This window comes from Vibrio chanodichtyis (genome assembly GCF_028863985.1).
Taxonomy (GTDB): domain Bacteria; phylum Pseudomonadota; class Gammaproteobacteria; order Enterobacterales; family Vibrionaceae; genus Vibrio; species Vibrio chanodichtyis.
The window spans coordinates 1-57,671 of record NZ_JARBFT010000015.1; the positions used below are offsets into that span (position 1 = coordinate 1).

Annotated in this window: 52 protein-coding genes and 1 tRNA gene (1 of these 53 running past the window's edge); 17 read left to right on the forward strand and 36 right to left on the reverse strand. The window is 47.7% G+C overall.

The window, feature by feature from the left end; all coding sequences use genetic code 11:
- Nucleotide 1: 1 nt before the first annotated feature.
- Nucleotides 2-77 (forward strand) — tRNA-Asn (locus tag PUN32_RS12170).
- A 268-nt stretch (nt 78-345) separates the two neighbouring features.
- On the opposite strand, the gene djlA is transcribed toward PUN32_RS12170, so the two are convergent.
- Entirely contained in the window at nt 346-1,212 is an 867-nt protein-coding gene (gene djlA, locus PUN32_RS12175) for a co-chaperone DjlA (RefSeq protein WP_274723464.1), read from the reverse strand.
- 160 nt (nt 1,213-1,372) lie between these two features.
- Here djlA and lptD point away from each other — a divergent pair, with 160 nt between their 5' ends.
- From lptD to PUN32_RS12205, 6 genes are all read left to right on the forward strand, one after another.
- Nucleotides 1,373-3,715, forward strand: a complete 2,343-nt coding sequence (gene lptD, locus PUN32_RS12180; protein WP_274723465.1) for an LPS assembly protein LptD — start codon at nt 1,373-1,375, stop codon at nt 3,713-3,715.
- A gap of 49 nt (nt 3,716-3,764) precedes the next feature.
- A complete protein-coding gene (gene surA / locus PUN32_RS12185; protein ID WP_274723466.1) occupies nt 3,765-5,060 on the forward strand; it encodes a peptidylprolyl isomerase SurA in 1,296 nt (431 codons plus the stop codon).
- The gene (gene pdxA / locus PUN32_RS12190) at nt 5,050-6,042 is read left to right on the forward strand and encodes a 4-hydroxythreonine-4-phosphate dehydrogenase PdxA (protein WP_274723467.1); all 993 of its coding nucleotides are present in this window, start codon (nt 5,050-5,052) and stop codon (nt 6,040-6,042) included. Before surA ends, pdxA begins: the two co-directional genes overlap by 11 nt.
- Before the next feature lie 13 nt (nt 6,043-6,055).
- Complete coding sequence (gene rsmA, locus PUN32_RS12195) at nt 6,056-6,871, forward strand: 16S rRNA (adenine(1518)-N(6)/adenine(1519)-N(6))-dimethyltransferase RsmA (protein ID WP_166013728.1); 816 nt, start codon at nt 6,056-6,058, stop codon at nt 6,869-6,871.
- A 71-nt stretch (nt 6,872-6,942) separates the two neighbouring features.
- Nucleotides 6,943-7,323: a Co2+/Mg2+ efflux protein ApaG gene (gene apaG, locus PUN32_RS12200; RefSeq protein WP_274723468.1), complete on the forward strand. Its 381-nt coding sequence runs from the start codon at nt 6,943-6,945 to the stop codon at nt 7,321-7,323.
- A 10-nt stretch (nt 7,324-7,333) separates the two neighbouring features.
- Complete coding sequence (locus PUN32_RS12205) at nt 7,334-8,137, forward strand: symmetrical bis(5'-nucleosyl)-tetraphosphatase (protein WP_274723469.1); 804 nt, start codon at nt 7,334-7,336, stop codon at nt 8,135-8,137.
- Between the two features lie 89 nt (nt 8,138-8,226).
- Here the strand turns inward: PUN32_RS12205 and folA are convergent, their stop codons facing one another.
- The 6 genes from folA to rplU all read right to left on the reverse strand — a co-directional run bounded on the left by folA (nt 8,227) and on the right by rplU (nt 12,083).
- The gene (gene folA, locus PUN32_RS12210) at nt 8,227-8,712 is read right to left on the reverse strand and encodes a type 3 dihydrofolate reductase (protein ID WP_274723470.1); all 486 of its coding nucleotides are present in this window, start codon (nt 8,710-8,712) and stop codon (nt 8,227-8,229) included.
- A gap of 37 nt (nt 8,713-8,749) precedes the next feature.
- Nucleotides 8,750-9,223 carry a threonine/serine exporter family protein gene (locus tag PUN32_RS12215; RefSeq protein WP_274723471.1) on the reverse strand — a complete coding sequence of 158 codons (474 nt, stop codon included), beginning with the start codon at nt 9,221-9,223 and terminating at the stop codon, nt 8,750-8,752.
- Entirely contained in the window at nt 9,223-9,984 is a 762-nt protein-coding gene (locus PUN32_RS12220; protein WP_274723472.1) for a threonine/serine exporter family protein, read from the reverse strand. Before PUN32_RS12220 ends, PUN32_RS12215 begins: the two co-directional genes overlap by 1 nt.
- A gap of 125 nt (nt 9,985-10,109) precedes the next feature.
- Nucleotides 10,110-11,282: an Obg family GTPase CgtA gene (gene cgtA / locus PUN32_RS12225; RefSeq protein WP_274723473.1), complete on the reverse strand. Its 1,173-nt coding sequence runs from the start codon at nt 11,280-11,282 to the stop codon at nt 10,110-10,112.
- 208 nt (nt 11,283-11,490) lie between these two features.
- A complete protein-coding gene (gene rpmA, locus PUN32_RS12230) occupies nt 11,491-11,751 on the reverse strand; it encodes a 50S ribosomal protein L27 (protein WP_166013735.1) in 261 nt (86 codons plus the stop codon).
- 20 nt (nt 11,752-11,771) lie between these two features.
- The gene (rplU, locus tag PUN32_RS12235; protein WP_045569813.1) at nt 11,772-12,083 is read right to left on the reverse strand and encodes a 50S ribosomal protein L21; all 312 of its coding nucleotides are present in this window, start codon (nt 12,081-12,083) and stop codon (nt 11,772-11,774) included.
- Nucleotides 12,084-12,349: 266 nt separating this feature from the next.
- Between rplU and ispB the strand changes: the two genes are divergently transcribed.
- Nucleotides 12,350-13,321 (forward strand): octaprenyl diphosphate synthase, encoded by a 972-nt coding sequence (gene ispB / locus PUN32_RS12240; RefSeq protein WP_274723474.1) that lies wholly within the window; start codon nt 12,350-12,352, stop codon nt 13,319-13,321.
- Nucleotides 13,322-13,501: 180 nt separating this feature from the next.
- Here the strand turns inward: ispB and mdh are convergent, their stop codons facing one another.
- Complete coding sequence (mdh, locus tag PUN32_RS12245) at nt 13,502-14,437, reverse strand: malate dehydrogenase (RefSeq protein ID WP_274723475.1); 936 nt, start codon at nt 14,435-14,437, stop codon at nt 13,502-13,504.
- 324 nt (nt 14,438-14,761) lie between these two features.
- Here mdh and argR point away from each other — a divergent pair, with 324 nt between their 5' ends.
- From argR to PUN32_RS12270, 5 genes are all read left to right on the forward strand, one after another.
- Nucleotides 14,762-15,232, forward strand: a complete 471-nt coding sequence (argR, locus tag PUN32_RS12250) for a transcriptional regulator ArgR (protein ID WP_274723476.1) — start codon at nt 14,762-14,764, stop codon at nt 15,230-15,232.
- 324 nt (nt 15,233-15,556) lie between these two features.
- Nucleotides 15,557-16,525, forward strand: coding sequence for a TAXI family TRAP transporter solute-binding subunit (locus PUN32_RS12255; protein WP_274723477.1), 969 nt, complete (start codon nt 15,557-15,559; stop codon nt 16,523-16,525).
- Nucleotides 16,526-16,833: 308 nt separating this feature from the next.
- Nucleotides 16,834-19,416, forward strand: a complete 2,583-nt coding sequence (locus PUN32_RS12260) for a TRAP transporter permease (RefSeq protein WP_274723478.1) — start codon at nt 16,834-16,836, stop codon at nt 19,414-19,416.
- 89 nt (nt 19,417-19,505) lie between these two features.
- Nucleotides 19,506-19,943, forward strand: a complete 438-nt coding sequence (locus PUN32_RS12265) for a universal stress protein (RefSeq protein WP_274723479.1) — start codon at nt 19,506-19,508, stop codon at nt 19,941-19,943.
- Nucleotides 19,944-20,092: 149 nt separating this feature from the next.
- Nucleotides 20,093-20,476, forward strand: a complete 384-nt coding sequence (locus tag PUN32_RS12270; protein ID WP_274723480.1) for a DUF2061 domain-containing protein — start codon at nt 20,093-20,095, stop codon at nt 20,474-20,476.
- Between the two features lie 196 nt (nt 20,477-20,672).
- On the opposite strand, the gene PUN32_RS12275 is transcribed toward PUN32_RS12270, so the two are convergent.
- From PUN32_RS12275 to PUN32_RS12410, 28 genes are all read right to left on the reverse strand, one after another.
- Nucleotides 20,673-21,488: a glycosyl hydrolase 2 galactose-binding domain-containing protein gene (locus PUN32_RS12275; RefSeq protein ID WP_274723481.1), complete on the reverse strand. Its 816-nt coding sequence runs from the start codon at nt 21,486-21,488 to the stop codon at nt 20,673-20,675.
- A 146-nt stretch (nt 21,489-21,634) separates the two neighbouring features.
- Nucleotides 21,635-22,057: a ribonuclease E inhibitor RraB gene (gene rraB, locus PUN32_RS12280; RefSeq protein ID WP_274723482.1), complete on the reverse strand. Its 423-nt coding sequence runs from the start codon at nt 22,055-22,057 to the stop codon at nt 21,635-21,637.
- A 206-nt stretch (nt 22,058-22,263) separates the two neighbouring features.
- Entirely contained in the window at nt 22,264-23,709 is a 1,446-nt protein-coding gene (gene tldD / locus PUN32_RS12285; RefSeq protein ID WP_274723483.1) for a metalloprotease TldD, read from the reverse strand.
- Nucleotides 23,690-24,532 carry a carbon-nitrogen hydrolase family protein gene (locus tag PUN32_RS12290; protein ID WP_274723484.1) on the reverse strand — a complete coding sequence of 281 codons (843 nt, stop codon included), beginning with the start codon at nt 24,530-24,532 and terminating at the stop codon, nt 23,690-23,692. The genes tldD and PUN32_RS12290 overlap by 20 nt, the downstream gene beginning before the upstream one ends.
- 8 nt (nt 24,533-24,540) lie before the next feature.
- The gene (locus tag PUN32_RS12295; protein ID WP_274723485.1) at nt 24,541-28,416 is read right to left on the reverse strand and encodes a YhdP family protein; all 3,876 of its coding nucleotides are present in this window, start codon (nt 28,414-28,416) and stop codon (nt 24,541-24,543) included.
- Between the two features lie 8 nt (nt 28,417-28,424).
- Complete coding sequence (gene rng / locus PUN32_RS12300; protein WP_166013751.1) at nt 28,425-29,894, reverse strand: ribonuclease G; 1,470 nt, start codon at nt 29,892-29,894, stop codon at nt 28,425-28,427.
- 25 nt (nt 29,895-29,919) lie between these two features.
- Nucleotides 29,920-30,420, reverse strand: coding sequence for a Maf family protein (locus tag PUN32_RS12305; protein ID WP_274723510.1), 501 nt, complete (start codon nt 30,418-30,420; stop codon nt 29,920-29,922).
- Between the two features lie 59 nt (nt 30,421-30,479).
- Nucleotides 30,480-30,968: a rod shape-determining protein MreD gene (gene mreD / locus PUN32_RS12310; RefSeq protein WP_274723486.1), complete on the reverse strand. Its 489-nt coding sequence runs from the start codon at nt 30,966-30,968 to the stop codon at nt 30,480-30,482.
- Entirely contained in the window at nt 30,955-31,842 is an 888-nt protein-coding gene (gene mreC, locus PUN32_RS12315; protein WP_274723487.1) for a rod shape-determining protein MreC, read from the reverse strand. The genes mreD and mreC overlap by 14 nt, the downstream gene beginning before the upstream one ends.
- Before the next feature lie 56 nt (nt 31,843-31,898).
- Nucleotides 31,899-32,942 (reverse strand): rod shape-determining protein, encoded by a 1,044-nt coding sequence (locus tag PUN32_RS12320; RefSeq protein ID WP_000473772.1) that lies wholly within the window; start codon nt 32,940-32,942, stop codon nt 31,899-31,901.
- Nucleotides 32,943-33,093: 151 nt separating this feature from the next.
- Nucleotides 33,094-36,531, reverse strand: coding sequence for a DUF6701 domain-containing protein (locus tag PUN32_RS12325; RefSeq protein WP_274723488.1), 3,438 nt, complete (start codon nt 36,529-36,531; stop codon nt 33,094-33,096).
- A gap of 8 nt (nt 36,532-36,539) precedes the next feature.
- Nucleotides 36,540-36,965 carry an MSHA biogenesis protein MshP gene (locus PUN32_RS12330; protein WP_274723489.1) on the reverse strand — a complete coding sequence of 142 codons (426 nt, stop codon included), beginning with the start codon at nt 36,963-36,965 and terminating at the stop codon, nt 36,540-36,542.
- Complete coding sequence (locus tag PUN32_RS12335) at nt 36,955-37,659, reverse strand: PilW family protein (protein WP_274723490.1); 705 nt, start codon at nt 37,657-37,659, stop codon at nt 36,955-36,957. Before PUN32_RS12335 ends, PUN32_RS12330 begins: the two co-directional genes overlap by 11 nt.
- On the reverse strand, nt 37,659-38,237 hold the full coding sequence (locus PUN32_RS12340) for a type IV pilus modification PilV family protein (RefSeq protein ID WP_274723491.1): 579 nt from the start codon (nt 38,235-38,237) through the stop codon (nt 37,659-37,661). Before PUN32_RS12340 ends, PUN32_RS12335 begins: the two co-directional genes overlap by 1 nt.
- Nucleotides 38,234-38,722, reverse strand: coding sequence for a prepilin-type N-terminal cleavage/methylation domain-containing protein (locus PUN32_RS12345; protein ID WP_274723492.1), 489 nt, complete (start codon nt 38,720-38,722; stop codon nt 38,234-38,236). The genes PUN32_RS12340 and PUN32_RS12345 overlap by 4 nt, the downstream gene beginning before the upstream one ends.
- A 69-nt stretch (nt 38,723-38,791) precedes the next feature.
- The gene (locus tag PUN32_RS12350; RefSeq protein ID WP_274723493.1) at nt 38,792-39,274 is read right to left on the reverse strand and encodes a type II secretion system protein; all 483 of its coding nucleotides are present in this window, start codon (nt 39,272-39,274) and stop codon (nt 38,792-38,794) included.
- A 53-nt stretch (nt 39,275-39,327) separates the two neighbouring features.
- Nucleotides 39,328-39,876 carry a prepilin-type N-terminal cleavage/methylation domain-containing protein gene (locus PUN32_RS12355; protein ID WP_274723494.1) on the reverse strand — a complete coding sequence of 183 codons (549 nt, stop codon included), beginning with the start codon at nt 39,874-39,876 and terminating at the stop codon, nt 39,328-39,330.
- An 81-nt stretch (nt 39,877-39,957) separates the two neighbouring features.
- On the reverse strand, nt 39,958-40,407 hold the full coding sequence (locus tag PUN32_RS12360) for an MSHA biogenesis protein MshF (RefSeq protein WP_274723495.1): 450 nt from the start codon (nt 40,405-40,407) through the stop codon (nt 39,958-39,960).
- Nucleotides 40,407-41,630 (reverse strand): type II secretion system F family protein, encoded by a 1,224-nt coding sequence (locus PUN32_RS12365; RefSeq protein WP_274723496.1) that lies wholly within the window; start codon nt 41,628-41,630, stop codon nt 40,407-40,409. Before PUN32_RS12365 ends, PUN32_RS12360 begins: the two co-directional genes overlap by 1 nt.
- A gap of 8 nt (nt 41,631-41,638) precedes the next feature.
- The gene (locus tag PUN32_RS12370; RefSeq protein ID WP_274723497.1) at nt 41,639-43,366 is read right to left on the reverse strand and encodes a GspE/PulE family protein; all 1,728 of its coding nucleotides are present in this window, start codon (nt 43,364-43,366) and stop codon (nt 41,639-41,641) included.
- Nucleotides 43,356-44,447 (reverse strand): tetratricopeptide repeat protein, encoded by a 1,092-nt coding sequence (locus PUN32_RS12375; protein WP_274723498.1) that lies wholly within the window; start codon nt 44,445-44,447, stop codon nt 43,356-43,358. The genes PUN32_RS12370 and PUN32_RS12375 overlap by 11 nt, the downstream gene beginning before the upstream one ends.
- A complete protein-coding gene (locus PUN32_RS12380) occupies nt 44,444-45,289 on the reverse strand; it encodes an ExeA family protein (protein ID WP_274723499.1) in 846 nt (281 codons plus the stop codon). Before PUN32_RS12380 ends, PUN32_RS12375 begins: the two co-directional genes overlap by 4 nt.
- A gap of 4 nt (nt 45,290-45,293) precedes the next feature.
- Nucleotides 45,294-46,955 (reverse strand): pilus (MSHA type) biogenesis protein MshL, encoded by a 1,662-nt coding sequence (gene mshL / locus PUN32_RS12385; protein ID WP_274723500.1) that lies wholly within the window; start codon nt 46,953-46,955, stop codon nt 45,294-45,296.
- 14 nt (nt 46,956-46,969) lie between these two features.
- Nucleotides 46,970-47,272, reverse strand: a complete 303-nt coding sequence (locus PUN32_RS12390) for an MSHA biogenesis protein MshK (protein ID WP_274723511.1) — start codon at nt 47,270-47,272, stop codon at nt 46,970-46,972.
- 7 nt (nt 47,273-47,279) lie between these two features.
- The gene (gene gspM / locus PUN32_RS12395) at nt 47,280-47,930 is read right to left on the reverse strand and encodes a type II secretion system protein GspM (RefSeq protein WP_274723501.1); all 651 of its coding nucleotides are present in this window, start codon (nt 47,928-47,930) and stop codon (nt 47,280-47,282) included.
- Nucleotides 47,927-49,384: an MSHA biogenesis protein MshI gene (locus PUN32_RS12400; protein ID WP_274723502.1), complete on the reverse strand. Its 1,458-nt coding sequence runs from the start codon at nt 49,382-49,384 to the stop codon at nt 47,927-47,929. Before PUN32_RS12400 ends, gspM begins: the two co-directional genes overlap by 4 nt.
- A 13-nt stretch (nt 49,385-49,397) precedes the next feature.
- On the reverse strand, nt 49,398-51,410 hold the full coding sequence (gene csrD, locus PUN32_RS12405) for an RNase E specificity factor CsrD (protein ID WP_274723503.1): 2,013 nt from the start codon (nt 51,408-51,410) through the stop codon (nt 49,398-49,400).
- A 124-nt stretch (nt 51,411-51,534) separates the two neighbouring features.
- Nucleotides 51,535-52,068: a single-stranded DNA-binding protein gene (locus tag PUN32_RS12410; RefSeq protein ID WP_274723504.1), complete on the reverse strand. Its 534-nt coding sequence runs from the start codon at nt 52,066-52,068 to the stop codon at nt 51,535-51,537.
- Nucleotides 52,069-52,358: 290 nt separating this feature from the next.
- Between PUN32_RS12410 and PUN32_RS12415 the strand changes: the two genes are divergently transcribed.
- The 4 genes from PUN32_RS12415 to PUN32_RS12430 all read left to right on the forward strand — a co-directional run.
- The gene (locus tag PUN32_RS12415) at nt 52,359-53,003 is read left to right on the forward strand and encodes a LuxR C-terminal-related transcriptional regulator (protein WP_166013769.1); all 645 of its coding nucleotides are present in this window, start codon (nt 52,359-52,361) and stop codon (nt 53,001-53,003) included.
- Nucleotides 53,004-53,377: 374 nt separating this feature from the next.
- A complete protein-coding gene (gene galU / locus PUN32_RS12420) occupies nt 53,378-54,250 on the forward strand; it encodes a UTP--glucose-1-phosphate uridylyltransferase GalU (protein ID WP_166013770.1) in 873 nt (290 codons plus the stop codon).
- A 159-nt stretch (nt 54,251-54,409) separates the two neighbouring features.
- Nucleotides 54,410-57,232 carry an excinuclease ABC subunit UvrA gene (uvrA, locus tag PUN32_RS12425; protein ID WP_274723505.1) on the forward strand — a complete coding sequence of 941 codons (2,823 nt, stop codon included), beginning with the start codon at nt 54,410-54,412 and terminating at the stop codon, nt 57,230-57,232.
- A 63-nt stretch (nt 57,233-57,295) separates the two neighbouring features.
- Nucleotides 57,296-57,671, forward strand: partial view of a PglL family O-oligosaccharyltransferase gene (locus PUN32_RS12430; RefSeq protein WP_274723506.1) — the 5' portion only. It continues 1,388 nt past the right edge of the window; the window shows 376 of its 1,764 coding nt (coding positions 1-376); the start codon lies at nt 57,296-57,298; its stop codon lies off the right edge, out of view.

The following is a 57,671-nucleotide window of genomic DNA, read 5'->3' on the forward strand; positions in this document are numbered from 1 at the left end:
TTCCTCCTTAGCTCAGTCGGTAGAGCGACGGACTGTTAATCCGCAGGTCGCTGGTTCGAGCCCAGCAGGAGGAGCCACCTTTCAAAACCCAGTCTTTGACTGGGTTTTATTTTATCTGCAACTTATAGCCAAACAACTTGCAGTTGCAGGAAGACGGTGAGCCAGTGAGTGAGCATAGGCCAACGATGTGATTGGGGTGACTAACCTAGCCAACACCACTGCAGCTTCCAGTAAGAAGAGTATATCCATCACAAATACTCGCCCTCGTTTCCTACCCATCATTTGCGCCGATAAAAAAAGGCAAACCGAATGATTTGCCTTTTTTACCTTCGTTGAAACTGCAAGTTACTTAATGTCACGCTGTTTGCGGATTAACTCATAGGCGGATTGGATCTGCTGCGATTTTTCTTTCGCCATATTCATCATTTCCGGTGGTAAACCTTTGGCCATCAATTTATCCGGATGGTGTTCATTCATCAGCTTACGATAAGCCCGCTTGATCTCTTGCGCGCTACTGCTGTCGGTAACGCCAAGCAATTCATAAGCATCGGCAAGATGATCTCGCGCTGAAGAGGCTTGCCACTGCTGGCCTCGCTGGTTTTGCTGCTGTGAACCCGCGCCGCCAAAACCACCACCTTGCTGAAAGCGAAACGCCGCTTCTTGCATACGCAAACGCCGCTCAAGCTGATCCGCCGAAAAACCTAACCCACGCGCAATACGGTGCAATACATTGCGCTCATTAGGGTCAATATCCCCATCGGCAAATGCGGCAGAGATTTGCAGCTCAAGGAAAAACTGTAATAAATCAAAGCGCCCAGCGCTAGCAATCTTCACCCGCTCTAGCACCGGTTCGAGAGGAAAATCAGCCTCTTTTCCCTCACGAAAAGCCTCTTGTGCTGCCCGTTTTTGTTCGCTGGTTAAATTCATGCGATCCATCATAATGGTCGCAAGCTGAATTTCTTGTTGAGTTACCTGCCCTTTCGCTTTGGCGACGTGCCCCATTACCGAGAAAGCGGCTTTAAAAAATTGCTCTTGCCGCTCCGCTTGGCTGGGGCCTCCGCCAAAAGCGCCAGCACCAGGTTGAAAACCAGCCTGATTTAAACGACGAGCTTTATCAAATTGATGACCAAGGAAGATCCCAAAAATTGCGCCGAAAGGTCCCCCAAATAGGAAGCCAAAAAAAGCGCCCAATATTTTTCCAAAAATATGCATTATGTGCTCTCAATCTATGAATTTTTCTGGAGTGAAGCGGTCTGATAGTGGCGGATGCGTCAATTTCCTTTATGATAAGGAACGTCTATGTTTCAGGCTCCTAAGTTCGGAATCCATCCAGTTCAACAGGCCATTAAGCTCAACAGGATAGTACAACCTAATGTCATGCTTCTCCCGCACATTTTTAGCCGCCTCAATTAGCGCTGCGCTATTTGCACCTCAGATACAAGCAGAAGCAGGTGTCGATGACCATCACACTCCACAGCTCAGTGGTGAGCAGTGCTTAATTAATCCGCCAGAGCCTACTAATCCAGGCCAACAGCCTATCAATGTCGAAGCGGATAAGCTAGAGGCAATCAATGGTCAGCAAGCAACCTATTCGGGCAATGTGGTGGTGGTGCAAGGTAACAAGCGAATTGCCGCCGACAATGTCACTTTGCATCAGCAAGAGAACTTAGTGGTCGCTGAAGGTAATGTACAGTTTAGCGATGGCCAAATCAAAACCCACTCGACCCGAGCCACCAACCATCTCAATACCGATCAAATGACGCTCGAAAATACCCGTTACCAGTTCTTATGCGAACCGGGACGAGGTGAAGCGGTGTTTGTGTCTAAAACCGGTAAAACCGTGTACGAAATTGAAGATGGTTCGATAACCTCGTGTCCAGATGGGGATAATGCTTGGCGTATGCGAGCTTCCAGCATTGATGTTGACCAAGATGAAGAGATTGCCACTTTCTACAATCCACGCCTTGAAGTGCAAAATGTACCGATTTTCTATCTGCCTTATTTGACGGTGCCGATCGGCGATACCCGTAAAACCGGCTTTCTCTACCCGACCGCCTCTTATGGCTCTCGCAATGGTTATGAGCTTGAAGTGCCGATTTATTGGAACTTAGCGCCCAATTACGATTTAGAAACCACCTTCATCTACATGCAAAAGCGCGGCACGCAATTAAATAGCCAATTCCGCTATTTGAGTGATTTTGGGCGTGGCCAAATTAAGGCTGAATTTTTACCCGACGATAAACTCTATGTCGAACAAGGCAATCGTTGGGCGGTGCAATATGAACACAGTGGGATTTTCCAACAGGCATGGAAGTTTGAGATTGATTACTCGAAAGTCAGCGATATCAACTATTTTTCTGATTTAGATTCGGGGATCGGTAAACGTGAAGATGGTCAATTAATCCAAGAAGGGCGCGCGACCTATCGTACCCAAAACTGGGATTCGTCACTGTTAGTGCGTGATTTTCAATTGCTGACCAATGATACCACCAGCACCAACTTACCCTATCGGTTAATGCCACAACTGAGCTATAACTATTACGCGCCAGAACTGATGAAATACTTGGATCTCGATTTGATCAGCCATATTTCGCGCTTTGAAACCGATGCCAAAGGCAAGCCGTCAGCGACTCGGGTTCATATTGAGCCTGGTTTAAAAATGCCGTTCAGCAATACTTGGGGTAACTGGACCACCGAAGCACGGCTACTTGGTACTTATTATCAACAAGATCTGGATAACACCACCGATAGCAAACTCGAAGAGAGTGTCACTCGGGTGATCCCAGAATTTCGAACGGGTGCCGGTATCGTACTTGAGCGCGATACTATCCTGCTCGATAGCTATACCCAGACGCTTGAGCCAAGAATTCAGTATCTGTACGTGCCAGAGCAAGATCAGAGCAATATCGCTCTCTACGATTCGACCATGCTGCAAACTGACTATTACGGGTTGTTCCGTAGCCGCAAATACAGTGGGGTCGACCATATTAAGTCGGCCAACCAAATTAGCTACGGAGCCTCAAGCCGCTTTTTTGATGACGCTTATAAAGAGCGGCTCAACATCGCATTTGGCCAAATTTTCTACCTCGACAGTAAACTCAACCCCTCCAATAGCAATGGCGATCAAGAGTCGAGCTATTCGGCGTGGGCGGTCGAGATGGACTTTAACTTTGCCGATTATCTGTTCTACCACGGCGGCATCCAATACGATATTGATACCCAAGATATTCAACTGGGCAACAGTACCTTAGAGTACCGCTTTACTGACGGCTACCTGCAAGGCAACTACCGCTATGTTGCCAAAGATTACATCCGTAATACGGTTGGGGATAGCATTGCCAATATTGATGATATTACCAAAGATGGGATTTCTCAGGCTGGTCTGCTGGCGGGTTATCAGATTAATCGACGCTGGAAAGCCAGCGGTCAATATTATTATGACCTAACCACCCAGCAAGCTTTAGAGTGGTTAGCCAACCTCACCTATACCTCAGATTGTTGGTACATGGGCTTTACCTACAGCAATCAACTGAAAAGCTGGAATGGTAACTTTGTGACCGACCCTTACGCGAGCCCGATCTATGAAAACAACTTCAGCTTCAATATCGGCATTATTGGTTTTGGTACCAGTATCGGAGCGGGTTCGAGCATGACTGGGGTTGATAGCGCTGGCAATTCGCTTGGTTATGGTCGCCCATTCTTCCTTAATAACTAATTTATTCGCCTGAGCGGATTCAGGCTAAAACTTTCAGATAGGACTGCCCATGAAATTGTGGAAAACCACACTAATTAGCGTTATCAGTGCACTGACTGTATTCAATGCTCACGCACAACCACAAGCACTCGATAGCGTTGCGGTCATCGTCAATAGCGGCGTGATCTTACAAAGTGATGTCGATGGCGCACTCAAAACAGTAAAAGCCAATGCCAAACAAAGTCATCAAGCATTGCCTGTAGAAAGTGTGCTACGCGAGCAAGTGCTCGAAAAGCTGATCATTGATACTTTGCAGCAGCAAGAAGCCGACCGAGTTGGGGTGAAAATTGATGATAGCCGCTTAAATGAAGCGATCAAAGAGATCGCCAGCAATAACCAGCAGACTCAAGAACAACTGATTGCTGCCGTCGCCCAAGAAGGCCTGACTTACCCGGAATTTCGTGAACAAGTCCGCAAAGAGATGGCGGCCAGTGAAGCACGCAACGCTCTGGTTCGTCGTCGGATCAATATCTTGCCCGCTGAAGTGGATACCCTAGCCGAGCTGCTGGCGCAAGAAACCGATGCGACGGTGCAATATAAAATCAGCCATATCCAACTGCGTGTTGAAGATGGGCAAGAAAAAGCTCAAGTAGAAACGTTAGCCAAGCAACTGGTCGACGAGCTGCAAAATGGGGCTGATTTTGCCCAGTTGGCTTACACCTATTCGAAAGGACCTAAGGCATTACAAGGTGGTGATTGGGGTTGGATGCGCAAAGAAGAGATGCCGACCATTTTTGCCGATCAAATCAAGCTGCAAAATAAAGGCAGCATTATTGGCCCATTTCGCAGCGGTGGTGGCTTCCACATTCTAAAAATTGATGATGTGAAAGGCTTAGAAACCGTCGCCGTCACCGAAGTGAACGCGCGCCATATCCTCATCAAACCGACTATTATTCTCAGTGATGAAGGGGCGCAAAAACAGCTCAATGAATTGATCCAGCGGATTAACAGTGGCGAAGCCACCTTTGCCGAACTAGCGCAACAATATAGCCAAGATCCAGGTTCAGCCGCACAAAAAGGTGAATTGGGCTATCAAACGCCAGATCTGTATGTGCCTGAATTTAAACACCAAGTCGAAACCTTACCGGTAGGTCAAATCAGTGCGCCTTTTCAAACCGTACATGGCTGGCATATTGTCGAAGTGCTGGATCGCCGAGAAGTGGATCGCACCGATGCTGCGCTGAAAAACCGTGCATACCGCATTTTGTTCAATCGTAAGTTCAATGAAGAAGCGAGCGCATGGCTGCAAGAGCTACGTGCCAGCGCCTTTGTTGAAGTATTGAAGGACGATAAGGATGAGCTGTAAGCGGATTATCGTGACCGCCGGTGAGCCGGCGGGAATTGGCCCAGATTTAGCGCTCGCACTGTCTACTCACGATTGGCCACATCAACTGGTGGTGTGTGCCGACAAAGCTTTGCTCAGTCAACGTGCTGCCCTGCTGGGAATTGAAGTAAAACTGCTTGATTATCAAGCTGATCATCCAGCTTTACCACATCAAGCAGGCACGCTATGGGTTGAGCATATCCCACTCGCTGAGCCCGTCATCGCCGGCCAACTCAACCCCGCTAACGGCCATTATGTATTAAAAACGCTGCAAAGAGCGGCAAAAGGCTGTATGAATGGCGAATTTGATGCTATTGTCACCGGCCCTGTGCACAAGGGGGTGATCAACCGAGCGGGGGTCGCGTTTAGCGGTCACACTGAATTTTTTGCTGAACAGTCCAATACCCCTCTAGTGGTGATGATGCTGGCTACAGAAGGCTTACGTACCGCTTTAGTCACGACTCATCTCCCGTTAGCTGCAGTGCCACAAGCGATAACCTGTGAACGTCTAGAGCAGATCATTCACATTCTCCACAAGGATTTAGTCGAGAAATTTGCCATTGCTGAGCCGAAAATTTACGTGTGTGGTTTAAACCCCCACGCAGGTGAAGACGGTGTATTAGGCATGGAGGAGATTGAAACTATCACTCCTACCCTACAGCGTTTGCGTGAGCAATATGGCATGCAATTGGTTGGCCCAATGCCAGCCGATACTATTTTTAGTGAAAAATACTTACAGCAAGCAGATGCGATCCTTGGTATGTACCACGATCAAGTCCTGCCAGTGCTTAAATATAAAGGGTTTGGTCGCTCGGTAAATATTACCTTAGGTCTGCCCTTTATCCGCACATCAGTTGACCATGGTACGGCGCTCGATCTGGCCGCCACCGGACAAGCTGATACAGGAAGCTTATGGACGGCATTAGCTTACGCAATTGAATTAGTTGATAAAAAAGCGCAATAACTTCGAGAACACTATGAGAAATGATGTCCACTTAGGGCACAAAGCGCGCAAACGCTTTGGTCAAAACTTCCTTAATGATCCTTACATCATTGATGGAATTGTGTCGGCAATTAATCCACAGCCTGGACAAAACTTGGTAGAGATCGGCCCAGGATTGGGAGCGATCACAGAGCCAGTAGGGCGTGAAGTCGATAAGTTCACCGTGATCGAACTTGACCGCGATCTGGCAGAGCGTTTACGCAATCACCCTGAGTTGGCGAGCAAACTGACCATCCATGAAGGCGATGCGATGCGTTTCGACTTCAAGCAATTGGTTAAACCTAACCATAAACTGCGTATCTTTGGTAACTTGCCATACAACATCTCAACGCCACTGATGTTCCACCTTTTTGAATTCCATCGTGATATTCAAGATATGCACTTTATGCTGCAAAAAGAGGTGGTCAACCGTTTAGCGGCAGGCCCAAACAGTAAAGCGTATGGCCGCCTAACAGTGATGGCGCAATACTACTGCAAAGTGGTGCCAGTACTTGAAGTGCCACCTACCGCGTTTGTACCGCCACCAAAAGTTGATTCTGCGGTGGTGCGCTTAGTGCCGTATGAAGATTTACCACACCCAGCGACCAGCCTAACTTGGCTAGATCGGGTAGTGCGTGAAGGCTTTAACCAACGTCGTAAAACCGTGCGTAACTGCTACAAAGGCTTAGTCGAACCAGAAACCCTGCAACAACTCGGTATCGAGCCGAGTATGCGACCTGAGAATTTGACCTTGGCCCAGTTTGTGGCACTCGCCAACTGGCTTGATGCACAGCCGTCAACTCACGCATAATTAAAGCAAGGACGACATTAGTCGTCCTTGCTTTATCAGCGTAGAGATCCCACTCAACCGAGGAATCGCTCATGGATGTTTCGCTTCCCTGCATCAAAATTCAGGTTCAGACTCGCTACGTTGAGCAGCAGTCTAACCCTGAATATCAACGCTTTGTGTTTGTTTATCTGATCACGATTAAAAATCTCAGCCCGCAAACGGTACAGCTATTAGGTCGTCGTTGGCTGATCACCGATGCCAATGGCAAACAGATTGCAGTAGAAGGTGAAGGGGTGGTTGGCGAACAGCCCTATATTGCCACCAATGATGAATACACCTATAGCAGTGGCACTGTATTAGAGACGCCTATCGGGGTGATGCAGGGGCATTATTTAATGGTCGATGCACAAGGTGAATCGTTCACGGTCGAAATTGAACCGTTTCGCCTCGCGGTTCCTCATGTATTGAATTAACGGAGTTTATGTGGCTAATTACATCGTCGGAGATATTCAAGGCTGTTTTGACGAGCTACAACTGCTACTCGATCAAGTCCAGTTTGATCCAAGCCAAGATCGACTATGGTTTGCGGGTGACTTAGTGGCTAGAGGGCCGAAATCACTCGAGACATTACGCTTCGCCTACCAATTAGGTGAGGCCGCGCAAGTCGTGCTCGGCAATCATGATTTGCATTTGCTTTCGGTGGCGCTCGGCAATCACCCCGCTAAACGCCGCGATCAAACTCAAGCGATTTTTGCTGCACCAGATGCGCCATTATTACTCGATTGGCTACGCCAACAACCATTACTAGCGGAACATGCCGAATTTGTGGTGTGCCATGCCGGAGTTTCCCCACAATGGGATTTAGCCACGGCACGCCAAGCCGCACAAGAGGTCGCACAAGTGTTACGCGGCCCACAATGGCCTAACCTGATTACGCAGATGTATCACGATCAGCCGGACGCATGGCACGTAGCGTTACAAGGCTTCGATCGCCTGCGTTATATCATCAATGCCTTTACGCGGATGCGATTTTGCTACCCCGATGGTCGGTTAGATATGCACTGTAAGCTCCCTCCCTCACAAGTGACTGACGGTCACTTATTGCCTTGGTTTCAATTACCTCAACGGATCAAGCTGGAAAAAACAGTGATTTTTGGCCATTGGGCGGCTTTGGAAGGCTATGCCAGCCAAGAGGTGATCGGACTCGACACTGGCTGCGTATGGGGGGGCAGTTTAACCATGCTGCGCTGGGAAGATAAACGCTACTTTACCCAAGCCGCGCGCTAACGCCAAATTCTTCCCCCGCCCATCAGCGGGGGGAGTTGAATCGATCAATATTAACCCTTAATAAACCGGTGGTTAGCGATTGAGCTGGCTCAAGATCTGCGTTGGTAAATCACAAAATCCATCGCATAAGCATTATTTAAATCGGCCGCATAGTGCTCACGATAACACTCTAGCCACTCACTGCCCCACTCTGGAAATTGCGTATCACCCTCGAGATCGGCATGAATTTGCGTGAGATACAATTTATCGGCTAACGGTAAACACGCTGCATATAAGCTGCCACCGCCAATGATCATGATTTCGTCAACCGCTCCGGCTTTGGCTAATGCCGCGTCGATTGAAGTGACCACATCCACCCCCTCAATCTGTAAGTTCGCATCGCGCGAAATCACAATATTGTGCCGCCCCGGTAAAGGTCGACCAATCGATTGGTAAGTTTTACGGCCCATGATCACCGGTTTGCCTAGAGTACAACGTTTAAACCAAGCAAAATCGGCGGGTAAATGCCACGGCATCTGATTGTCTTTACCAATCACGCGCTGCTCTGCCATGGCGGCAATCATACTGATCATCATTTTTGGGTTACCTTTTACGCTAGCAATCTACTAGCCATTAAATAATCGGTTTACGGCGATAAAAAAGTAGCCCAGGCACAGCAAGGCCAATCGCTAAACCGACGATGATAAACATCGCTTTGAGAAAATTTTCCGATAATGCTTCCATCAGTTGGACCGAAAAGCCAAGCTGATTCATTTCAACTAATGCAATCATCGCCTTAAAAGCAAACACCCCTGGCACCATAGGAATCAGTGCCGCCACTGTGAAGACCTTGGGGTGAGCGAGAAAGCGCCGTGACCAATAAACCCCAACCATACCCACCAGGGTCGCGGCAAAAAAGCTTGCCCATTCAATCGGCATCCCAAACTGCATCATCAAGTAGCGCGAGCCATGACCCAGTGCACCGCCAAGAGCACAGTACTTCAACGCTGGTTGCGGCACATTAAACACCAACGCAAAGCCAACCGCTGGTATTGCTGCAAAAAACATATCGTTGAGCAATCCCAACCCTAGATCCCAACTTAACATTACCACCCCCAGATCCCTGTCACGCTCATTGCTGCCACAATCCCAAGTGAGGTCGCTAACGTCAGTAAACTGGCCATCGCAAAGCGCGCAATCCCCATATTGATATAGCCTTTGAGCATATCAGCCACCGCATTAATCAGAGGAAAACCGGGCACCAGCATCAATACTGACGAAGCCATCACTATGGTCGGTTTATTACCCAATTGATAAACCACCGCTTGCGCCGAAATCACCGAGGTGACAAAAGCGGTCGCAGTAAAATTGAGTAGTGGGTTGAATTGGCGATGCCCGATCTCTTGACGCACGATCATTCCAACACTGGATGCGATCAAAGTGATCATAAATACCATCCAATCACCGCCCGCTAAACGGCTAAATGCTGCACATGACAAACCAATCATCACCACCACTAACCAGCGGTTATAGCGTGCCGGACTAATTTGATTGATTTTTTTCTGAGCGAAACGGTAATCAAGCACGCCCTTTTCCATCATGATGCAGATCCGTTGGATCTGGGTCACCACGCGCATGTTGATGCCGCGATCTGGGCTACGTCTGGTGGTCGTGATGCAATGCTCATGATAAACGGTGGTGACCACCAAAGAGCAGGCCGAAAGAGACACTTCGACTTCACTCATACCACTGGCAAGGCCAATTCGGCGCATAATATCGCCGACTAAGGTACTTTCCGCGCCATGCGCTAATAACATCTGCCCTGCCTGGGCAATCAAACGAGAAACGGCTCTCTGTTTGGCTTCCATGATTCCTTTCCTAAACACCTAACAACGCCCAAAAGTGGCACTTAGTGTGCCTGAAACGGCGAGCGAGAAATATGATTTAGACACAAAAAAGCCGCAACAAAGTTGCGGCATTAACGTTCGGTGATTTAGTCACGTACATAGATAACGTGGCCGTCATCTTCTTCGTCGTCCCAATCATCCCAATCGTCATCATCTTCGGTGATCACTTCACGACCAGCCAAACCATCTTTTTGATGGTAATCCCAGGTAAAATCGACTTTTTCGGCTTCGCTTGGCTGTGATGTCTCTTTTGGCAAGGTATCCATAAATTCAGCCAGCTTCATGCACAGCTCTTTGGTCCCTTGACGGTTAGCCGCTGAAATCTTGAAGTATTCGCCTTCCCATGCCAAAGCATCAATGATGTCTTGGATGATTTGGTCGGCTTGATCTTCCGGTATCAGATCGACTTTATTGAACACCAACCAACGTGGTTTGCTGGCCAGTTTTTCACTGTACTGCTCGAGCTCATCAATAATGGTCAAGGCATTATGCGCAGGATCACTTTGATCAATCGGCATAATATCGATCACATGCAGCAATACTCGGCAGCGTTCAAGGTGCTTCAAGAAGCGGATACCTAAACCGGCCCCTTCTGCCGCGCCTTCAATCAAGCCCGGAATATCGGCCACCACAAAGCTCTTTTCTGGCAATACGCTAACGACGCCTAAGCTTGGCACCAAAGTGGTAAACGGATAGTCCGCCACTTTAGGTTTCGCAGCAGAAACCGCACGAATAAAGGTCGATTTACCCGCATTTGGCATACCGAGCATACCCACATCCGCCAGCAGCAACAGCTCTAAGCGAATATCGCGGACTTCACCTTTGGTACCCATGGTTTTTTGGCGTGGAGAGCGATTGACTGACGATTTAAAACGGGCATTACCCAAACCGTGCCAGCCACCTTTCGCGATCATGACTTTTTTGCCATGCTCAGCCACTTCACCTATGATTTCATTGGTGTGAATGTCCACCGCACGAGTACCGACTGGCACGCGTAGCACTTTGTCTTTACCACATTTGCCAGTACAGTTACCGCCGCCACCATTTTTACCACGCTCTGCTTCATAGAAGCGCTGGAAACGGTAGTCGATCAATGTATTAAGGTTTTCATCGGCCAGCATGTAAACATCGCCGCCGTCACCACCATCGCCGCCATCAGGGCCGCCATTGGTGACAAATTTTTCGCGCCAAAAGCTCACAACACCGTTACCGCCGTCGCCCGCTTGGACTTTAATTACCGCTTCATCAACAAATTTCATTTTTCCTCCACTCAATGTCGTGGGAAATCTTAATCAGTCTAGTAAACCTGAGAACGTAGATCCCAGAAAATAATCACCTGCTTGGATCAGGCTGCATTCAGGTCTAGGGTCTAGGGTCTAGGGTCTAGGGTCTAGGGTCGACCACACTTTTGATAAATAAAAAACCCCACCAAACGGCAGGGCTTTTGAATTCATCAAGAAACGTTGCTTATTCAGCTGTTTCGATGCTAACGAATTTACGGTTTTTAGAACCTTTAACCTCGAACTTCACTTTACCATCAGATAGAGCGAATAGAGTGTGGTCTTTACCGATGCCTACGTTAGTACCAGCGTGGAACTTAGTACCACGTTGACGAACGATGATGTTACCTGCAAGTACAGATTCACCACCGAAACGCTTAACACCTAGACGTTTGCTTTCTGAATCGCGGCCGTTACGAGTAGAACCACCAGCTTTTTTGTGTGCCATTGTTGAACTCTCCTAATAACTTAAGCGTTGATACCAGTGATTTTCACTTCTGTGAACCACTGACGGTGACCTTGTTGCTTACGAGAGTGCTTACGACGACGGAACTTAACGATTTTTACTTTATCGCCACGACCGTGTTGTACCACTTCAGCAACTACTTTACCGCCCTCAAGAAGAGGAGCACCTACTTTAATGTCTTCGCCGTTAGCAACCAGCAGAACTTTATCAAATTCTACAGTTGCGCCAGTTTCAACGTCTAATTTCTCTAAACGAAGGGTTTGACCTTCGCTTACACGGTGTTGTTTACCACCAGATTGGAAAACAGCGTACATATTTTACTCCGCTCTTTCCGCACAGCCTATGCTACATTTGCGATAAGGGTGTGCGCTAAACTAATCATCAATAGGGCGCAGATTCTACGTGAATGATGTGCCTATGACAAGCCATATTTTGAAAAAAGTGGCGAAAAGCTAATCGCCAAACAAAAGTGCCGCAATCATGCCTTTAAGCCATGTATTAATCAATAATTTTTAGTGTATTATGCAGCGATTCCAGAAGACTAAATGCCTTATACGCTCTTATATCAGCCGGATTTACGATGGATTTTAAAGCTATCCAAGCGCTTACTGCCAATGACATGGCAAAAGTGAACGAAACGATTCACGCTCAACTCAATTCTGACGTCTCCCTCATCAACCAACTTGGTTTCTATATCATCAGTGGTGGTGGCAAAAGGTTACGTCCATTGTTAGCGGTCTTATCCGCCAGAGCTCTCGGTTACCAAGGCTCTCATCATACGACCGCCGCCGCTTTTGTAGAATTTATTCATACTGCGACCCTGTTGCATGATGACGTGGTTGACGAATCCGATCTGCGCCGTGGCAAAGCGACCGCGAATGCGGCGTTTGGCAATGCCGCGAGCGTGTTAGTCGGCGATTTTATTTATACCCGCTCTTTTCAGATGATGACCGAATTAGGATCGTTAAAGATCCTCAAGCTGATGAGTGATGCGGTGAATGTGATCGCGGAAGGGGAAGTTCAGCAATTGATGAACTGTAACAACCCTGACACCACTGAAGCTAACTATATGCAGGTGATTTACTCTAAAACCGCCCGTCTGTTTGAAGCAGCAACGCAAATTGGCGCGATTTTGTGTGATGCTTCACCGCAAGTAGAGCTGGCAATGCAAAATTACGGTAAGTATCTCGGCACTGCATTCCAATTAATTGATGATGTGATGGATTACACCGCCGACGGTGAAGAGATGGGTAAAAATGTCGGTGATGATCTGGCCGAAGGCAAACCGACGCTGCCACTGCTGTATGCGATGCAGCACGCAGAGCCCGAGCAAGCGGCAATGATCCGTGCCGCGATCGAACAAGCCAATGGTCTATCACGTCTCGAACAAATTTTAGCGGTAATGGAGCAAACTGGCGCTTTGCAATACACCATCAGCAAAGCTCAGCATGAAGCGGACAAAGCGATTGCACAATTGGCGGTGTTACCCGACAGCGAGTATAAGCAAGCGCTGATTGCGCTCGCGCATATGGCGGTCAATCGCAGCAAATAAAGCGTGGTTTATCACATCCAGTCTAGGAGATAAGCTCACGTGACATTGAAATGACGAAGCGCGATTCAATGCTGCTGAGCTGCAGAGTCAAGCACCATCTACATTAAGCTTGCACAAAAAAATACCGCTCATCACGAGCGGTATTTTCAATCAATAAGTTCAATCGACACTGAGTGTTATTTACTTAACGAACTCAACCCCAATTTGAATATCACTGTTGAGCGTCTCCAGCATACCATCTAGCGCCGCTTGCTCATAAGCACTCAATGGGCCGATGTCTAACAGTTGCTCTACGCCATGTTTACCGAGCTTGATCGGTTGAGCAAAGAACGGAGCATACTCGCCCTTACCTTCCACATACGCATACTCAACCACATCAGCTTCACCTTGTAACGCTTTCACTAAGGCCAAACCAAAACGGCATGCCGCCTGCCCCATCGAAAGAGTTGCAGAACCGCCACCCGCTTTGGCTTCTACCACTTCGGTACCAGCATTTTGGATCCGCTTGGTCAGTGCAGCCACTTCTTGCTCCGTCAAATTCATCCCTTCAACTTGTGACAGCAGCGGTAAAATGGTCACACCAGAGTGGCCACCAATCACAGGGACACGCACTTGGCCTGGATCTTTGTTCTGCAAAGCTGCGACAAACGTTTCTGAGCGGATCACATCTAAGGTCGTAATACCAAACAATTTACGCTTGTCATACACACCAGCTTTTTTCAGCACTTCGGCAGCAATCGGCACGGTGGTGTTAACTGGATTGGTGATAATGCCAACACACGCGGTTGGGCACACCACTGCGATTTTTTCGGCCAATGCTCTGACAATCCCGGCATTGACATTAAATAGATCCGCACGATCCATCCCAGGTTTACGCGCCACACCGGCCGAAACCAAAACCACATCTGCTCCGTCGAGCGCTGGAGTAGGATCTTCACCCGCATAACCTTGCACCGTAACAGGCGTCGGGATATGACTCAGATCCGCCGCCACACCCGGCGTAACAGGCGCAATATCGTACAGCGCCAAATCAGAGCCCGCTGGAAGACGATTTTTGAGTAACAGTGCAAGAGCCTGACCAATACCGCCAGCGGCACCAATAACAGCAACTTTCATCGTAAATCTCCTTGAGAGTAATCTCTTATAAGTTTGTAGGGTAATTCGGTATCTGACTATCAAACGCTATAGTAACCACTATCTGATTACAATCACTTAACGTCAGCTTTGCGAGCTCACGCAACACGGCTAAAAGATGTGTCAGCATAGAAGGCGATTATCAGTCAATGTTCAACTTACACAAAGAGTTATCGCCTGATTTAACCCAATATAAAAAATATTTACAGTGACAGAGAGGGCAAATTTAGCGCATCATTTGGTATATCATGCATAGATATGCGAGAATATGCACAAATCGGTCATTTAACTCTATTAAGAAGAATCATGCGTAACGTAGATAAACAAGATAACCTAGTTCGAGCCTTCAAAGCCCTATTAAAAGAAGAACGTTTTGGCTCACAAGGCGATATTGTCGAAGCGCTGAAAAATGAAGGCTTTGAAAATATCAATCAATCCAAAGTATCACGTATGTTAACCAAATTTGGTGCGGTACGTACTCGCAACGCCAAGATGGAGATGGTCTACTGCTTACCCGCTGAACTTGGTGTACCGACGGTGAGCAGCTCACTACGCGAGCTGGTGCTGGATGTCGATTACAACAATGCCTTAGTAGTGATCCGAACGGGCCCTGGCGCTGCACAATTGATCGCACGTTTACTCGATTCATTAGGCAAATCAGAAGGTATTCTTGGCGTGGTCGCTGGTGATGACACCATTTTCATCACCCCAACGATTGATGTTCCGGTGCAAGAGTTATTCCGTTCAGTGTGTGAACTGTTCGAATACGCAGGCTAGCGCACTGCTTACTGAACCGATGATTTTGGTCACCTTTTGCCATGTGACCAAAATCACATCTTAGGAACATTCTCGCTTAGCGATAAGATTCCATAACCACATGAAATAAAACAATTATAACTGCAACTCATGGCCTGTTTTGCTCACCAATAAATACGTTAATCGCCCGCTAATTCTTAACAACAATGTAATTCTCGGTAGTTTTTTTGGTATGCTGCCAGAGCATTAGCACGATTTTGGTCGCATAACGCAAGGTTTCTCAGGCAGGAAAGCTATCGCCATGCGGCACTTGGGGATATATCACCAATCAAGGAAGGGAAATTCATGTCACTCACTCATATCATCAAACTTGGCGCAATCGCTGCCACAGTTATCGGCTCAGGGATCGCCTGCGCACAAGATTTTATTACCATAGGTACAGGTTCAGTCACTGGGGTCTATTACCCAACGGGTGGCGCTATCTGTCGATTGGTCAACAAGGATCGTAAAGATCACAACATTCGTTGTTCGGTAGAGTCTACAGGCGGTTCAATCTACAACGTCAATACTATTCGCTCTGGTGAGTTAGATTTCGGGATTGTTCAATCCGACTGGCAGTATCATGGCTATAACGGTACCAGTGAACTCTCCGAGCAAGGCCCATACAAAAAATTACGCGCGGTATTCTCACTGCACACCGAACCGTTCAATATCATTGCTCGTGCGGATTCTGGCATTGAAAATGTCAAAGATCTGGCCGGTAAACGAGTAAATATTGGTAACCCAGGCTCTGGCGATCGCGCCACCATGCAAGTGGTGATGGATGCCTTTGGATGGACCAATAACAGCTTTAAACTCGCAGCAGAATTGAAAGGTTCTGAGCGCTCACAAGCACTGTGTGATAATAAGATTGATGCCTTTATTTACATGGTTGGTCACCCGAATGGATCGATCAAAGAAGCTGCAACCTCTTGTGGCGCAAAATTAGTACCCGCCACTGGTCCTGAAATCGAAAAAATCGTCGCGAATAACCCTTACTATGCTTACACCGAAGTGCCTGCGGGTATGTACAACGGTACCGATCAAGCAGTGAAAAGTTTTGGGGTTGCCGCTACCTTAGTCACCAGCGAAGATGTCTCTGAAGCGGTGGTGTACAACGTGACCAAAGCGGTGTTTGACAACTTCGATACCTTTATTCGGTTACACCCAGCGTTTGCCAACCTGAAAAAAGAGGACATGGTCACGGCGGGTAACTCGATCCCGCTCCACCCTGGCGCGATTAAATATTACAAAGAAGTTGGGTTGCTGAAGTAATCCTTCAAGGTGGTGGCCGATGGCAATCGAACACCACCTTTTACCGACATAATTTCAATAAAAAAGAGGAGGCTATCGCCTCCTCATTAGCATCACGTTTTGTTTTGGTGCTGCAGCTTTTCGGTACTATACCCAAACAACTTGGAGTTACAGGTAGGCGGCAAGTGAGTGAGTCCCCATGAGCATAGGCAAACTATGTGATTGGGGTGAACAAACGTAGCCAACACCGCTGCAGCTTCAAGTAGCAAGGGGATACATCACCGTGCCGATCATAAGCTTATGGAAGATCAAGAATAAGGATAAGGTGCATGATGCAAACGACAACACCGTCACCAGAGGTGCAACAAATGGTGGCACAAGCCGAAACCGGAGCCAGAGCTCCACGAGGCTTCGCCGGAAAAGTGCTGTGGTTGGTACTACTGAGTTGGTCGCTGTTCCAACTTTGGTACGCGTCACCGCTACCATTTATCTTCAATATTGGCATCCTCAACGATACCCAAGCGCGATCGATTCATTTAACTTTTGCGGTGTTTCTCGCTTTCACTGCCTACCCAGCGATGAAGCACTCACCGCGCGATCATATCCCGTGGATCGATTGGCTGTTAGCGCTAGCCGGCAGTTTCTCCGCCGCTTACATCTATTTGTTTTACAGCCAATTAGCCGGCCGTTCTGGCGCACCAACCTCATGGGATGTACTGGCGGCGGTGGTCGGAATGTTACTGCTGCTGGAAGCCACTCGCCGCGCGTTAGGCCCACCGCTGATGATGGTGGCGGCCCTGTTTTTATGCTACACCTTTTTTGGCCCTTATATGCCGGATGTGGTCGCGCATAAAGGAGCCAGCTTGAATAAAGCGATGTCACATTTATGGCTAACCACCGAAGGGGTATTTGGCGTCGCTCTCGGGGTCTCAACTTCGTTTGTTTTTCTGTTTGTGCTTTTTGGTGCCATGCTCGAACGAGCTGGCGCTGGGGCTTATTTTATTAAAGTCGCATTTTCAATGCTCGGCCATATGCGTGGTGGCCCTGCTAAAGCAGCAGTGGTTGCCTCCGGCCTGTCTGGCTTAGTCTCAGGATCTTCAATTGCCAACGTAGTGACCACAGGCACCTTTACCATTCCATTGATGAAACGCGTTGGATTTCCTGGCAGTAAGGCAGGGGCGGTCGAAGTGGCGGCCTCAACCAATGGCCAGCTCACCCCACCTATCATGGGTGCTGCCGCTTTCTTAATGGTAGAGTATGTCGGTATTTCTTATGTCGAAGTGATCAAAGCCGCCATTCTACCCGCGCTGATCTCCTACATCGCGCTTATTTACATCGTGCACCTCGAAGCATGTAAAGCGCAGATGCAAGGTCTACCACGCCTTCATCAATCCACACTCACCGAAAAACTGCTCGCATTGAGCGCCACGATCCTCGGCTTATGCCTCATTAGCGGCTTAGTTTACTACGGCATTGGCTGGACCAAACAAGCCTTTGGCGCGGCGGCAACACCGCTGCTAGCCATCGTATTGCTCGTCACCTATGTCGGGCTAGTCAAAATCTCTGCGCCTTATGCCCAGCAAGGCTTAGCTCTTGATGAGGATTTACAGTTCGTCCCCGATGTCGCTCCCACGCTCAAATCAGGTCTGCATTACTTGTTACCGATTGTAGTTTTAGTGTGGTGCTTAATGGTCGAACGCTTCTCTCCAGGCTTATCGGCATTCTGGGCCAGCATGTTTATGGTGTTCATTCTACTCACCCAGCGTCCACTAATGGCACTATTTAACCGCACCGGTAAGCTAACTGCCGCGGCTAAGCAAGGCATCAGCGATTTATTAGAAAGCTTGGTCTCTGGTGCTCGTAATATGATTGGGATCGGAGTGGCAACCGCGGCGGCGGGTACCGTGGTTGGCGTGGTCACGCTCACCGGGATTGGACTGGTAATGACCGATTTTGTTGAATTTATCTCTGGTGGCAATCTGCTGTTGATGCTGCTTTTTACCGCCGTGATCAGTTTGATTTTAGGTATGGGCCTGCCAACCACCGCCAACTACATCGTGGTTTCAACCTTGATGGCCCCAGTGATTGTGACCTTAGGCGCTGAGCATGGTTTGATCATTCCACTGATCGCCGTACATCTGTTTGTGTTCTATTTCGGGATTTTGGCCGATGATACGCCGCCAGTCGGCTTAGCAGCTTTTGCCGCAGCAGCGATAGCCAAATCCGATCCGATCCGCACTGGTATTCAAGGCTTTACTTACGACATTCGCACCGCAATCCTGCCATTTATGTTTGTGTTTAACACTCAACTACTGCTGATGGGAATCCATAGTTGGTGGCATTTGTTACTGACGATTATCTCCTCGATCACTGCGATGTTGCTGTTTTCCGCCGCGACGCAAGGCTGGTGGCTAACCAAAACCAAATGGTGGGAAGTGATCGCCTTGCTGGTGCTGACCTTTAGTTTCTTCCGCCCTGGCTTCTGGTGGGACATGATCTATCCAGCTCAAGTGATGTATGCCGGTACCAAATTAGAGCAAATTGTCGAGCAAGCACCAGTGGGTCAACCGATACGTCTGGTGGTGGCGGGTGAAAATATTAAAGGTGAATACAGTTCTAAAACCGTGCAACTCCCGTTTGACGATCGCGCAGTTGGCGCACCGCAGCGGATCGCCTCAATGGGACTGACTCTGATTAACCAGAAAAATCGCATGCTGGTAGAAATGGTCGAATTTGGCAGTCCAGCGGAAGCGGCAGGCATCGACTTTGATTGGGAAATTCGCTCAGTGGTGGTCGCCAGTGATCGCCCAATGAAAGAGTGGGTCTTTATTCCAGCACTATTACTGACAATGCTGCTCGCATGGAATCAAAAACGGCGGCTAAAGCGGCAGGATCAGCAGCAATATGCCTGAATCTGATCACCTAACCAGCTAATTCATTAGCGCAGCCCGATCTTGGCAGCCAAAGCGACCAAGATCGGCCATAAACCATAGAGAGTGCCATGTATAAACATATTCTTGTACCAGTGGATTTGAATGAACAAGGCTTTGCCGATAAAGCGCTGCAACTTGCTCTTTGGCACGCTAAACATGCTAATGCCGAACTGCACTTACTCAACGTATTACCTGGCATTCATATGTCGATGGTGGCAACCTATTTTCCCAAAGATGCCGCAGCACAGATGAAGCATGATGTGTATAACCAACTCAAAGCGTTTGCTGAACAGCATATTGAGCCGTCACAGCATTACCAGCTGCATATCGCGGAAGGAAAACCTTACACCACTATTCTCGATTACGCTGAGCGTTTAGGCGTGGATCTGATTGTCATGCCAAGCCACAAGCGCTCACGAATTGATAAAGTCATGCTCGGATCCGTAGCGAGCAAAGTGGTTGAGCACTCCCCCGTCAATGTGTTGGTCGTCAAGCCACAAGGTTAAATCACACCGAATGTCACGGCTTAATCAAGGCGCAATATGCGCCTTTTTTATTGATCAAAACCTATCAGATTGATTGGTTTTTCCACCTTGAATTAATGAGAATAGTTATCAATAATTATTACATCACTCAGCATCAGGTGGATGAGATTATGAAAAAGACCTTAAGTTTTGCCGCCATACATTTTACCATCGCATTTACGGTCGCCTATCTACTGACCGGTGATGTGCTACTGGGTAGCTTAATTGCAATGTTAGAGCCGATGGTCAATACCGTTGCCTTCTATTTCCACGAAAAAACTTGGTTAAACTCGGTCACTTTACAGCGCTTTGCAGCCGATACCCGCATCAAAACCATCAGCTTTGCAGCTATTCACTTTACGGTTGCATTTGGGGTAGCTTATTTATTGACCGGCAGTTGGTTGGTGGGTGGAGTGATGGCGATGATTGAGCCTAGCATCAATACTTGTGCCTATTACTTGCACGAAAAAGTTTGGCAAACTAAACATGCTCGGCATCTAGGCTGCTCGCATTAAATCACACGAACAGGTTTTATACTCAAACAACTTGGAGTTGCAGGTAGGCGGCAAGTGAGTGCTCATGAGCATAGGCAAACTATGTGACTATGTGATTGGGGTGAACGAACCTAACCAACACCATTGCAGCTTCAAGTAGGAAGGGGATATCCGGCTATCGGGTTGATAGCCTTAATCGAGAGGCAAACGTGCGTCGTTATAACGGAAAATGGCTCACACAATGCGCTTCACTTAGCGCCAGTTGAAAATGCTGGGTTTGCCCATCGAGCTGCACGGAGATCGAATACAGATCTTGTGCATTAGGCTGAGCTTGATCATAAATTTTCGGTGCATCGACTTGAAATAGTACGCTGGCATGATTGCTACGCATATCAATTGGCACTTGATAAGTGCGCCCATCAAATTTAACTGCCGCTGCCACCAGCCCTGAGGCATAAGTGGTAAAAAACAGGTTAACCAACAACTCACAGCCGCCATGATGCCAAACTTGTTCAGTCGAAACATGGGTTAGGCGCAAATGACGCAAACCTTGTAAGTAAGGCGCTTGCCAGATCCCAACACGCGGATCATGAACTAAGGGCTGATGCTCAACAAAGCTGGCTGGCTGATCCAAACGACATTGCGCCGCAACCGGTTCATCCAACAACGACTCATCATCGGCGTGTAAAAACAAAATTTCAAATCGGTTACGCCCCAACTGTAACCATTGGCGAATCTCTTTACGATATACCGCTTGTGAGCCGTCACAGTCAAACAGTGCAACGCCGTTCAGACGAACCTCGGCATAGTGTTCAATCCCAGCTAATACCACATCAATCGCCACAAAGCTCAGTAGCGCCTCATCAACCTCAATATCATGCATCAAATGCCACTCTTGCCGAACGATCTCGGTCTCGCTGCAGGTAGCGGGTAACACAAGACTTAACGGAGCAGGAAACGTAATATCATCTTGGGGGATAGAGAGATCCGTCAGTGGGGAAAGTTGCCAAGGGCCGGCGAGAGAGAATTGCATAGCGTTCCAATTGCGGTTGATTTGCTTGTATTATACCCGAAGTTTAATCGATTGCCGCGCCGATGTAGCACAGCCATTACCGCCCACAGCAAGCTATCTCAGTCAAAAAAATACCAGCCATGCGGCTGGTATCAGTGATTTGAAACTTAATTCTCATCATCTTCATCTTGGTCTTCATCACCAAACAGAGCGTCTTCGCCCTCGTAGTAGGTGCCCCAACCGTCGTAAATAATATCGAACTTCTCGGCGAGATTAACCAGTTTGGCCACTTGTTCATCGATAAGATTCGCATCCAACGCCGTTTGCATCATGGCATCAAAACACAGCAATTTATTGCCATCTTCATCTTCGGTTTCTTCCGCTTCAACCACTTCGAAGCCCATTTTGAACGCTTCTACTGCCGCTTGCTCTAGCTTATCGAACTCTTCGGCAAACAGATGGTGCTCGATCTCATATAAGGCATCTGGATCACTGCCATCTTCAAGCAGCGCTTGAATAATATCGCGCGTCTCTTCCTTTTGAATCTCGATTAACTCTTCTACCGATAAATAATCATCTTGGTGAGACATAATGTGCTCCAGATAGTAAAAAGGATCAAAAATTTGTGCGGCGCACTATCGCATGGATTGATGCGAATTTCTAGCCGCATTTATCCGCAAACCCCATGAAGTTGCAGATGAACAACAAGTAAATAAGCCTAGATAAACAATGTGATTAGGGCCAGATCACCTAGCCCACACCAACACTACTTCAAGGTGAACGGTTATCGTAAAAGCTATTCGGTACCACCCACCGTCAATGAATCCAATTTAAGCGTCGGTTGACCAACCCCGACCGGCACACTTTGCCCAGCTTTGCCGCACACACCAACCCCGCGATCAAGGGCAAGATCATTACCCACCATCGACACCTGTTGCATCGCTTCAATGCCGGAACCAATTAACGTGGCTCCTTTGATTGGACGGGTAATTTTGCCATTTTCAATCAAGTAAGCTTCCGATGCCGAAAACACGAACTTACCGGAGGTGATATCCACCTGCCCACCACCAAAGTTCGGTGCATAAATGCCTTTTTTGACCGAGGCGATGATCTCTTCTGGCGTGTGCTGACCGGGCAGCATGTAAGTATTGGTCATACGTGGCATCGGCAAATGCGCGTAAGACTCACGACGACCATTCCCCGTAGGGGCAACGCCCATCAAGCGCGCATTGAGCTTATCTTGGAGATACCCTTGCAAAATACCGTTTTTGATCAACACATTATATTGCCCACTCACCCCTTCATCATCGACATTGAGTGAGCCGCGCAGATCTTTGAGCGTGCCATCATCGACAATAGTACATAGATCAGAGGTGACTTTTTGCCCAACTTTGCCCGCAAAAACTGACGAGCCTTTACGGTTGAAATCACCTTCTAGTCCGTGACCGACCGCTTCATGCAGCAGCACCCCCGGCCAACCGGAGCCTAATACGACCGGCATAGTGCCAGCAGGAGCCGCCACCGCTTCAAGATTGACCAACGCTTGGCGGATCGCTTCATCGGCAAAAGCAAACGCAATGGATTTTCCCGCTTGCTGTGATAAGAAATAGTCGTAACCAAAACGGCCACCACCACCAGCGCTACCACGCTCACGGCGATCGCCTTTTTGCGCCAACACACTAATCGATAAGCGCACCAAGGGGCGAATATCGCCAGCGTAAGTACCATCGGTCGCAGCAACCAGCATCTGCTCATGTACACCACTTAAGCTAATCGACACTTCAGTGATCAACGGCTCTTTGCTGCGAATATAAGCATCAAGCTGTTGTAGCAATTCGGTTTTTTGCTGCTTATGCCAGCTTTCCAGCGGATTCTCTGCCTGATAGAACTGCGGATTTGGCCCACGTTTGAACGCTTGGACCGTTAAATTCTGCCCTTGCTGAGCAATACCGCGCGCCGCAATCGCGCTCTGTTTCAGTCCTTCTAACTGAATTTGATCCGCATAAGCAAAACCGGTTTTTTCACCACTGACGGCACGCACCCCAACGCCACAATCAATATTGAATGAGCCATCTTTAATAATGCTGTCTTCCAGCACCAGCGATTCATGCCAGCTGGATTGAAAATAGATATCCGCATAATCAATCTGGCGAGTCGCAATACTGGACAGCGTAGCGGCAATATCTTGTTCACTCAGCCCAGCAGGGGTGAGCAGTGCCGTTTCAATTTGGTTGATCGTCATCAGTGTTCTCTATTAATTGATGGGTAAAACGCGTGTGCTGAGTGATCGGCATCGTGCATCTTACAGAATCGAGTGTCGCGAGATCGAACTCTACCACTTTACTGTGTGCCGCAGCACCTAAATCAGCAATCACTTCACCCCATGGACTAATCACCATCGAATGACCCCAGGTTTCTCGCCCACAAGGGTGGCGGCCGGTCTGCCCCACTGCGATTACCCAACATTGATTTTCAATCGCTCGGGCGCGCAGCAACACTTGCCAATGCGCTTGACCGGTCACCGCGGTGAAAGCCGCAGGAACCAATAAAACCTGCGCCCCTTGACGACGTAACTCGTGGTACAAGTGCGGAAACCGCACATCATAACAAATTGATAAGCCCAGTTGACCAAATGGCGTTGGCGCGACCACCACTTGTTGCCCCGGGGTAAAGGTTTCAGATTCACGATAACGCTGGTGATCATCGGCAACATCCACATCAAACATATGCAGTTTGTCGTAAACCGCCACGCATTCACCTTGTGCATTCCACAGCAGACAACTGGTGGTAACCCCGTTGGCACGGCGAATTGGCATACTGCCGATCAGCAGCCATACCTCATACTGTTTCGCTAAAGCGGCTACAGCCTGCTGGATTGGGCCATTGCCTAGCGGTTCGGCTTGCTGATGATATTGCTCACGCCGACCAAACAGCAGTGCATTTTCCGGGGTCACTATCCACTGTGCACCTTGTCTGGCCAGCCGTTCAACCTGCTGGTGCAGATAACCCAGATTATCACTGACCTCTGATCCTGAGGTCATTTGAACCAGACCAACCCGTTGCATAAATTTTCCTATTTCGCCAAGTTACGTAGCGTTTCTGGCAACTTAAATTCACCTTTACTACGCGAAAGCTCTTTCACGGTCGGTGAATCGAGCGGCCCTTGTACTTGATAATTGACCTGAGTAAACACTTCCACTACGGGTGAAATCACTGTAGTAATGGCCAGCACATACAGCGCAGTTTGTGGTGTTACCGCAAAAGCGGTCAGCACTGGGATCCCGGAGGTAATATCCGGCACGAAGTTAACTTCAGCATCTACCGTACGGGAGTTAAGATCGGCCAAGCCTTTGATCTTCATCTCTCCCGCCGTAGCATCCATTTTAATGTTATTGGTGACAAATACCCCTTGTGCAATGTCACCGCTGCCGGTTATCGAATTAAACGCCATCCCTTTATCAAATACATCGCTAAAATCGAGCTGCATTTTGCGTAAAATCGAATCTAGGCTAAATAACCCCAGCAATCTTGCCGCGCCACCGACATCGGAAATCACCCCTTTACCAAGCTTAGTCTCTACTTTGCCCTGTAGGGTATGGATCTGCATTGACCACGGTGCACCATCCCATTGGGTGTTGGCCTTGATCTCAAACGGGGCACGTTGGATCCCGGAGTTAATACCAAACCGCGCCATCAGATCGCTGTTGTTATCCCCTTGCATATCCAAATTCATTTGCGTATGACTGGTTTTTTCGGTCAGTGTCCAAGTACCATTCACGTGCAATTGGTTAGCCCCACTGGTGAAGTCAATACTCTTCCACAGCAGCGTATCCCCTTGGCGCTGAAAATCGACACTGGCTTGACCAATTTTATAGCCCTGCAACCAAAAATCCTTGATGGTCAGGGTCAAGTTCGGCATCAGTTGATGGAACTGGCGGTCAAAATCTGAGATCAGCGGTAACTTCTGCCGTTCAACATCAACCAGCAGCCGCTCTTTATCGAACTCCAATTGAGGTAAAAACAGGTGTAAGCGCTCCAAGGCAACCGTTAAATCGTAGGGTTCAAGGTAGTTGGCTTGACCTTTGATCTCTTGGCTATCGAGCACAAGCAGCCAGCCAAGATCTTTACGCCGCGCATTGAAATCAACATCATGCCACTCTAAACCCGCAAGGGTCAGATCGCTGACCGATGCTTCAATTCGTTCTGGCATCGGTATGGTTGGGGTATTTAAGCTGGCCAGCTTAGATGGTGCCGTTTTCACTGCAGACTGTTCGCTGAGAATGGCTAACCACTTATCAAGATTAAAACTTTGACTGCGCAGTTGAACATGGTGTCCTACCACTGGGCTGATTTTAAAACTCCCTTGGCCCAGCACTAAATTGGTCGCTTTTAACTCTGGAACCGCTGGGGTCAAGTCAATTTCTGCCTGATATTTTGCTTGGGGTAATTGCAGCCTTGCCGATACCATTTCTTGGTTACCAGAGGCTTGCAATAACGCTTGCCCCTTAGCCTTGAGCGCTTTGTTGAGTGGAAATGGGTAGCGACTTTCTAACCGTCTCAGATCCGCTTTGCCATCCAGTTGATAGGTAAAGCCCACATCATTAAGCTGAATATCGACACTAGCCTGCCAAGGCGCATGGCCTTTAATTCGGCTCAACCACTGTTCGCCAACCAACGGGCGCAGCGGTTTAACTTCCCAATCACCGAGCAGATCAATATTGACTGCATAACCGCGTTTAGCCTCTTCCCCTTTAAAATCAATCGATACTGGTTGATTGAGTAAGCGCGCTTGCAGACCCGCAGCACTGACTCGGTCATTATCAAATTCAATTTTTCCAGAGACCGCTTCTAAGCTCATGGGTGGAGTCTCAATATCCACCGCATTATCGGCTAGCTCAGCAAAGCCCCAAGCTCGCGGCTCAGCTCCGCTATGAAACGGAATATTGAGCTGAAATTGCGATCGCACCGGACCTTTGACCTGAATCGTGGTCAATGCTGCCCCCACCGAATCCACTAAAGGGGTCGCCATCATATAATCGCGGATCGCATTACCTTGTTTGGCACTGGCAATCGCTTCAATTTCGATGTGTCCGAATTCGGCCAACTCTGGGATCCGACCGGTGACCCGCTCAGCGCTCACCTCCATCAAGGTCGCCGCGCGCGAGTCCAAATGCATCGCTGCATTTTCAAACAGCAAATCCAGCTGCAAATCGGTGATCGCAGGCCAAGCGGTATCAAAGGCAAATTTGGCCTGTTTTAAACCGACCCACGCCTGAAAAATACCGTTATTCTTTTGATAAGGAAATTGGTCGAGCGCACCATACCACACCAGTTTTGCCGTATTGACCCGCCCCGCTTGAATCGCACTTGAGAGATAATCGGTCAGTGATTGACCAAGTGCCAAGGTCGGCAGATAACGCCAAGTTTCGCCAGCATTGAACAGATCCGCTTCAAGGTAGAAAGAGAGAAATGGGCTTGCCTGGTTTGGAAAATCGAGGCGAAACTCACCAATTGCCTGCAAATCTGGAGTGGCCACGGTAACTTTATCCGCCCACAGCGACCAACCGTGTTGCCCCTGCTGCCAAACAATATCCACCTCACCTTGGCGAATATTGAGTGGCGCTTGAAAAACTTCGCCATACTCTAGAACATCATCGACCAAAGTGGCCTGTACTCGTGCCTCACTCAGCGAGCCTTGGATCTGTGCTTGCAGGAAATTCACTTGCGGCAGTAAATCCCACTGCGCCATACCACCATCACTAAGCGTCGCGGAATAGCGTAACGACTCCAAGGTTTGGCGTTTAGCAATTCGCACATCTTCCAACACGCCTTTGGGTTGTAGCGTCGCTAACCAGTGGTTGAGTGTGGTCGATTCAGGGATCAGTTTAGCCAGCGGTAATAAGCTCTCAATATTAAGCTGCGAGAGATTGAGCCGCCACTGCTGTGGCTGCCAATCGAGCGCCATATCCATCACTGGCCACGGTTGATCGTCACTGCGCAAGCGTAGTGAGTGGGCATTCACTTGCCAACCCGATTCGCTCGGAGTTAATTGCACAATGCCTGATTCAAGCAGCAGTTCATGTTGCTGCTCGCCGTTGTGCCATAGTAATTGGGAAGGTTTCAGTTCCAGATAGCCATCGACAGGACGACTGCGCTCTAAACTTGCCCACGCATGAAAGCTAAGCTGACCTTTTTGAATCCCAGTTTGATCTTTCAGATAGCGAGTCAACCAAGGCAACACGCGGACTTTATCGGCACTGGCATAGAAATCGCCGGAAATATCACGCAGTGAACCGTGATCGATAAAATTAGCACTCACTAACAAGGAGTTAATGTTAGTGCCAGCAATGCTGACTTCACCTTCGGCAAAATGACGCTGGCCACTATTTTGCCAACGCAATTTTTCAATATCCAACTGACGCAAATCGCCAGCGAAGGTACGATAGAGAATCGCTGAATTTTTGAGAGTGAAATCATCCAATTGACGCAGTAATAAATCATCCAACTGCTGAATTCCACGCCCTTGCGCTGACTGTTCAGGATTGGCATTTTGCTGTAACGCGAGCCAATCAATCGCCCGCAGATCAAGCACCATACCATTGATGGTGAGTTCAGCAATCACTGGCTGACGCTGCCACAGCGATTGCCATAGATCGAATTCAAGCTCAATACTGCTCGCATTGAGCTGAATATCATTACTATCCGGCCAGTGGACTTGTAGGGTTTGCAGAGATAGCGAAGGATGAGTGTTACGCCAGTAACCCTGTACATCAGCAATTGCCAGTTGTACTGACGAGTTTTGGTTCAACCAATCTTGGATCTCAGCTTGAAAACGGTTCATCTGCGGCAAGCAAATACGCAGCGCAGTGACCGCCAAAGCGAGCACAATCAGCAGGCTGACCAGCAGCCACATAAAAATCCGCCCAAAGCGGGTTACTGTCGAAATCACCCGATGCCCTACATCATCACTACGTCAAACTGTTCTTGACTGTAGAGCGGCTCGGCTTGGATCCGCACCGCCTTACCAATAAACACTTCCAATTCGGCCAATGCGTGTGACTCTTCACCTTGCAAGGTTTCCGCCACTGCCGGCGATGCATAAACCACAAATTGATCAGCATCGTAAGCGCGGTTGACGCGGGTAATTTCACGCAGAACCTCAAAGCACACCGTTTCCACTGTTTTAACACTGCCACGCCCTTCACAGGTTGGACAGCCAGAACAAAGCACATGCTCAATACTTTCTCGGGTTCTTTTGCGCGTCATCTCCACCAACCCAAGCTGAGTAAAGCCATTGATGTTGGTTTTCACCCGATCTTTGATCAGTGCGGCTTCTAAAGAAGTTAGTACTCGCTTACGGTGCTCATCCGACGCCATATCAATAAAGTCGATAATGATGATGCCACCTAGATTGCGCAAACGCAGTTGCCGAGCAATCGCCTGAGTCGCTTCAACATTGGTGTTAAAAATCGTCTCTTCTAAATTGCGCCGCCCAACAAACGCTCCGGTGTTGATATCAATCGTGGTCATCGCCTCAGTTTGATCAATGATCAGATAACCGCCAGATTTGAGTTCGACTTTACGTTCAAGGGAACGTTGGATCTCATTTTCGGTATCGTACATATCAAAAATCGGCTTATCGCCATGATAAAGATCGAGCTTAGCGGTCAGCTCTGGCACGTATTCCGAAGTAAACTCTTTGAGATTTTCGAACTCTTGCCGCGAATCCACCAAAATTTTGGTAATTTCGGTGCCGACAAAATCGCGTAAGATACGCTGTGCCAAGCCGAGTTCGCCATACAACATTGAACGGTTTTTGTATTTACCACGTCGTTCAATGACTTTTGACCACAAACGCTTAAGAAATACCGCATCCTGAGTCAGCTCTTTTTCGTTCGCACCTTCAGCGGCAGTACGAATAATGAATCCACCATGCTCATCACAATAGTGGGAAACAATTTTCTTTAAACGTTCACGCTCAACTTCGCTTTCAATGCGCTGCGAAACACCAACATGACTGGCTCCCGGCATAAACACTAGGTAACGAGAAGGTAGGGTAATATCGGTGGTTAAACGTGCGCCTTTAGTGCCGAGCGGATCTTTCACCACTTGGACGACGATATCTTGACCTTGGCGCACTAACTCAGAAATATCACGTACTTGAAACTGTTGCTTCTCACTTTCCGCGACACATTCGGTGTGCGGAACGATATCTGAGGCGTGTAAAAATGCCGCTTTATCCAGACCAATATCAACAAATGCCGCTTGCATACCCGGTAGTACCCGGCTGACTTTGCCTTTGTAAATATTGCCGACCAGGCCGCGTTTCGCTTCACGTTCAATATGAATTTCCTGAAGGAGTCCTCCTTCAATCATCGCCACGCGCGTTTCACTCGGGGTGATGTTTAACAGCAACTCTGCACTCATGAGCGCACCTCAATGATTAATATGATTAGAATTTGTGCAGAAGCTGGTCAGTTTCGTAGAGTGGCAATCCCACTACCGCGTGGTAATTGCCTTCAATCCTAGTAACAAATCGTCCACCCAATCCCTGGATACCGTAACTGCCAGCTTTATCGCAGGGCTCACCACTTTGCCAATAAGCTTGTATTTCTGGTTCTGACAAAGTTTTAAACCACACATTAGTGATGACCACCACCGAATGGGTGACACCATTTTGCGCTACGCTCACCGCGGTCAATACCTGGTGTTGACTGCCCGAGAGTAGCCGTAACATACGTTGCGCATCGGCGAAATCACGTGGTTTTTCGAGCACTTGGTGATCTTTAACCACTATCGTATCAGCACCGATCACCAATGCTCCCGCTTCCACCAACGCCGCACCAGCTAATGCTTTATCGCGTGATAGCCGCTCAACATACTGGGCTGGCGACTCTGCTGCGCTACGTATTTCTTCGACATCAGGCTGCACAATCTCAAACTGATAGCCTATCTGGGCTAACAATTCACGCCGCCTTGGCGAAGCCGAGGCTAGAACTAATTTTGAACTTATCATTTAACATGCCAATGGCGTCGAACCCGGCGCAGTAATAAAAACATCCACGGCCAAAGTATACAGGCGACAACACTACTCCACAGTGATAAGGGGTTGAATGTCACGTCTTGGATCATATATTCGCCACAAAAAATCAACATTTCCAAGCCGGCCGATAGTAAGCCAATCACTATCGCTTGTTGCCAAAGTGCCATATTACGCAGCACTAAAAAGTTCATCGCCACCAGATAGATGATGATCGCCATCATCATGCCACGGATCCCTAATGTTGAACCGAGCAGCAGATCCCACAGTAATCCAATCACCAAAGCACTACCCACATTAACTCGGTACGGTAGTGCCAGCACCCAGTAACAGCACACCAGTAGCAACCAAGGCGGACGAAATAGGTCTAACATTCCCGGCCATGGTATGGTTTGTAAAATCAGCGCTAATAAAAATGAGATAACGATGACCATGCGGCCTTTAATATCACTGCTGATCATGGCTCTCTTCCTCTAATAACTGCGGATCAGCCTGCATGACTTTCTGCAAACGATCTTCGTTTGGCCAGATGAGTAGCAAATAACGTAAGCGATCAAAATCCACCACTGGCTTAGCTTTGATCGAAGCAAATTCGCGGCGAGTATCTTTATCGACTTGCGAGACAATCGCTACCGGATACCCTTCTGGATAAACCCCACCCAAACCGGAGGTAACCAGCATATCACCAACTTCAATATCGGTACTGGTCGCAATATGCTCCAGTTGGATCTGATCGATTTGTCCGTTACCCGAAGCGATCACTCGAATATCATTGCGAATATTCTGCACTGGGATCGCGGTATTCGGATCGATCAGCAACAAGACTCGGCTATTATGTGCGGCGACAAACGTGACCTGACCGACAATGCCTTTTTCGTTGATGATCGGCTGACCTTCATATACCCCGTCGGCGCGACCTTTATCGATCACCACTTGATAACGATAAGGCGTGGTATCGACCGCCATCACTTCCGCCACCACTTTTTTTTCATCACGTGAAAATGATGAGCCAAGCAACTTGCGTAACCGTTGGTTCTCTTCTTTGTACTGTTCCAGCAGCAACAAATCACTTTTTAGGGTCAACACTTCTCGTTTCAAACGTTGGCTATTTTCCCGTAACAACTGATGCGAGCTGACACTATCATAAAAATCATCAAACAGTACCCGCGGTAAATCCGCGGCATACTGGATCGGTGCAACTAGACTATTGAGCAGAAAGCGCACATGAGAGAATGCACCTAAACGACTATCAGCCAGCATAAGGCTGGCTGATAGCATAACTGCAAAAAATAGCCGCAGCTGCAGAGAGGGTCCTCGACCAAAGATAGGCTTCATGCAATAACCGTCCTAGCGCTGAGCAAAGTGCCATGCAGTGGGCACGACACTATGGTTTATTCTTCGCTAAACAGATCGCCACCGTGCATGTCGATCATTTCTAAAGCTTTACCACCACCACGAGCAACGCAAGTCAGTGGATCATCGGCAATCACTACGGGAATGCCAGTTTCTTCCATCAGCAAACGATCGAGATCTTTTAGTAGCGCACCACCACCGGTCAGCACCATGCCATTTTCAGAAATGTCAGAAGCCAACTCAGGGGGACATTGCTCTAACGCCACCATCACCGCAGAGACAATCCCGGTCAGAGGTTCTTGCAGCGCTTCAAGAATTTCATTGGAGTTCAGGGTAAAGCTACGTGGTACACCTTCCGCTAGGTTACGACCACGCACTTCAATTTCTTGCACGTCATCGCCCGGATACGCAGAACCAATCTCGTGTTTGATCTTTTCTGCCGTCGCTTCACCAATCAAGCTACCGTAATTACGGCGCACATAATTAATAATCGCTTCATCAAAGCGATCACCACCGATACGAACTGATGATGAGTACACCACGCCATTCAGCGAGATCACCGCCACTTCCGTGGTACCGCCACCAATATCAATCACCATTGAACCGGTTGGCTCAGAAACACGCAGACCAGCACCAATCGCCGCGGCCATTGGCTCGTCAATTAAGTACACTTCACGCGCACCCGCACCGAGTGCCGATTCACGGATCGCACGACGCTCAACTTGAGTTGAACCACAAGGCACACACACTAAAACTCGTGGGCTTGGTTTCAACACGCTGTTGTCATGTACTTGACGAATAAAATGCTGCAGCATTTTTTCAGTGACATAGAAATCAGCAATCACACCATCTTTCATTGGTCGAATGGCTGAGATATTGCCAGGAGTTCGACCGAGCATTTGCTTGGCAGCATGCCCAACAGCAGCAACGGTTTTACCGCCTCGGCCTTTGTCTTGACGGATAGCAACGACAGAAGGTTCATCAAGAACAATCCCCTGTCCTTTAACATAAATAAGTGTATTGGCGGTGCCTAAATCGATCGATAGGTCGTTAGAAAACATGCCACGAAGTTTTTTGAACATATTCTTCGTTCGTCCTGCAAGAAATGAGAAGATAAAAATTGCACTAAATGTACCAACGCCTTGCCATCACAGCAAGGCGTTGATCCATAAACATGGAGTGAAACCCGCAATTTCTAACAGATTCCTAACTGGAGTGAGTAAAAATCACCGATTACTGACCACTCAGTCGTGTTTCACCACGGAAAATGATCTTATCGTTACCGCGATGGATCCCAAATGTCACCACTGCCGATGGATCCTCATCGCCACGCGCAAACCAGTTATACTGTAGCCAAGGTTGGGAAGTGTATTGCGTGCCGCAGTTGACTCCCTCTTCTCCCACCTGAGGAGAGCGCTTGTTATCCTCAAGGTTAGTTTGATCATTATCCAGACGCAGCCAAAAACGAATTTGTTCGCGTAACCCTTGAGTATCTTCGGTGGCATGAGGTTCTGCCACTAGCTGCTTACTCTGCCCTTGCGAAACCTTATTCCATGGTTCCGTATCGGAGCCGCTCAGTTTGGCATTTGACGGGCTACTGGGTGACGGCCACAGCGTTTGTTTACAGATGTAATTATCAAGCGTGGCGTAAACCGATCCAGAATCAGCGTGATTAGTGGTAAATCGACTGCCCTGCCAATATTCGACCCGTAATGGAATCGTAATCCGACTCACCGAGGTACCGCCCACATCATCCATCACCATCCGCCCATAGCGAATATCGGGCTGACTTGCAAAGCTTTTGCCCGTATCAATCAGCGTGCCTGATGCTTTGAGATCCAAATCTGGATCGATAAAATCTACCCAGTCCACTTTGATTTTGCTGTCAACTTTATCCAAAACACGTAGGCCAAAGCCGTTTTGGTATGGACCATCGACGACGGTGGTATAAGGCTCTTCAACCACTTGATCTTTTTTAAAGATAAAATCATTCGTAACAACGAGTCTTGCCCCTGACCATTGACCATCGCCAGAACCACCCCATAACTGCAATGCATAATCATTGATCCTAGCACCCAGCTCTTCGCCATCACTATCCACCGCTAACAATTTCACATCTGCGATCAATTCATGAGCAAATTGGCTGTAATTACGCGTAGGGTTGCCATCAGTATTCTGAGCTTCCACAACAAAGCGGTAAGGAATAGCTTGATCCATATACACGAAATCATTGTGGTCAGTAGCATAATCCCAATCGTTGCTGATAATTTTCAGCCAAGCCGGATAAAAACGGCCAATATTGCGATAGCCTTGATTCACTTTCATGCCAAGATAGGTGCCATCAATATCCGCATTAACCCGTAAAACACCCACCTCACTCCAGCTTAATCCATTAAATGGCACATTCTCCTTTCCGGCAGTATTAAGCTGTTCAAGGGTACCCTTCAGTTCACCATCATATCCTCGCTCAGGTTGAGCCACTTGATGAGTGAGTTGCACTTTGGTCTCTAACGATGCCATATCAGAAAAAAAGTTTTGTGTGATGAGAGAGTTACAATATTCTGACGTATCAATAGCATTGCCACCGGTTAGCGGATCACTCTTATCGCCGGAATTACTCACCCAGCGCAGCGGTCGAAGATGCAGATCAAATGCCGCACCGGCAGCAGCAAAACCGACACTCTCTTGATCAATGATATCGCCATTCATCTCATGACCACTCGGTGAACAAATTGCCAAGGTCCACGGGCGAGCATAAACCTCAAAGCTACCTTTTAATATCGCTTTACCCTCAATTGGGCAATCATCTACCAACTCTGAGCAATCAAAACTGTCATCTTCCAATGCCACCGTTTTGTGGCCTGAGTCTTCCATCGTCAGTTCACTATTGGCAACCCCTTGAGTAAACACGGGTGTGAAAGTCAGATCTCCCTGCGCCACATCAGATGTCGGCGCAACCCAAGCCGAACTGACTTGCGGCGTGCCACTGTAGTTAACATCCACCACGTCACCGTCATCATTGCAGGCGAGCACTTTCACCTCGACTGCTTGCGGTTTATTGGCAATCACATATTGCTCTTGGGTGGCGAATTTATAGGGTACAAAGTGATAAGTACCGGTCACTGAACCGCTACTCCCTTGCGGGTTAAGCGTGCCGCTAATGGTCAGAGTTTGACTGCCTGAGCCTTGGGCAACACGTAAATCTAGCCACAATTCACCCGCTGAGTTGGGAGTGTAGCGACCATCGCTGCCAGAGCCTTTACCGCTCACTGGGGTTAAATTGGCGTTACTAGGGGTGATATCAATGGAGCCTGCAAAGCTTCCGGTCGGTTGATTATTGCTATCGAGCACCTGAAACTGCAGCCGCTGCGGCTGACAAATTAAGCTGTAATTCACCACAGGAGTCAATTGCAGTTGGTAGTTATTCGGATTCACTTCCGCTTCTGAACAAGCGCTACCTGGATAGTATCTTATTCTACCACTGCCACCCATTTGTATCTGATCGGCAATCACCGAACCAATAATCTCTCCATTTTCTGTTATAGAAATACGTCTACGACTAAAAGCATTGACGCATATATTTGCACTACCTAATATCTCAAAATTAGCCTCAGAACCATTTTTATCATCTAGGGCAAATATTTTTATTCGCTGAATTTCTTTTTTATAGCTTCCAGACAACCTAACTCGATTAGAAACTATTGTCACATCACCTTGATATAAACTTTCATTTTGACCGCTACCATTATTGTAATTGTATATATGATATATGCCGTTAGAAAAATATACCTTACTCGCACTATCAGAAAGTGTATATTGTTTCGCTTTAAAGTTTAGACGACTACGCTTTCCATCTAAAAAAACATTAGCGCTATTGCTAATATTTAACTCCATTAAAAAAATAGTCGCATCAGCATGCACTTTTAAAATAGAGCTATTGGTTACAGTTAAACGTTCAAAGCGATTATGGCCTTTTTCTAAATAAAGTTCAGCATTAGAAAATGTGACATCTTTGACTGTTAAACTATTGGCATAAGAAGTGAGTGATATTTTATCTTGAACTAACCATGAGCTAGTGGATATTTGATTAATCTCATAATTTGAACCCTCAGGAAAAATAACCTTTATTGCATTGCCCAACTCAAGATTTTTTATCTTAAAATCACCGATTGGAAAAGTGACAATACCACTACCTCTAATAGTGATCTTATTATAACTACCAGCAACAATAGGCAGTTCAAACTCACCAATTATGGATGTAAATTCTCTGTCTATAATTGATGAATTAATCATTGTTATATTTTCAACATCATTAAAATCAACATCAAACTTAGGTATCGTATCGAAATTAATAATGTTATCTACTACATCAGTCTCACATCGGTAACCTGGAGGCTTATTTTCCACATAACCAATATGACAAAACTTTTTCCAAGCATCATTATCAGCAATACTGTTTAGTTTAATTTTAATTTGGTCATCCAAATCCTTATCTTCATCATTAAAACCATAAATCCGCGTGTCACCACCTAAGGTTAATATTCCCAGCTCCGCATTACGCCAGGTTTGCACTGGGGTATTAAAGGCTCTTTCTAGTGCTGAGAAATCATCGGCGGCATAAGTCACGGGTAACAACAAAAATAGAATTAACCCACCAATCATCCATTTCATTGACATCCTCACTCCTTCACCACCACTTGTTGTGCTCTTTCAACCTGATGCAGTCCTGAGCCACAGCGAACACGATTTTCGAGTTGAAATAGGCTTTGGTTATCCAGTTCACCTAGCGTTCGACAACTCACCGATACCGAACAGCCGGGATACTCGGCAATCAAGCGATCCATTGTCGTTTGTAGAGTTGCGTTATCGGCACAGTTCGAACTCACCGCCGATGAAGCATTGAGCGGATAAAATTGGGTTAACGCCAACTCATTTAATGAATGGGCGGCAAACCATGCCTGCGTTCCCAGCACATCGCGCGATAAAGCATCCTGATTTGACCACTCAATCCGGCTTAACGCAGCCGCCAGCAAACCCATCACCACAATCACGAAGATCGCCACAATATACAAATTGCCAGCCTGTTTTTTGATATTACGGGACATTAAGTACCTGCACATCCTGTTCAAAATCACTGCGCTCGCCATTTTGCGCAATACCAAGCGATAAATGCACCACGCCACCGCGCTGTAAGGTTGGGTCTGCGTAACTAAATTGACCAGCAACTACACTATCGGCCACTGGTATGCCATTACGAGTCATCATGTTCGTCGTCAAGTTAAGGCAATAGGCCACCACATCACGGTACAGATAGAAACGCTGACCGACCGATTGACTGGCCAGCGGCTTCGCTAAACTGATTTTGGTTGCGCTACCGCTCAGAGTGATCGTCGTATCAGAATCAAATTCGCTGTAATGGGTAGGGTTAATCATCATCTTTAACCCAGTAAAATCCAACCCAGCACTATCGCCAGTGTGGTTGCCAACCACAAATGACAGTTGCTTGCTATCCTTGGCATCTAAATGATAAAAACCGGAATAGACAATCGGATAAAAACTTAAGCACTGCTGCTGGCTGCTGCTTTGGGTAATGGCAAAGCTATTGGGTACCGCATGGCGCAGTTCACGCGTGATTTTTTCTAGCACAAATTTGGCTTGAGTTTGGATTCGCTGGCGAGCGACCGTATCGGCATAACCTCGGCTGCCCAGCTCAACAAAACCGGCGATGCCAAGCACTAAAATCGAACCGATGATGATGGTTAAGATCATTTCAATCAGGGTAAAACCGCGCGTTGGCATCAATAATTCCCTCGATAGGCCACAAAGGCATAACGACCGTAACGATCGGTATCCACCACCAGCTCAATCCGTTTCAGGTCGGTTATCTGGTGGACCGGCGCAAAGGCCTGATCGACATACGAGACATCGATCAACACGGTAAAGTGGCGATAGTTAGCGATAATCTCATCACCGAGAATATTGCTCAGCGGGTAATGCTGTGTTTGCGAGCCGCAGCGGCTCGCATCATCGGCGTACCAGCAGCCGATATAATCATCCACATCATTAAACTCGGCGGGCGAGCCCTCACCGGCATCACGACCAAGCGTTGCGGAACACAACTTAACAGTAGTGGTATTCGGTTTAGTTTCACCACAACGCCACTCGCCGCCATCAAAATCACTCTGCTGATCAAAGCCCCGTGCCAAAATCTGGCTCATCACGCTTTGACCTAAATAGGCGGCACGCATTTGATAATGTGGCGTGGCAGAGCGCTCTATCTGAGGATATAAAAAGCTCACCAACACCAGCATGGCAAAGCCCATGATCACAATCGCGACTATGCTTTCAATCAAGGTAAAGCCGTTGTGGTGTTTCATTGGCACGCCCCTTTGGCGATATAACCTTGCGCGTTAATGCATAACGCGGCCGAGCTGTCTGGTGCACGGAGAGTAATCGTCACTCCCGATGTCGGTGTCGCTGGATCTTGTGGATTGCCGAGCAAATCAAACGCTAAACTTTGATTGATTAAGCTGGGTTGGGTGGTAAAGCTGAGCTGCTCAGCACGCAGCACATCACTGCGCCGCTCGCTACTCGCACCATTGCAGCCCGCGACCGAGCCTAAACAATCACTGCGGATCGCCAAAACATAATGGCCATTGGCCAGTAGTTCACTATCGGCCAGATTGGATTGCATGCGACTGACTTGAATTTGGCGAATAATCGAGATCGCCTGCTCTTGAGCTGTCAACGCCGCAAAGCTGCCCGCGCCAATTAAGCCGCTGGCAGCATAGGCGGAAAGAACCCCGAGCAGGATTATCACCACCAGCAGTTCAATTAAGGTAAAAGCTTTATTACGAGTCATAACGCAAGGCATACTGAAATGAGCGTAAAAATAAAGCCAGCAAAGCTGACTTTATTTTTACGGCTTCAATTAGCAATCATCTGATTGAACTTCAGTTTTAGCTGCTGCACTAACGGTAGCATCACTAGCTTGAGTATATACGACGTAACATTTAGTGGACGGTATACCAGTTAACCCCGCTTCTGATTTAAATGTAGCGTAAAATGCATTACCACTGGTATCCTCAAAAAATGACCAATCACCGTCAGCGCCCAACCCCACTACCGCAGCACCAATCCCCTTTGCAGCAGCAGTTGGGTAACCAAACGCGGTTTTAATACCATCAACATCAACATCATCTGCTGCTGCCAATGTTTCTTTACCTTGGATCGCCGCTTTGCCATACACAATCCCAGCTGCGCCATCAATCGCACCTTTTAAGCCTTGCAGTGATGCCTTACGCGCATCATTTTGTAGGTTTAAGAAACGAGGTGCGGCAGTTACAGCCAAAATACCCAAAATGACAATCACCACCACCAATTCAATCAGGGTGAAACCACTGTGTTTTTTCATTGTTACGCTCTCTCTTTTTAAAGGTGAATATTTCAAGATGAATGCTTAAAGCATTACTGCAAAGTGACGGTCACTCGACCGGTTTTAATTTCATACACAAATTGATGTTGGCTGCCGCGCTCATTTTGCCGGTAAGTACAAGTCACGGCACTGGCATCGGCTAGCGCGGCATATTTATAATTAATACTGTCCGCCACTTGCGCCGAGGTTCCTACTTGCGGCGGGTTTTGCAGCAAATTCTCCATCAAATCAATACAGGCTTGATCGGTAATCGTGGTGGGGTAGCTCGAATTATCGGTATTGAGCCCAAGCGGGTAACCATCACGATAGCCGTCAGTGGCTGAACGGGTTAACCAAAATTCCACCCCATCATAGTTAATCGATGGATATTGGTTGACGGTTGGTCGTGCTTTCGCTTCCCATTGCGCACGTGCCGACAGCACCCCAGTTGCAAAACCACCGGCGACTCCTTCAATGCTGGCTTTTTTCGCTTCATCAGTGACATCGAGAAAACGAGGCAAAGCCGCGACAGCCAGTAACCCGACCACCACAATCACGATTACCAACTCCACTAATGAAAAGCCTTGCTGCATTTTCTGCATATTGTTAACTCACCTATCAACGTATGGCGTACATTATACGCACCTTTCTAAACAATAAGACCTAACAATGTAAGAAAAAACCTACATTAAAAGTTTGATGTCGACCGCAAAGTGACGACCGTTCAACTCGACCTCGATGTACTCTCGTTCACCATATTGATAGTGACATCGATAACCATCGGCTAAATCGATTCCGGTTACTCTCGGCCACTGATTGAGCAAGGTGCGCTGCGGATAGAGCAAGCTCAACACAGCTTCACAATCCACCGTTTGCTCTCGCTTGGGGAAAACCCATCCATGCTGGATAACAATTTGATCCTGTTCAATCGGCAATCTATTCGGCCGGCCTTGCAGCAGCCACTGCTGTTTATAAAGATTGGCCCGTTCAATCATCCGTAAGCGGGTAATGTCGATTGCGGTTTGTGCGGTATCGACCCACACCGCGCGCCAAGCCGCCAACAACGCCGTCAATAAAATCAGCAGCAATAGCCACCAAACCACTAAGCGAGCACGCAGAAGGCCATGCTTCATCAGCGACCTTTGATGGCATCCATCATGCCCCACATCGGTAGGAAGATGCCCAGCGCCAACACCAGCACCATGCCTGCGACCAATACCAACAGGATCGGCTCAATTCTTGCGGTCAAGGTTTTGAGGTCATAATCCACTTCGCGATCATAAAAATCGGAGACTTCCAGCAATAGCTGATCGATGCGGCCTGTCTCTTCACCCACCGTGATCATCTGGATCACTAACGGAGTAAAAATATTCGCGTTAATGGCGGTGGCTGAAATCGCAACTCCGGATTCAATCTGGCTTTTCATCTCCAAGATACGCTGTTCAAGAAACTTATTATCCATCGCCTCAGCCGACAGGGCTAACGACTGGTTGAGTGGCACGCCAGCGGAGAGCATCAGTGAAAAAGTGCGCGCAAAACGCGATAACTGAGCACGATTAACCAGCTCGCCAACAATTGGCATGCGCAGCCGCATGGAATCCCACTTAATTCGTCCCTCACGAGTATTGACCCACCCGCGAAATACCAAAAACAATCCTGCGATAACAGCTAACAACCAGCCCCAATAATTCACAAAAAAATCGGAAGTGGCGATCAAAATTCGCGTCGCAAACGGCAGCTCTGCCCCAAAACGACTAAACATACTGGTAAATTGCGGGATCACTTTCACGTTGAGGATAAACATTGCAATCACCACAAAACTAATCACAAATATCGGATAACGCAGCGCAGTTTTGATCCGCTTACGAGTCTCTACCTCTTGCTCGTAATAGTTTGCCAGTTGCAACAAAGCTTGATCTAATCGGCCGGTATTTTCACCAACCTGGATCATGGACACAAACAGCGGACTGAAGATAGCGGAGTGCAACTGCATCGATGCAGAAAGATTCCGACCATTGGTCAACTCATGGCACACCGATTCCAGCGCCTGCTTAAGCTGTTTATTATGGCAGTGCTGAGTTAAACCATGCATTGAACGCAGCAACGGCACTCCAGCCTTGGTTAAGCTGTACATTTGTCGACAAAACATCACCAATACTTCTAACGGCACCGCTGGTGTCAGCCACACTTGCCAATTGACATTCAAACCACGTTTGGCCGCTTGAGCAGTAATCGAAGTAGGGACGATGCCTTTATTCAGCAATATGTCCGCAGCCAAATCTTCACTGGCAGCTTCCAGCAATCCAGCCGCTTTACTGCCATTGGTATCACGTCCTTGGTAATAGAAAGTCGTCATGCCAGCTCCTACAGATATAGCGGTTCAATCAAGCCTGAAGAGTCACCTTCACCCAGCGACATCACTTCATCCAAGCTGACCGTACCTTGCAGCGCCAATTCCATTGCCGAGGCCAGCAGCGGTTTATAATTGGCATTGCTGCGTGCCGTATGAGAAAACGCCACCGCATCATTGGCGCGTAAGCAATCCATCATCGGCTGATCCAGTTCGAGCATTTCAAATACCCCGATCCGACCGCGATAACCGGTTAAATTACAGTTTTGGCAACCACGACCACGCATAAAGTTAGCATTGACTTGATTAGGGAAGCGGCTCACCAGCCATTGACGATGTGCCTCATCGACCTCATCTGGCCGACTGCAATCTGGGCAAATTCGGCGCACCAAACGCTGAGCAATCACTGCGCGCACCGCACTGGCAACCAAATAACCAGGCGCACCCATATCAAGTAGGCGCAGTGCACTATCGACCGCATCATTGGTGTGTAAGGTACTTAACACTAAGTGGCCAGTTAATGCGGCACGTAAACCTATTTCCACCGTTTCTTGATCGCGCATCTCGCCGACCAAAATAATATCGGGGTCTTGGCGCAGGAAAGTGCGTAATAAGCTTGAGAAATCGAGGTTAATTTTCGGGTTCACCTGCACTTGGTTAACCCGTGCAATGCGATATTCGACCGGATCTTCGGCGGTAATGATTTTTTTGCCCGCGGTGTTCAGCTCACTCAAAGCACCATATAAGGTAGTAGTTTTTCCTGACCCCGTCGGCCCGGTCACCAAAATCATTCCATGCGGTCGCTTAAGCTGTTGACGAAGACGCAGCAACAGATGTGCTGGAATGCCCGATTCTTCTAGCTTACGTACCCCAGCCGATTGATTGAGTAGGCGCATAACCACCGATTCGCCATGTTGGATCGGCATAGTGGACATCCGAATATCGACCGCTTGCCCCTTAACTCGCAGATGAAAGCGTCCATCTTGTGGCAAACGTTTCTCTGAAATATCTAAATTAGCCATCAGCTTTAAGCGCAGCACTAATGCCGAGGCAATATTGACCTCATGCAGCAAGGTTTCATGCAAAATGCCATCAATCCGCTGCCGTAAACGCAGTACATTGGCATCCGGTTCAATATGGATATCTGATGCGCCAACTTGAATCGCATCTTCAAAGAGAGAGTTGATCAGCTTGACCACCGTCACTTCATCGCTATCTGCATCGGTGATTTCAAAATCAAAGCTATCGTTAGTTTGGTGCTCAGCATGTAACTGCTCAGCAAATGACATAATCTCTTTGGTGCGCCGATAAAAACGATCAAACCCCTCAACCAACTGTTTTTCAGGAGCGATCACAAACTCAAAACGATACTCAGGCAATTGGTTGAGCAGTGCTTCTTGCGCAAACAAATCCGCCGGATCGCTCATCGCAATACGCAAAGTGTCACCTTGACGACCGATCACCAGCGCGCGTAAACGGCGCGCATGCACTTCAGGCAGTAGTGGCACCGCATCAATATCAACACTGGCTCGGCTTAAATCAATCACTGGTAAATCGAGTTGCTGCGCCAAAAAGTTCAGCAGTTGGCTTTCGGTTAAAAAACCAAGCGCAATCAAATTATCCCCCAAACGACGTCCAGTGCTTTTTTGCGCACTCAACGCTTGTTCAAGCTGCGCTTCACTGATAATCCCCTCGTCAACCAATAAGTCGCCAAGCCGTTTACGCAGTTTATTAATGGCCACTGGGCATCTCCTCGGCACGACTTAGTTGCTGCAAACGCTGATGAATAAATGTATGAGATTGGCTAGACAGGCCGACTTTATTAAGCGCTTGTTGATAGGCATACTGCGCTGCAGCCCACTGCTGGGTTCGCTCTTGCTGTATCGCTAAACCGAGCCACCAACGCCCATTATTAGGATCTTGTTCGGTCAACTGTTGGTAGCTTTGTAATGCCATGTGATTTTGTTTAGTTTTCTGCGCTAATCCAGCACGCAGGGCTAAATATTCGACCGATGGCTGAGAGGGTAAATAGGCCAACGGCACTAATGCAGCCGCCTCCTGCTTTTCTCTGCTCAGCCACTTGGCCAAGGCTAAACGCAGCATTTCACCATCAGGGTTACGTTCAATGCCCGCTTGCAGCAGATCAAACGCTTTGCGTCCATCGCCTTTGCCATAATACAACGCCGCCAATTTTTGCCGCGTGGTTTCATCATTTGGGGTATAACGCAGCGCTTGTGCATAAGCGTTAACGGCGGCTTGAAAGTCCTGATTCGCTAACGCTTTTTGCGCACGTTGCACCTGTTGTTCGGCCAATTGCTCAGCGGTCAGTGCCACTTGTTGTACGATCATTACCGGTTTGGTTACCACAGCAACTGAAGACGCCTCCACAGTAGGCGGAGGCGGTGCAGTATTCGCGGCCAATTGCACCGAGGGTTGGCTATTCTTCACCTTAGCTGGCGATGTTTGCACCACGTCGAGCGCAGGCAAGGGCTGCGATTCAACTGGTGGCAACAGCTCAGGTGGATTGACTAAACTGGAGTTGGGGACCGGCGCGTTATAAAGAGCCACCACTTGCTGAGTGGTCTTTTGCGTAGGAGAAGGCCTCGCTTGTGGCACTGGCAGATCAAGTGAAGTCGCCATCAGATCTGGAGACTGCCATGAAACTGACCAGCCACCGAGTGCCAAACTAACGCTAAAACCTGCCAGCACCCATAACCAAGCCGGGCGAGCTTTGCGTTGCTCGACCTTGATCCGCTCGATATTATCCAGACCTAACTTGCTATGCTTAACACTTTGCGCCAAGGCTTGATTGACCACACTCATGGTTGACTCCATCCCCACAAGACTGGGGTCTTAAATCTCGGTTTACAACTGTCATAGGTATCATCGATCGCCGCCAATAAATGGTGCCGCTTAACTCTTGGACTTAATTCATACCAAGCCAGTAATAAAGCTTTATGACAAATTTGATTGATCAAGCGCGGAATACCTTGTGATGCATGCCAAACTGCTTTTTTCAGCGCGACACTAAACAGAGAGCAAGGTGCTTGAGCTTTAGTTAAACGACTCTCGATATAAATGATCGTCTCGGCTTGGGTCAATGGTCGCAACTGAACATTAAACGTGATCCGCTGACGAAATTGACGCAAATGGTGCTGAGCCAAACGCGTATCTAGCTCCGGCTGTCCGATCAAAATAATCTGTAATAATTTGGCCTGCTCAGTCTCTAAATTACCAAATAGCCGCAGTGTTTCTAACGCCTCATCCGATAACGCCTGAGCTTCATCAACTAGTGCCACAATCCGTTTCCCCTGCTGGTGTAACTCAATCAAGCGGGTTTGAATTTGCTCAACCATTTGTGCGTTCGGCGACAGCTCCAACTGTAATTCGGCCGCCACCGCTTGCTGCAGCGCAATCGCATCCAGCATTGGATTAGGCAGATAAATCAGTGCCACATCAGCCCCTAAGTGTGTCAGTAACATACGACATACCATGGTTTTGCCCGTACCAACTTCTCCGGTTAACTTAGTGACCCCCTCCCCCATAGTGATCGCAGCACTGAGGACTTGAATTGCTTCAAAATGTGGGGCTAACCCCAAAAACAGCTGCGTATCAGGAGTGAGATGAAACGGAAAACGTTCAAGATTAAAGTGTTTTAAATACATAATGTTACTGGTTATCCGGGAACCATTCCTGTAACAAACTGCGTGAACGTTCTAACTCTTTTTGCCACGTGTTGACCCCAACTACCGTCGGTTTAAGCAAAATCACCAATTCGGTCTTTTGAGTTTGCTTCGAGGTATTACGAAACAGATGACCTAAGCCTGGTACATCACCGAAAAATGGTACTTTTGAAACACGATCTAGAGTGTGTGACTTCATCAAGCCACCGATCACTACCACATCACCGTCTTTCGCACGGATCACCGAGTCCGATTCACGGATCGAACTTTTGGCTAACGGCAATTCAATTTGCTGACTGTTATAGGTAATACGTTTGGTCTGCTGTTCTACTTCAATGACCGCAGGATGGACATGCAGCAACACATTGCCGCTATCATCAATTTGTGGCGTGACATCCAATGAAATACCCGAGAAAAATGGCGTCAAAGTAATATCCGGAGAAGCTTGAGCATTATCACCACTGCCCACCACGCTAGATAAGTCGGTCACGTAATATTCGTCAGTACCGACTTTGATCACCGCTTTTTGGTTATTTGCCGCGGTTACGCGTGGACTAGAAAGTACATTCAAATCACCTTGAGTACCCATAAAGCTGATCACCGCATCAAAACTACCACTAGAGACCACCACATTGGACTGCCCGCCCAGTAAAGTGCCAATAGTATCTAAACCGGGTAGCACCGAAGTGATCGGATTACCATTACTGTCTTGCGTAATCGTACCGCTGCCAATTTGGTAATTGGTGCCATTAGAAGAGAATGCTTTACTCCAGTTGATCCCCTGCTCATAACCATCACTAAGTGTGACTTCCAAAATTTTCGCTTCTAGAATCACTTGGCGCTGCATACGCTGCTGAGCGATACCTAAAAACTCGGTAACTTGACGAATTTCATCAGGATAGGCGCGCAAAGTGATCACTCCAGCCTGTGGATTCGCAATCACCGTTTGTCCGGCTTGACGCCCCAACAACTGACCAACCGCTTGCTCTAGCTGAGGCCAAAAATCACTTTCATTAGTCGTTTCAATTTCAGTGCCGCCACGCGCATCGGTTCGGCTTGAATTTGAGTTTCTTGAATAGCTATCTGAGTTACGACGGTTCGAAGAGTTAGAGTCGGAACTATTGGCGTCGGTATTGGTGATCGTTCCAGTCGTGATCGCAGTGAGTGAGCGGCCAGTACGTTTAAATTGCAGATAATCAACCGGCAGGGTCACGGTACGAAGCCCTGCCGGATAAACTTGGATCACCTTGCCTTGTTTAATCACATCAAAGCCATACAAATCACGCATGACAGCGAGCACTTCATCTAAGGTGACATCACTAAGATTGAGGGTAATTCGCCCGGTGACCGCTGGATGGATCGCGGCGCTGTATTCAGTGCCCTGAATCAAGCTGGTAAAAAAGGCTTTCGCTTCCACTTCTTTGGCTTGGATCCGAAAACGCGATAAGGTTCTCGGAGGCAAAGCGGCGATTGAATCGATATTGGGCATCAGATCCGCTTCGACTGACGCAGGTAATTGGTCAATCTGACGGCTGCTGGTTTCGTTAATAGCTTGGTTTAGTGCTTGCTTCGCTTCAATAGGATCGCGATGTCCCATCGAACATCCCATCAACGAGGTCACCACTGCAGCAAGTACGATTTTACGCATAAGACTTTCTTACCTTATTGTTTTATATCGAGAGCGAAGAGCGCTAATTGCCAAGCCTTCCCTGCTCGGGTTAGTTTGACTTGATTGGGTTGGATGGCCGCTACCCGATAACCATTCAAGACATCCCCTTGAGCTACCACCTGTTGCTCAAGAATTGCGTAGCAACTTTTTCCTTCAGTACAGACAATACTTTGCAGACTTGGTACTCGATAACGCGGTGTTAGTGCATCTCCTTTGCTCGACGTCTGCCAACCAAGTGGTGCAGTGGGATCTTGGCTGGCATAACTCTGACTCACCACGATTAACGCCAATAACATTACATATTTAACCACCAATAAACTCCTCTCGACTCCCCAAGGTATAGACTTCGAGGATCATCCTGGCTTGTGGATAGCGTTCAACTTGATAGTGAAAACGGCGCCAATAATATTTGACTGGCAAAGCTTCCAAAGCTTGTAAATAATCACGGATCGCAAAATAAGATCCGGTCAACTCCATGCGCACCGGATGCAGATAGTAGTCTGATTTGACACTGGGATCGCTAGAACGAACGATCGGTTCAGCTGGTAACGATTCTAAAGCGATCAATTTAAGCGCTTGGCTTTGCCTAAGCACATTATCCAATAAATTCGGCATCTCGGACGGCGCCACCATAGCGGTCATTTGCTCGGCAAGTTGCAAAGCCAGATCTTGACTTTGCCGCGTCAGCTGGGCTAATTCCAGATCCAAATTGTGATCTGGATTACGCGCCAATTTGGCTTGCAGTATCGTCATTTCATTTTGCAGTTGCTGGTTATTGGTGAGCAAATTTTGCATCTGCAATTGGTGTGCTTGTCCCTGCTTTAAAGCCGGTTCAATCAATCCAATCAGCCATACCACCACCAACAACACCGTACCACATAGCGCGATCAAGCCTTTTTCGCGTAGTGAAAGAGCTGAAAACTGGCGCACCACGGTTTGCCAATAAGACATCATTTACGCTCCCCGCGCTGAGAATTAAGTTCAAAGGTGATGATATCCTGCTCATTGCGGCCAATTTTCAATTGTTCAAAGCTGCGTCCTAACAAGGTTACCTCTTGTTTAAACTGATTGATCCAATTAGGGATCGCCGCAGGATCGCGCGCTAATCCTTGCACATTAAGCTGCACAGCATCCAACACAATCCGGTTTAAAGAGATATCACGCCGAGCCAATTGCGCTAACGAATTTAATACTCTGCTGTAACCAGCTTGCTGGGTCACATCAAATTGCGCCATCGCTTGTTGCACTTGCTGTTGGGCGGTGATTTGTTTTTTGAGCCGTTCAATCGCCGCTAATTTCACCGGCGAAGGAAGATGGGCTGCAGCTTGCTGGCGCAAGGTCACTGCTTGCTCCGTCAACGATTGATTTAGCTGCAACAAGGCTTGTGCTTGTTGGCGAGCTAGCGCATTTTGGTATTCAATACCGGCATAACCAAATAAGCACAGCGTGCTGACCGCCAACCAAACCAGTAATAGGTTGGTTAAGCTAAATTGGTCTCGTTTAGGTTTGAGATGCGATTGATAAAAATTGATCGATTCTTGCGATACATGACGTACATAACGCGCTAACTGCTCGCCGCATAAAGCGGCATCACCTGCCAGCCCCGAAGCCCTAACGCTTAACCTTTCATTCAGTCCTGCGAGTAAGGCTTGGCTATCTTCGCCATCGCAGCACACTTTGAGCTGCTGTAAAGCGCCGCCTTTAAATTGCGCCGACAGATAATCAATCGAGCGTTGTAATTCGAGCGCCAAGCTATCTAATTGCAAAGCGCTGGCCGCGTTATCGGTGACTGGTGCACTAATTCCACGCAAAGTACGCTGGAAGCTGCATTGTCGATCAATAAAAGCATCCAGCTTAAAACTGCCACCTAAGCTTCGATGCAGTAATAAAAAATGGCTAAGCTCGCCACCCGTTAAACCCCAAATGGCTTGCTCGGGAATGATTTTGCCGAGCGTTAAGCCCGCGGCTAGCGCCATGCTTTGTAATTCCAGAATGACACGCTTATTGATCACATAAGCCTGTACTTTACCGCTATCAGGCAATAGATGCGCATCGGCCACCACCTCAGTCACTTTTTCACTGAGCATGTCTTTAAGCAAGAATGGCAATGCCGCAGACCACTCTTCACGAGGTAGATTGGGCTGATCGATTTGATAAGTTTGATAAAGCTGTGAATGAAGCACCAGATGTATTTGCACATCATGAATCGCATGCTGCTGTAAAGTTTGCACTAGCACCGATTGCCAATTTTGCTGGTTTAACGGCTGAGCAGGGATCGGCGGCAGATCATCGGCGGTAAAAAATAAACTTTCTGGCTGTACCATGACGTACAGTTGCTGAGCAGTCGTTTTTGCAGTAAATAATTTTCCTATCCAACCTAATGGGTTGGTCCAGCTTGGTATTTTCATGCTCCAGCCACTGTTATTTGATTCGCCATCGATTACGTTTACTGACGGGAGTCAAAGAGATCGCAGGAGAGCATTTGGCTGGCTCTGTCGATGGAAGCGGCAACATCTGACGCTCTTCATCAAATAGTCGTCCCTGCACACCTTTCACTCCTAACATCTGTAAAGATTGCCACTCCTGTGGTGTTTCAACCCCTACCGCGATCACCTCCGTTTGTGTTCCACTACACACGCCAACCAAACTGCGTATAAACAGTTGATTCTCGTAACGTTGGTCTATTTTTTTAATCAAACTGCGATGCAGTTTAAGATAATTAATTTTTAGCTCTTTGATGTAGTGTGTGCTAACAATGGTTCTGCCCGCTTGCCCAACCACTACCTGACAACCTAACCCAGTTAACATGCGCACAATCGGGCGCATATAATCCAAATGCTTAATTAGGTGCGCTTCAGAAAACTCAAATGAGAGCCGCGAACGCAAAGAAAATGGCATTTGCATCAGTTCATTAGTTATCCAGCGAGCATATCTTCTATTGCTAAATGGAACAACGTGTAAATTAATGGATAGAGGATCACAGTTCTCAGTTTGCTTAATAAAATGCACTACGCTGCATAAAACTGCGCGATCCAACATCGCCTCATAACCGACCGTTTCTAACGCCGAACTAAAACGAGAAGCTTTCAGAATGCCATGTTGTGGATCTTGAATACGGGCAAACAATTCGTAATGCACCAACTCACGTTCGCTATTAGCCGCAGTGAGATAACAGGCCTGACGATATAATAAAATTGCATCAGGCTGCAGCGCTTGCTCAAACAGAGTACGCCACCGCACACTGCCGCGGCTTTCTGGTAACTGCTGCGGTTTTTGAAAACGACTCCATGCATTAACCCCCTGTAATTGGGCACTTTTAAGCGAGGTCTCCATCTCATCAATGATCCGCCCACGCCGCTCCCCTTCATGGTACATGGTCACACCAATATGGAACCAATTGTCTTCACTGAGCGGCTCTGGTGGCACAAGACGCTCGATCAATTTGACGGCTTGAGAAGCAACCTGCGCCACCTCTTTACTCCCTTGATGAGGAATAAACAGCGCGAATACATCATCGTAATAACGAGATAAAATCGCATCTGGGTAGCGCTGTACGATATTAGACAAACACTGACCGACTTCTACGATCAGCTCATCGACTGACAATTTCGAACTATCTTCGCGTGCCGACTCTAGATCGTCGAGCCGCAGCATCATCACTCCACCATGCGCGCCACTCTCTAGCAAAGCGGATTCCAGTTTGCTGTCATACAACACTCGATTCGCGGTGCCGGTTAATTGATCTAAAAAAGTTTGGCTGCGAATGAAAGTATCAAAGCGGCTACGCTCTTGACGAGCATCCTGCAACTCTTCAATCAAGCGGTCGATCGCTTCGCTAGCGGTATAAGGCCATTCTCGAGGATCACCTTTTGCATGCTGCTCAACCCGTCCAGCTAAAATCATTCGCCCACGCTCTTCTAAAAGCTCGGAGCCGAATAGTTGTTCTTTTAACCACTTAACCCCTCGCTGTAGGAACAATATAATCAACAAGATGGCAAGTGAAGTCGACCACATCGCTTGTGGAGAGTCTGCATAACTGAGATAGGGGGGAATAGCCTTAAAATGTGCTACATAAGCGGGGTGGCGTTTGAGTGGCAGCGTAACTAGAGATACACGAGTGCTGTCAATACTGGCGTCTGCATCGTTAAAACGATACACAACCGTGGTTTGAGAACTAAGTTGCATTTCAATAATGCCACTGGCTTGCAGCATCTTCGGCATCCAATGTGGCATAGCGTGTAGCGCATCAGGATCATCCAGCTCTTTATCGACGACCTCAACAATACCCTGCAGATAGTGATTGAGATATTCCTGACCGAGGCGCTGAAAAGATAATATCCCGCCAATAAAAAGGATAAACATGGCGCTGATCACCGTCATGGTCACAAACGCGACGAGCCGAGTACTCAATTTTAATGTCGGTGTATACCTCATTTCGTACTATGTTCCTTGTGCGCTGCAACTGGGAGTCCAGTCCCAAACTATTTATATTACAACCAATTGAGATAACTATATAAAAAAGCCGCGAAATTCGCGGCTTTTTTCGTCAATCACACCCCTAGAATGGGATGTCATCATCAAAATCGATCGGGGGCTCATTATATTGCGGCTGAGCATATTGTTGCGGCGCAGGTTGCTGGATCGGTTGAGACTGTTTAACCGGCTGCTGTGGTTGCCCCCAGTTACCTTGCTGCGCAGGAGGATTCATACCACCTTGGGCTGGCATACCGCCTTGTTGTGCACGGCCACCAAGCATCTGCATGATCCCGTTATAGCCTTGCACCACGATATCGGTAGAGTAACGATCTTGACCATTCTGATCTTGCCATTTACGCGTTTGCAATTGACCTTCAATATAAACTTGAGAGCCTTTACGCAAATATTCACCTGCAACTTCTGCCAATTTTCCATACAGCGTCACACGGTGCCATTCGGTTTTTTCCTTCTGTTCACCGGTCGTTTTATCACGCCAGCTTTCAGAAGTCGCAATGGTAATATTCGCTACCGCGCCACCACTTGGCATATAACGCACTTCAGGATCTTGGCCTAAGTTACCAATCAAAATTACTTTGTTCACGCCACGGCTTGCCATGTTTTGCTCCGTAATCAGGTCATATCTATTGATTTTAAGTAGTCGACAAGGATACCACCGTTTTGTCAGCTGAACCAATCGAATTCCCCGATTATGCTGAGCACAACATTAATCTCCGTTTCACAAATTTCGCTTCTTAAGACCATTTCACCAAAACAACTCACTGACAAACCTATCGATTACTTACGCGATAGAGGTGCTCCGCAAATTACTCTGTTCACATAGCATCAGCACCTTTTTTTGGTCATATTAAGGGCACTATTTCATATCAGTATAGGTAGGTAATCATCATGCAACGAGCCAATTACGCCCGCACTATTTACTTACTCACCCCTCAAGCAAACGATGTACACCCGGATATTCAGGCCGCCATTACTAAACTAGATTTAGCCGTTCCCGTGATTGAGCCACCACGTTTATTGCAAGACTTTCAATCTGATAAGCATAAAATTCTGCTGCTCGACCATCGGCAGAGCGGCCAAATTCGCCAGCAACTTGGACCACTGAAACTCACCAGTCCCTACTTTGAAACGATTTTATTTAACGTAGCTAAGCGCTTAAAAACTGACGAACTACTAACTTTTGGTAACTTGAAGGGGCTGTTTTATGCCAGTGATGAAACTGATTTCATCGCCCATGGGCTAGGTGAAATTATCAATGGTCAAAATTGGTTACCGCGCCATGTGAGTAGTCAATTATTGCACTACTATCGTTATGCATTCCAAACTCATCAAACACAAGCGACCGTCGATCTCACCGCTCGTGAAATTCAAATTCTGCGCAGCTTACAAACTGGTGCATCCAATATGCAAATTGCTGAAAGTTTATTTATCAGTGAGTTCACGGTTAAATCACATTTATATCAAATATTTAAGAAGTTAAATGTCAAAAACCGCGTCAAAGCAATTGCTTGGGTGAACCAAAATATATTGTGATATTTATCTCATTCAATCAGGAATGTGAGGCTCTGCCGAGAGCTATACCCAAACCACTTCGAGTTGCAGGTAGGCGGCAAGTGATTGATTCCTATGAGCATAGACAAACTATGTGATTGGAGTGAACGAACCTAGCCAACACCGCTGCAGCTTCAAGTAGGAAGGGGATACCCAAATATGTGCGGATTAACCACAGTGGACAGTTTGATAGAGTCGGTAATTTGATATTTCGTACCAGTTAGTCTACGCATAATATGTGGCAACAGTAAGACTTTACACACATTTTTGGCACCTATCGCAGCAACGTAATGCAGTGGTGAATAAGAAATGGTAGAGTCGAAATTATTTTTCCTAGCACACCATGGATCGAAATTATGATTAAAAAGTGTCTATTTCCGGCGGCAGGTTACGGGACCCGCTTTCTACCTGCAACTAAGTCAATGCCTAAAGAGATGATGCCAATCGTCAACAAGCCACTGATTGAATATGGGGTTGATGAGGCGATTCAAGCCGGGATCACGGGGATGTGTATTGTGACAGGTCGAGGTAAACAATCGATCATGGATCACTTTGACATGAACTATGAGTTAGAGCATCAGATCCGCGGCACCAATAAAGAAGATCTGCTAATTGATATCCGTCACATCATTGAAAGTGCTAATTTTACCTTCATTCGCCAACGTGAAATGAAAGGCTTAGGGCATGCAATTTTAACCGGTAAAGAGCTGGTGGGTGACGAACCGTTTGCGGTGGTACTGGCTGATGACTTGTGTGTCAATGAACAGCAAGGGGTACTGATGCAGATGGTTGCACTGTACAAGCAGTTCCGCTGCTCGATTGTTGCGGTACAAGAAGTACCCGAAAATGAAACCCACAAATATGGCGTGATCGCTGGCGAAATGATCAAAGATGATCTGTTCCGAGTCGATAATATGGTCGAAAAACCAGAACCGGGTACCGCACCAAGTAATCTGGCGATTATCGGCCGGTATATCTTGACTCCAGATATTTTTGATCTGATCGAACAAACCGAACCCGGTAAAGGCGGCGAGATCCAAATCACTGACGCCCTACTCAAACAAGCGCAATCCGGCTGTGTGTTAGCCTATAAATTTAAAGGTCGACGTTTCGACTGCGGTAGCGTTGAAGGCTATATCGAGGCCACCAACTTCTGCTATGAAAACATGTATAAGCAAAACGCACAAAAAATTGAACTAGCCAAAAAACTGACCCAAAAAGCGCAGTAATTGTAGCAAGTACACCGCGAATATTGTCAGCCTACTCACCGCAATATGAGTAGGCTTTTTTACGATATACATGACTGTTTTTTTATCCAGTATTCACTTGCACTTTGTTCACGCTATGCAATACTTGCTGCACTTCGTGTTAAGCAAAGAGCACACCTAATGGACAAAATCGAAGTACGCGGCGCTCGTACCCATAATCTCAAAAACATCAATCTGACCATTCCTCGCGATAAGCTAATCGTGATCACTGGCCTTTCCGGCTCAGGCAAATCATCTCTCGCGTTTGATACGCTGTATGCCGAAGGCCAACGGCGCTATGTCGAATCGCTTTCCGCTTACGCTCGTCAATTTCTCTCGTTAATGGAAAAGCCAGATGTTGACCACATTGAAGGATTATCGCCCGCGATTTCGATAGAACAAAAGTCCACCTCACACAACCCACGCTCCACCGTCGGTACGATCACTGAAATTTATGACTACTTGCGTCTACTCTATGCACGGGTCGGTGAACCACGCTGCCCTGAACATCAAGTACCACTTAAAGCGCAAACCATCAGCCAAATGGTCGATAAGGTGTTAGAGTTACCGGAAGGCAGCAAAATGATGCTGCTCGCCACCATAGTCAAAGAGCGTAAAGGCGAGCACGTAAAAACCTTAGAAAATCTCGCTGCACAAGGCTTTATTCGTGCGCGGATTGATGGCGAAACCTGTGATCTCACCGATCCCCCCGCGCTGGAATTACACAAAAAACACACCATTGAAGTGATTGTTGATCGCTTTAAAGTGCGTAGTGATCTACAGCAGCGCTTAGCCGAATCATTTGAAACCGCGCTCACTCTGTCTGGGGGCATAGTCGTCATCGCACCAATGGAAGGTGAGGGTGAAGAGCAGATTTTTTCCGCCAATTTTGCCTGCCCACATTGTGGTTACAGTATGCGCGAGCTGGAGCCGCGCCTGTTCTCTTTTAATAACCCAGCCGGCGCTTGCCCGACATGTGATGGCCTAGGTGTACAACAATATTTTGACCCCGATCGTGTACTGCAAGATGCCAATTTAAGTCTGGCACAAGGCGCCATTCGTGGATGGGATCAAAAGAACTTCTATTACTTTCAAATGTTGAGCGCACTCGCGGAACACTACGCTTTCGATCTGCATACCCCATTCAATAAACTGAGCAAAAAAATTCAATCGATCATTCTTGATGGCTCTGGTCGTACTGAAATTGAATTTAAGTACGTTAATGATCGTGGTGATCTCCGCCTGAAAAAGCATCCCTTTGAAGGGATTTTGCACAATTTAGAACGCCGTTATCGCGATACGGAATCCAACTCGGTACGCGAAGACTTAGCCAAATATATTGCCAATAAGCCATGCAGTAGCTGTGGCGGTACGCGCTTAAAAATCGAAGCACGTAATGTGTTTATCAATGATACCGCGCTGCCACAAATTGTTGAGTTCAGCATTGCCGATGCGCTGAATTTTTTCCAGCAACTCTCCTTGGAAGGCCAACGCGCGCAAATCGCCGAAAAAGTGATGAAAGAGATCAATGATCGTCTGCAATTTTTGGTTAACGTGGGCCTCAATTACTTAAACCTATCACGCAGTGCCGAAACCTTATCTGGCGGTGAAGCGCAGCGTATCCGTTTGGCAAGCCAGATCGGAGCTGGGCTGGTCGGGGTAATGTATGTGCTTGATGAACCTTCGATTGGCCTCCACCAGCGTGATAACGAACGCTTACTGCAAACCCTAACTCATCTACGCAACCTAGGTAATACGGTGTTAGTGGTTGAGCATGATGAAGATGCGATCCGCATGGCAGATCATGTGATTGATATTGGCCCTGGGGCGGGGGTGCATGGCGGCAATGTGGTCGCGCAAGGCAATGTGGATGAGATCATCGCTAACCCCAATTCACTCACCGGCCAGTACCTCAGTGGAGCAAAAAAAATTGCGCTACCCGCACAGCGAACGCCACGTGATGTGAGCAAAACCGTTGAATTAAAAGGTGCGGCTGGCAATAACTTAAAAAATGTCGATCTGTCGATCCCGGTGGGCTTATTTACCTGTGTAACTGGCGTTTCTGGCTCAGGTAAATCGACGCTGATCAACGACACTTTCTTTAAGATTGCCCATACCGCACTCAATGGCGCAACCACTGCCATGCCGGCACCTTATGCATCGATTCAAGGGCTGGAACATTTTGATAAAGTGATCGAAATTGATCAAAGCCCAATCGGCCGAACGCCACGCTCTAACCCTGCAACCTATACTGGGATCTTTACCCCGATCCGTGAACTGTTTGCGGGTACTCAAGAATCCCGTGCGCGCGGTTACCAACCGGGGCGCTTTAGTTTCAACGTGCGAGGTGGTCGCTGTGAAGCGTGTCAGGGTGATGGGGTGATCAAAGTTGAAATGCACTTCCTACCGGATGTGTATGTCCCTTGTGATGTGTGTAAAGGCAAGCGCTATAACCGTGAAACGCTGGAAGTGCACTATAAAGGCAAAACCATTGATCATGTGCTGGATATGACGGTAGAAGATGCGCGGGAATTTTTTGATCCGGTTCCTGTAATTGCCCGTAAGCTGCAAACCTTGATCGATGTCGGACTCTCTTATATTCGGCTAGGTCAATCAGCCACCACACTTTCAGGTGGAGAAGCACAGCGGGTGAAGCTCGCTCGTGAGCTTTCCAAACGCGATACTGGCCAAACCTTATATATTCTCGATGAACCAACGACTGGTCTTCATTTCCACGATATTCAACAACTGCTCAATGTCCTGCATCGCTTACGCGATCACGGCAATACAGTCGTGGTGATTGAACACAACCTAGATGTGATCAAAACTGCCGACTGGATCGTTGATTTAGGCCCAGAAGGCGGCCAAGGCGGAGGGCTAATTATTGCGCAAGGCACCCCTGAAGAGGTGAGTTTGGTCGAGAATTCACACACAGCACGCTTCCTCAAGCCTTTGTTGAATTAGAAAAAAAAGCTAAAGTAACCAAACCAGCCCATCCAGGGCTGGTTTGTTATTAAGGTAAACTGCATGGCAATTTTGCTGTTAAGCGGCACTCGGCTAGAGCCTCACACGCCTAGCCTGCCGCTCAATAAACCCTTTCTATTTTGTTTGGCGCTAGTCTATCTAGTCGCAATGCATTTCTTTATGCCCAATCCTGGAGGGGTTGGACTCGCGCTCGCGTTTAACAATACCACTTGGATTGCGCTCAGTATTACGCTCGCGATTGGTTTATATCAACTCGCCAATAATCAAGCACTGCGTTATTCAAAACTGACGATTGGCCTGACTATCAGTTGTGTGCTGCTGACGTTACCGATCACCTATAGCGATGCCGATGGATTACACAGTATCAACCGCCTGATCGGACTGTGGACTGGATTGCTGCTATTTGTGGCACTGCAAC

Excerpts from the sequence above, each read along its gene's own strand:
- argR (WP_274723476.1), top strand. The coding sequence starts at position 14,762 with ATGCGTAACGTAGATAAACAAGATAACCTAGTTCGAGCCTTCAAAGCC.
- PUN32_RS12365 (WP_274723496.1), bottom strand. The coding sequence starts at position 41,630 with ATGACGACTTTCTATTACCAAGGACGTGATACCAATGGCAGTAAAGCG.
- PUN32_RS12355 (WP_274723494.1), bottom strand. The coding sequence starts at position 39,876 with ATGCAGAAAATGCAGCAAGGCTTTTCATTAGTGGAGTTGGTAATCGTG.
- PUN32_RS12255 (WP_274723477.1), top strand. The coding sequence starts at position 15,557 with ATGTCACTCACTCATATCATCAAACTTGGCGCAATCGCTGCCACAGTT.
- PUN32_RS12340 (WP_274723491.1), bottom strand. The coding sequence starts at position 38,237 with ATGAAACACCACAACGGCTTTACCTTGATTGAAAGCATAGTCGCGATT.
- PUN32_RS12375 (WP_274723498.1), bottom strand. The coding sequence starts at position 44,447 with ATGAGTGTGGTCAATCAAGCCTTGGCGCAAAGTGTTAAGCATAGCAAG.
- ispB (WP_274723474.1), top strand. The coding sequence starts at position 12,350 with ATGGATTTTAAAGCTATCCAAGCGCTTACTGCCAATGACATGGCAAAA.
- csrD (WP_274723503.1), bottom strand. The coding sequence starts at position 51,410 with ATGAGGTATACACCGACATTAAAATTGAGTACTCGGCTCGTCGCGTTT.
- PUN32_RS12410 (WP_274723504.1), bottom strand. The coding sequence starts at position 52,068 with ATGGCAAGCCGTGGCGTGAACAAAGTAATTTTGATTGGTAACTTAGGC.
- mshL (WP_274723500.1), bottom strand. The coding sequence starts at position 46,955 with ATGCGTAAAATCGTACTTGCTGCAGTGGTGACCTCGTTGATGGGATGT.
- PUN32_RS12380 (WP_274723499.1), bottom strand. The coding sequence starts at position 45,289 with ATGTATTTAAAACACTTTAATCTTGAACGTTTTCCGTTTCATCTCACT.
- mreD (WP_274723486.1), bottom strand. The coding sequence starts at position 30,968 with ATGATCAGCAGTGATATTAAAGGCCGCATGGTCATCGTTATCTCATTT.
- PUN32_RS12330 (WP_274723489.1), bottom strand. The coding sequence starts at position 36,965 with ATGTCCCGTAATATCAAAAAACAGGCTGGCAATTTGTATATTGTGGCG.
- PUN32_RS12220 (WP_274723472.1), bottom strand. The coding sequence starts at position 9,984 with ATGGAAGCCAAACAGAGAGCCGTTTCTCGTTTGATTGCCCAGGCAGGG.
- PUN32_RS12390 (WP_274723511.1), bottom strand. The coding sequence starts at position 47,272 with ATGTTATTGGCGTTAATCGTGGTGAGTCAGAGTTATGCCAGCCAAGAT.
- PUN32_RS12260 (WP_274723478.1), top strand. The coding sequence starts at position 16,834 with ATGATGCAAACGACAACACCGTCACCAGAGGTGCAACAAATGGTGGCA.
- PUN32_RS12360 (WP_274723495.1), bottom strand. The coding sequence starts at position 40,407 with ATGAAGCATGGCCTTCTGCGTGCTCGCTTAGTGGTTTGGTGGCTATTG.
- lptD (WP_274723465.1), top strand. The coding sequence starts at position 1,373 with ATGTCATGCTTCTCCCGCACATTTTTAGCCGCCTCAATTAGCGCTGCG.
- folA (WP_274723470.1), bottom strand. The coding sequence starts at position 8,712 with ATGATGATCAGTATGATTGCCGCCATGGCAGAGCAGCGCGTGATTGGT.
- PUN32_RS12320 (WP_000473772.1), bottom strand. The coding sequence starts at position 32,942 with ATGTTCAAAAAACTTCGTGGCATGTTTTCTAACGACCTATCGATCGAT.
- PUN32_RS12335 (WP_274723490.1), bottom strand. The coding sequence starts at position 37,659 with ATGCCAACGCGCGGTTTTACCCTGATTGAAATGATCTTAACCATCATC.
- apaG (WP_274723468.1), top strand. The coding sequence starts at position 6,943 with ATGGATGTTTCGCTTCCCTGCATCAAAATTCAGGTTCAGACTCGCTAC.
- PUN32_RS12345 (WP_274723492.1), bottom strand. The coding sequence starts at position 38,722 with ATGACTCGTAATAAAGCTTTTACCTTAATTGAACTGCTGGTGGTGATA.
- gspM (WP_274723501.1), bottom strand. The coding sequence starts at position 47,930 with ATGATGTCTTATTGGCAAACCGTGGTGCGCCAGTTTTCAGCTCTTTCA.
- PUN32_RS12325 (WP_274723488.1), bottom strand. The coding sequence starts at position 36,531 with ATGAAATGGATGATTGGTGGGTTAATTCTATTTTTGTTGTTACCCGTG.
- PUN32_RS12290 (WP_274723484.1), bottom strand. The coding sequence starts at position 24,532 with ATGCAACGGGTTGGTCTGGTTCAAATGACCTCAGGATCAGAGGTCAGT.
- PUN32_RS12275 (WP_274723481.1), bottom strand. The coding sequence starts at position 21,488 with ATGCAATTCTCTCTCGCCGGCCCTTGGCAACTTTCCCCACTGACGGAT.
- rsmA (WP_166013728.1), top strand. The coding sequence starts at position 6,056 with ATGAGAAATGATGTCCACTTAGGGCACAAAGCGCGCAAACGCTTTGGT.
- cgtA (WP_274723473.1), bottom strand. The coding sequence starts at position 11,282 with ATGAAATTTGTTGATGAAGCGGTAATTAAAGTCCAAGCGGGCGACGGC.
- pdxA (WP_274723467.1), top strand. The coding sequence starts at position 5,050 with ATGAGCTGTAAGCGGATTATCGTGACCGCCGGTGAGCCGGCGGGAATT.
- rplU (WP_045569813.1), bottom strand. The coding sequence starts at position 12,083 with ATGTACGCTGTTTTCCAATCTGGTGGTAAACAACACCGTGTAAGCGAA.
- PUN32_RS12265 (WP_274723479.1), top strand. The coding sequence starts at position 19,506 with ATGTATAAACATATTCTTGTACCAGTGGATTTGAATGAACAAGGCTTT.
- mreC (WP_274723487.1), bottom strand. The coding sequence starts at position 31,842 with ATGAAGCCTATCTTTGGTCGAGGACCCTCTCTGCAGCTGCGGCTATTT.
- rng (WP_166013751.1), bottom strand. The coding sequence starts at position 29,894 with ATGAGTGCAGAGTTGCTGTTAAACATCACCCCGAGTGAAACGCGCGTG.
- uvrA (WP_274723505.1), top strand. The coding sequence starts at position 54,410 with ATGGACAAAATCGAAGTACGCGGCGCTCGTACCCATAATCTCAAAAAC.
- PUN32_RS12350 (WP_274723493.1), bottom strand. The coding sequence starts at position 39,274 with ATGAAAAAACACAGTGGTTTCACCCTGATTGAATTGGTGGTGGTGATT.
- PUN32_RS12215 (WP_274723471.1), bottom strand. The coding sequence starts at position 9,223 with ATGTTAAGTTGGGATCTAGGGTTGGGATTGCTCAACGATATGTTTTTT.
- djlA (WP_274723464.1), bottom strand. The coding sequence starts at position 1,212 with ATGCATATTTTTGGAAAAATATTGGGCGCTTTTTTTGGCTTCCTATTT.
- tldD (WP_274723483.1), bottom strand. The coding sequence starts at position 23,709 with ATGACGATCAACCAAATTGAAACGGCACTGCTCACCCCTGCTGGGCTG.
- PUN32_RS12270 (WP_274723480.1), top strand. The coding sequence starts at position 20,093 with ATGAAAAAGACCTTAAGTTTTGCCGCCATACATTTTACCATCGCATTT.
- surA (WP_274723466.1), top strand. The coding sequence starts at position 3,765 with ATGAAATTGTGGAAAACCACACTAATTAGCGTTATCAGTGCACTGACT.
- mdh (WP_274723475.1), bottom strand. The coding sequence starts at position 14,437 with ATGAAAGTTGCTGTTATTGGTGCCGCTGGCGGTATTGGTCAGGCTCTT.
- PUN32_RS12400 (WP_274723502.1), bottom strand. The coding sequence starts at position 49,384 with ATGAAAATACCAAGCTGGACCAACCCATTAGGTTGGATAGGAAAATTA.
- rpmA (WP_166013735.1), bottom strand. The coding sequence starts at position 11,751 with ATGGCACACAAAAAAGCTGGTGGTTCTACTCGTAACGGCCGCGATTCA.
- rraB (WP_274723482.1), bottom strand. The coding sequence starts at position 22,057 with ATGTCTCACCAAGATGATTATTTATCGGTAGAAGAGTTAATCGAGATT.
- galU (WP_166013770.1), top strand. The coding sequence starts at position 53,378 with ATGATTAAAAAGTGTCTATTTCCGGCGGCAGGTTACGGGACCCGCTTT.
- PUN32_RS12415 (WP_166013769.1), top strand. The coding sequence starts at position 52,359 with ATGCAACGAGCCAATTACGCCCGCACTATTTACTTACTCACCCCTCAA.